A 57,671-nucleotide genomic window follows, 5' to 3' on the forward strand; every position below is an offset into this window, starting at 1 on the left:
CGTCATGCAGCTTTCGTGATCCTCATTTAACGTCTCTGCCGCCCTTCCGTTGGCAGAGGTTTTTCAGACCATCCCTAGCGTGCGGGGGCGATTTTTTTGGCGCGGCGCTCAACGCCCCTGCGGCTGCGGCGCCATCATCGGCCCTGGCGGCAGTCCGAGCCAGCGCGCAGCATCGGGCGCGCCGCGCAGGCGCAGGCGCTGGGCGGAATCGAGGCTGTCGTCGAGCGCCAGCCAGCGTTCGCGCACGGCGCGGCGGTCCTGTTCGAGCGCCTGGTGCAGGCGGTCCACGGCTTCGGCGCGCGGCCGCAGCGGGCCGTCCGGCGTCGCATCGGCGGTCTCGCGCAGGAAGCGCGCGCGCAGCTCCAGCGCATGCGCCTCCGCCTCCACCGCGGCGCTGCGTGCGGCCTGCCAGAGCCTGGCCTGGGCCGGGTTCAGGCCGAGCGACTCGGGCGTTGCCGGGGCTGGTATCGGCGGTGGCATGGCGCCGTGCGGCGCCGGACCGGCTTGCAGGGCGCTGGCCGGCGTGGCCGCCAGGCTGGCGCCGCACAGCGCCAGAACGGACAGGCTGGTGCGCAGCCGCAGGGGCAGGATAGGCAGGGCGGGCATGGAATTCTCCTGTGGTGGTATCGATGCCGGTCCATGCTAGGGAAGCCCGTGCCACATTGCTTGAGCACTTGGTCTGCGCCATGTTGCAATGGCGTACATGGCAGGGCTGCAGGCAATGCCGCGTATCAGGCCTGATACAAAGCCGGCATAGTGCCGCCACCCGCCGCTGGTAAAGTTGGGCACCGCACGCTACCGGCATCGGCACACCGTCGCCCGGCGGCGCTTCCGGATGCCGTTTCCTTCGCTTATGGAATTCACCCCGCCGCTTCCCATCCGCCTGCTGATCGTTGACGACGATCCCCAGATCCGCGCCATGCTGGCCGAGTACCTCTCTACCTTCGGCATGCACGCCGACGGGGTCGAGGATGGCACCGCGATGCGCCAGGCGATGGCCGCCACGGCCTATGACCTCGTCATCCTCGACCTGTCGCTGCCCGGCGAGAACGGCCTGGCGCTGTGCCGCGAACTGCGCGCGCGGACCAATGTCGCCGTGATCATGCTGACCGCGCGCGCCGAACTGGCCGATCGCGTGGTCGGGCTGGAGGTCGGCGCCGACGACTACGTCACCAAGCCTTTCGAGATGCGCGAACTGGTGGCGCGCATCCACACCGTGCTGCGCCGCAGCCGCGTCCATGCCGGCGCCGGTGGCCCGGGTGTCGATGGCCGCCGCGCCGCGCCGCCGTCGGGCCACGAACTGCGCTTCGGCGACTGGCGCCTGAACACCACGCTGCGCCAGCTGGTCGACCGCGACGAGGTGGTGGTGCCGCTGTCCAATGCCGAATTCCGCCTGTTGCTGGCCTTTGTCGAGCAGCCCAACCGCGTGCTCGACCGCGAGCTGCTGATCAACCAGGCGCGCGGGCGTGGGCTCGACGTCTTCGACCGAAGCATCGACCTGCTGGTCTCGCGGCTGCGGCAGAAGCTGCGCGACGACCCGCGCGACCCGACGCTGATCCGCACCGTGCGCGGCGAAGGCTACGTCTTCACCGCGGCGCTGGAAGGGTGAGCCCGATGCCCCGCGGCGGGCGCCTGGCGCGCTACGACTCGATGTTCCTGCGGCTGTTCGTGGTGATGGCCGCGATCATGCTGGCGGTGCACCTGCTCGGCATGACGGTGATCGAAGGCCTGTTCCCGCGGCCGGGCATGGAACGCGCGCTGCGCGACGGTCCGGGCGGGCCGCCGCCGCCCGAAGACTGGCGCCGCGGACCACCGCCGGAGGACGCTCCCGGCCGGCCGGCAGAGCCGGGCGCACCGCCGCCGCCGCCGCGCTGGCCGTGGCCACCTCACCTTGGCATGGTGATCCAGGTGGCGGCGATGGTGGTGGCCGCATGGGTCGGCGCACGGCTGCTGGCGCGGCCAGTGCAGCAGCTGGCCAGCGGCGCCGGCAGGCTGGCGCAGGACGTGCACGCACCGCCGCTGGACGACACCGGTGGCCCGACCGAAGCCCGCGCCGCGGCGCAGGCGCTGAACCTGATGCAGCAGCGCATCCGCACCCAGCTCGCCCAGCAATCACGCTTCCTGGCCGCGGTGTCGCATGACCTGCGCACGCCGCTGACACGCATGAGCCTGCGCATCGAACGCATCGACGCGGGCGAGGTGCGCTACCGCCTGCGCCAGGACCTGGCCGAGATGAACGGCCTGATCGACGCCACGCTCTATTATCTGCGCGACCGCGACGAAGCCAGCGGCCCGCGCCAGCGCGTGGACGTGCTGGCGCTGCTGCAGGCGGTGGTCGACGACGCCGCCGACACCGGCCACGAGGTCGCGCTCAGCGGCCAGGCGCAGCCGCTGCTGGCGTGGCCGTCGGAGCTGCGGCGCGCGGTGGTCAACCTGGTCGAGAATGCGCGGCGCTATGGCGGCGCGGCCAGCATCGTGCTGGCCGACAGCCCCGCGCGGGTGCTGATCGATATCTGCGACGACGGCCCCGGCATTCCGGAGGACCAGCTGGCGCGCGTGATGGAGCCGTTCTACCGGCTCGAATCGTCGCGCAGCCGCGCCACCGGCGGCGTCGGCATGGGCCTGTCGATCGCGGCCGACATCGCCGCGCGGCATGGCGGCGAGCTGGTTCTGTCCAACCGTCCCGAAGGCGGCCTGCGTGCGCGCCTGTCGCTACCGCGCGCCTGACACCGCCAGCGTGACGTACTGCGAGCCGCGCTGCCCGTGGCTGAAGTCGAGGGTAAAGTCGCCCACGTCGACACGGCCCTGCAACGCGCGGCGCAGCTCGGCGGCACCGCTGGCGCGCACGCCGGCCAGCGCCCGCGCCAGCCATGCGGCGCCGATATAGCCGGCCAGCGTTGCCGAGGACGGCGGCTCATCCAGGTATTGCTTCATGCGCGCCACGTGCTCCCTGACCACGCGCAGCGTGGCCTGCTGCGGACCGGGTGCGACCTGGGTCAGCACCATGCCGCCGGCGTAGCCGGGGCCGAGGATCTCGCGCGCGGCCGTGGCGCTGACCGACGACAGGCCGACCAGGAATCCATACCAGCCCTGCGCGGCCAGCGCGCGGCCCAGTCCGGCATACGCCAGCGTATCGCCCGCCACGATCACGGCGCCAGGGCGGGACGCTGCAATGCGCCGTGCCGCGGCGTCGGCACCCGGGTCGGCCTTGGGATCGAGCGGCACCGCGCGCGTGCCGGTCTGCGCCTCCAGCCGGGCCAGCGCTGGCGTGGCGAAGTCCGGCGCCACCGCCAGCGCGATCGCGCTCAGGCCATAGCTGCGCAACTGTCGCACCGCTGTATCGAGTTCGGCCTGGTAGTCGGCCCGGGTGAACCAGACGTTGTCGCCAGCCAACGCCAGGCCAGATAGCGGCGCGACGATCTGCACGCCGCGCCGGACCAGCTCGGCCGATGACGCCAGCGCCGGCAGGATGCGGTCGCCTGCGCCGAACAGCAGCTCGGCGCGCTCGCTGTCGGCCAGCGCCACCGCCTGTGCCAGCACGCGGCGCGGATCGGAATCGGCCTCGCGCACCACATGGACGATCCGTACCGGGCCATTGGCGGCATTGGCCGCATCGAACAGCACCTTGGCGCCGGCCAGATAGTCGCGCGCCAGGTCGGCCTGCGCACCGGCGCGGTCGATCAGGTGGCCCACCACCACGGTGCGGCGCGCCGGGGACTGGGCCAGCAGCGGTGCGGCGGGCAGCGCCAGGGCGGCTGCACCGGCAACCAGCAGTCGTCGGCGCAGCGGTAGGTACGGCAGGGAAGTCAGGGGCAGGGAGTCCGGCATCGGCATCGCGCAATAGGAAAGGGGCGCAAGTCGCGCCGGCGCGCAGCGTATCCGCCACGTATGACCGCCGTGTGACGCCGGGCGCCCACGCGCCTGTGCCACGCCGGCGCTGGGCTTGACGATGATCAACACAATGCTCGGCGTGCGGTCCTAGCATGGACTGTCAAAAACCGTTCCCCAGCGCCCCCATGAACCCGCTTGCCATGACTACTCCTGCGCCCGACCGCCGCGCGCTGTCGGACTTTCGCGCGCTCGCCGGCCGCATCGACGGCAACGGCCCGCGCTACACCTCCTACCCGACTGCCGACCGCTTCAGGAACGGCCCGGACCTGTCGCTGTATCACGACGCCCTGGCCGCCTGCCGTGCCGATGCGCCCGCGCCGTTGTCGCTGTACCTGCATATCCCGTTCTGCGAGAACATCTGTTACTACTGCGGCTGCAACAAGATCATCACGCGCGACCATGGCCGCAGCGCCCGCTACGTCACGTACCTGGGCCGCGAGATGGCGCTGCTGGCCACGCAGCTCGGCACGCGCCGGCGCGTGCTCCAGTCGCACTGGGGCGGAGGCACGCCGACCTTCCTGGATCCCGACGAAATGCGCCGCGTGATGGCGCTGCTGCACGAGCATTTCGAACTGCCGCCCGATGGCGAGCATTCAATCGAGATCGACCCGCGCCGTGTTGACGACACCCGCATGGCGCTGCTAGCCGAGCTGGGCTTCAACCGCGTCAGCCTGGGCGTGCAGGATTTCGATCCCGAGGTGCAGCAGGCCATCCACCGGATCCAGTCTTACGAGGAGACCCGTGCCGTAGTCGACGCCGCGCGCCGGCTCGGCTTCCGCTCGGTCAGCCTCGACCTGATCTACGGCCTGCCACACCAGACCGCCGCACGCTTTGGCCGCACCATTGACCAGGTGCTGACGCTGCGGCCCGACCGCCTTTCGGTCTACAGCTACGCGCACCTGCCGCATGTCTTCAAGCCACAGCGTCGCATCGAGGAAAGCACGCTGCCGCCGGCCGGCGAGAAGCTCGACATACTGGTCTCTACCATCGAACGCCTGACCGCCGAGGGCTACGTCTACATCGGCATGGACCACTTCGCGCTGCCCGACGACGACCTGGCCGTGGCGCAGCGCGAAGGCCGGCTGCAGCGAAACTTCCAGGGCTATTCCACGCACGCCGGCTATGACCAGCTCGGCCTCGGCATCTCGGCGATCGGCGCGGTGGCGGGGCGCTACGTGCAGAATGCCCGCACTCTGGATCACTACTATGGCGCGCTCGACCAGGGCCGCCTGCCGCTGGCGCGCGGGGTGGAAATGACTGCTGACGATCATCTGCGCCGCGAACTGATCGGCGCGCTGATGTGCAACGGCGTGCTGGATATCCCCGCGCTGGAGCGGCGCCACGGCGTCGACTTTGGCACGGACTTCGCGCCTGAGCTGGCCGAACTTGCGACCCTGGCGGCCGATGGCCTGGTGCAGGTCGAGCCCGCCCGCATCACGGTCACGCCGCTGGGCCGGCTGCTGGTACGGCGCGTGGCCATGGTGTTCGACCGCTACCTGCGCGACGATGCCGCCCGCGCCGCGGTCGCCGGGCCCGAAAGCCAAGACACGCAGCAGGCCGCCAACGACGGCGCGCAGCCGATCCGCATCGTGCCGCGGGCGCGTTACTCGCGCGTCGTGTAACCGCCGCCAGGCATAAATAAAACGAAAACGCCCGCGAATTTCGCGGGCGTCGTTGTTTGCAGCGCAGTCGTGTCTTACTTGGCAGCGTTCGCCATGTAGTCCGACGCGGCGATCACATCGGCGTCCGGGCCGCTGTAGCCACCCTTGGGCGGCATCACGCCCTTGCCCTTCAGCGCGTAGTTGTGGACCGCGTCCATGCCTTCCTTCAGGCGCGGCGCCCAGGCGGCCTTGTCGCCAAACTTGGGCGCACCTGCCACGCCGGCGGCGTGGCAGGCGGCGCAGACCTGGTCATAGACCTTCTTGCCGATGTCGGCCGACGCAGCAGCCGGTGCCGCGGCAGCGGCTGCCGGAGCCGCCGGGGCAGCAGCAGCGGGTGCGGCCGGTGCCGGCGCAGCGGCAGCAGCCGGCGCGGCAGCCGCATCGGGCGCCGCGGCGGCGGTGGGTGCAGCGGCAGCCGGTGCGGGCGGCTCGGGGAACTTGGCGCCACCGGCGTCGGCCATGTAGACCACGGCGCGTGCCAGCTCGTAATCGGTGTAGTCGTCAGGCGTGCTGCCGGCGCGCGGCGGCATCGCGCCCTTGCCGCCCAGCACCGACTTCATCAGGCCGTCGAAGCCCTGGCCGATGCGCGCGGCCCAGTCGCCGGCGGTACCGTACTTGGGCGCACCCGCCGCGCCGGTGGCATGGCAGGCCGCGCAGATTTCCTTGTAGACCTGTTCGCCGGTCTTGAACACGCGCGGTGCGTTGGGATCCTTGATTTCGAGCGACGCGACCGGCCTGATGCGGTCGTTGACGGCTTCTGTCGTGGCGACCGTGCCGGCGCTTTCAGTAGAGCCGTGTCCCACAAAGTTGACCAGCAGGACGATCACGAGGATCGGTACCAGGAAAGCCGCGACCACCACGGCGATCAGCTGCTTGGGTGTCTTGATAGGAGACTCGTGTTCGTGGTGTTCGTTGTGGACGTCGCTCATACAGAACTCTCAGTTTTGCAGGAAACCTTCTGGCCGCTCACCCTCGGCTTGCTTTATCTGGCCCTTGTCTGACCACTACCAGGCCCGCAAGGGGCCCGACAGGAGTCCGCCAATGCTGCCTTGCGGCCGTAGCCTGACTTGGGTCTGTCGCAATTTGCGCACTTCGGACTGTCCCCCGGGCCGGGCCCCGGATTGTCGCCGAATCAAAGTCGCAAAGCCTTGATCCTGGTCGAACGCGTGAGGGGCACGATTTGACGCAAATAGCTGGCGATTATAGCCCCATTCCACCCTTTGCCAGTGCCAAAAGCGGCGGTTGCGAGACGTATGCCTGAGCCTCCGGAGAGCCCTCATGGACGGCGGGGGACAAAAGCGGTATCCTATGCGACTTTCCTGCGGCGGCATTCGCGCGCCGCAACCGCTGTACCTGCAATGCCGGTTGAAAAACCGTCTCTGTGCGCCCGTAGCTCAATGGATAGAGTACTGCCCTCCGAAGGCAGGGGTTGCTGGTTCGATCCCAGCCGGGCGCGCCAAATTTCCCTGATAAAACAAGAGCTTGAAGAGCCGTGAACTGCAGCGCTCATTTCCGTACGGAAACGATACGGAAAATTGAGTTTTCGCATCCCGCCGCTCGCTCATCCCCTACTGCTCGGATTTTGCAGGCGCCGTGCCGTCCGTTGCCTTACGACTTTGGGCTAGTGAGCGTCCATTTACCTCATGCGATGGCAACGTTGGAATCTCGGTCACTGGTCGAGGGGCGCATCCATAGCCCTGTGTCGCCGCTATCCATTGCCGTGAGGAAACGGCTTTCGCGGAGTATGATGGTAACGCCACTTTCACGGTTCAATTGGCGACGCGATCGCGTAGATTGAATCTTGAATCGTTCCAGAACCTGACAGACTCGGAAAATATGAACGCCCCAGACCGGCCAGCGCGTCATGAGCTCGACCTTGAGCGATTTGTACGTCTGACGCTTGGCAACCTTTCAAACTGCTATGCCGGTCTCAAGCCAGGGAGGCAGGTAATCGACTTTATCCCGGACGTCCTCAACGTCGTGGGGGGCAAGGATGACCCGTCCGTCGAGACCCCGGTGGAAATCATCATGCAGTTCGTCTCCGAGGCTGACAAGGCGAAGGGGCCTGACTGGATCGCGCGCTCGCCCAACGGTTCGCTGATTATCTCGTGCGCATATTGCTTGCGGGCGTTGGGATCAATGAAGTCCGGGGATCTGAATCTGGCGTGGTCCTATATGGCCGATGCTCGGTACTGGTGCGGTGTTGCGATCTCCGGCAAGGGCATCAACGAGGCACGCGAGCAAACGATCATGGAGGCCTCGGCGAAGGCGTTGGCCACGAAGGCGAAGTCCGGGGCGGAAGCACGTAGCAAAACCTATGAACCTGTGCGAGAGCGCGTCTATCAGTTGGCTCGCGAGCGGAAGCCTGGATCGGGCTGGCGGTCCCGGACCCATGCCGTGAACGCAATCCGCAAGGAGGCCCATGCATTCTCCGTTGAGAGCGGGCCGGAACTGAAGCAAGAGAGTCTGAGCCGGACCCTTGACGGCTGGCTCGCAAAGATGCCTGACGCAGCGGCGCTCTTTCCATCAAGGAAAGCGAAAGACTGATTTTCCTTAACACTCCTTGGTTCAACGACGTCAGAAGCCGGCCACGCTACCTTCCCACGGAGTGTCGAGGCAGCACGCAGGCCGCCTCGATCTTCTATATGACGGCGCGCTCGCACTGAGGCGGCGCGTCAAGGCGCCATCCCCAATAGGCGCTGAATCAGCCGACCAGATGTCCCCACACCGCCTGCGCTGGTGAAATGCCGGGGACATAAAGCTCGCATATCCGCCGCAGCCTCGAAGGTGTGCGTGTGGCGACCGACGGTGAGTGGCAAGCTAATCGCTGTCACCATTGACGAACAGCGCTCGCTGGCATGGGCCGAGTTGCTGAGGTCATGCATCGCACCCATCCCGCGCTCCAGTCCGCTCGGCCACGCCGCCGACGCCGCGACCCGTCAGGCTTGTCCTACGCACCCGTGACGTAGCCTTCCACGGCAATTTTCTCCACAGTTTGCCGGCATGTTGCATATCCTCCTGGGCTCGCTTTATCTAAATTGCATCCATCGATTCCAACTGAAGCCAAGGAGATATTCGATGAATGCCAATGCGCTGACCAAAGTCCTTCGTCTTAAGCGACTGAAGGAGAAAACTGGGATTTCCGGAAGCAGCATTTACAACAAGCTCAACCCCCGCAGTAAATACTACGACGAAACTTTTCCCAAGCCGATACGGCTTGGTTTGGGAGCTGTCGGCTGGCTTGAGGTTGAGGTGGATGCCTGGCTGACAAGTCGTCCACAGGCGCTGTGAGCAAGTGCAATCCGCAATCCGCGAGCGCCCTCGCAGTCCGGCAGCTCGCCTAGTCAAGCGGCCGAATCGCCGGTTGCTATGGCCTGCTGACACTATTCGGGCAGCTTATTAACAGCTAGAGACGACATCACAGGCAGCATTTGAAACCAGAAGGCTGCCAATATACCTGCAGGAGGATTATCAATGGGCTCCATGGACAGCACACAAAACGTAGTTCTGGCCGACGCGGCGCAACTGATCGAGCGGCTGGACGCACTGCAATCAGGCAAACGACAGCAAAAGACCGCGCTATTTCAGAAACTGTATCCCGCGATTGAGCGTGCGCTGGCCAGAGAAGTGCCGCAGAAAACAATCATCGCGCAATTGACAAGCATGGGATTACCCCTCTCCATGGGCGGCTTCCGCTCGCTGCTCGAGACTGAACGTAAGCAGCGTGCCGAGAAAGGCGAGTACCTCCATTGCGAGTGTTGCGGGTCAATTTTACCGGCGTCAACCGATGCACTGAATGCGGGAGGCAACGTCACGCTGGCTAGTCTTGCTCCCAAGAATGAGGCTCGGCGTGGACAGAGCAACTAAGTTCGATGTGGATTGGAATCACTGAACAATCGCTCCTGGCTGCGCTTGGCAGATCGACAGGTGTTTGATCTATGACAAACAAAGCGCGGCCCTGGCCTCTCATTTTTGGGAAGAAGATGAATATCAAGAAATGTTATGCGCTGTTTTCTTCGAGGCAGCGCACGTCTGCGAGTATCTCCGCCAAGTATCCGAAGACCGCGGACGGCCTCATGCAAATGCCATTCGCATGCCATGCCGGTTCGGCTACGAGGGGACTCGCATGACCCCCGTAACTACACCACCGCCTTACCCATTGGGTGCGTTTCATCTCGTTATCAAGGAAGCGGCAGAGGAAGTCGTGAGGTACGTTCAGGCGCCAGACGCCCTGGTCGGGATGGAATTCTTGACGAATATGTCGGCGTCGGCGCAAGGGCTGTACGATGTACGTCTGCCAACTGGACAGATCCGACCGCTTTCGCTGAATCTACTTGTAGTCGCAGACTCGGGCGAGCGCAAGACGGGTGTCCACAATTTGGTGGCGGCACCACTCTACGAGTTTGACCGAGCGCGCACGACGAAGCACGAGGCCGATCTCGGGCAATACGAACTTGATATGCGTATCTGGGAGCAGGTCGACAAAGGCCTGCGTCGTCAGATTACAAAGCTGACGCTGGAGGGACAGTCGATTGACGAGGTATGCCGTCAAATGTTTGAGCACTCCGCAGCTAAGCCCGTGAAACCGAGGGGGCGACGTATCATGCGTCAGAACGCGACCGAACGCGCCATTATGGATGCGCTTGAAGGAGACGGCGAATCTATCGCTTTCATCAGCGATGAAGGCGAGGTCATCATCAAGGGCGGTGCGCTAAAGCAAACGGGTGTGCTCAATAAGACGTGGGATGGTACGCAAATGCTGACGCTGGATCGCAGCAATGGCGTAAGTATCGTCGTGCGCAACCCGCGGGTGACAGTCTCCTACATGGTACAGCGTCAGGTGCTCAAGGACCTTTTGGACCGGCGGGGGGATCTCATGCGCGGATCAGGTCACTGGGCGCGATACCTCATAGGTTGTCCTGCTTCGACCCAGGGCACCCGCTTTGTGTATCAAATAGACACCGAGTGGTGCCATCTGCCGAGGTTCCACGCGCGTATGGGCGAACTGCTCGACGAATGGGGGCGCCGCATTGACGCCGGTGCAATTAAGCGAACGACGTTGGAGTTCTCTGAGGACGCGATCGCGCGCTGGCTCGTACTTGCAAATCAAGTCGAATCGATGTTGAGCCCCTTTGGCTATCTCCACGACTTCAAGGACTTTGCTTCCAAGGCGTTGGAAATAACGAGTCGTATTGCGGCATTGCTGCACGTCTTCTCGATGCAAGAGGGAAAAATATCGATCGATACGCTAAGCCGAGCAGTTGACATCGTCGATTGGCATATAGATGCATTCAGGCGACTCTTCTCGGCTGACGCCGCAATTCCGCAAGAGCAGGCCGATGCGCAAGTGCTCGAGAACTTCTTGTACACCCAGTTCTGGTGTCGAAAACTCAACTTCGCACAGAAGAACCTGGTACTAAGAAACGGTCCGGTGCGTCCGGTGTCACGCCTCGATGCAGCTTTGAGATGTATGGAGGAAAGAAGTCAAGTACAAGTCGTAACCGGGCCGCGACGAGAGCGATACATCGAACTCAATCCCGCACATTTCATAATGGTGGGCAGCAATTTAAATGGGATTCTAGGTGCGTCCACGCAATTCCGTGGTCACGGTTGAAGCGTCGGCGTCCTGAAGAGCACGTAGCTCGTCGATTCTCCGGAGAACCCTCGTTTAGTATGCGATTCATGCGACTAGTCGCATGAATCGCACGGTACAGCGCGGGGGCGGCAGGCCCTGAATGTATTTCTCGCGGCGCCGGGGTCCCAGCAAGACGAGTAGTGCTGTCGCTCCCCGCGGCCCCGCGAGCCGCGCAACAGGTCCTCTTGTCACGCAACGATTTGCGCTTGCGATGCGGCACCTTTGCTCCACGTGTCGCATCTCTCGATCGTCGATGGCAGGCAGGATGCTGCTGCTTCTTCGTACCTGACTTATGGCGGCAGAACCGCGACATGTTTCTCGTTGATGTGGAAACTGCGTTGACACATGCTGAGCCTCGTGTGTACTCGGGTGTGTAGTCCGTGCCTAGAGCAGGTAATGTCTGGTCACTTCTCAGAGTGCTTGTGTAGTCTGATCCAGAAGTCTGTTTCTTACGTGAGGCGGCACCTGCTTCCGTGTTATTTAGCTGCGTGCATAAGTATGTATATGAGGAACACTTTTGAATCATGCGCGTCTCTTGAGAATCATTTGATCAAATCATCGTGATTATCTTGCTCCTTGAGTGCTCGCACTTATGCTTCTTATGGAATACCATTATGGTATACCTACTGAGCTTAGTTACAAGGTGTTAGGCAACTGCAAGATGCAGGTAATGTAATACTAGTACAGGTAACGAAGGTACCTGTACATCAAGGCAGACAGCAGCTATACGACTGCGAAGCAGTAGTGAATATTTTACCGGTCATGCCAATAAGCATGACGGAGGGGGAAGCAGGTTCGATGGCATTCAATATCTGCCAATCACCCAACGACAAGAAAGAAGGTCTCAGGATCCTCGATAGCTGAGCATTAGTGGCAAGGCGGCTCAGCTACGCGACGAACAGAGACCGAACCTCAACACATCGTCGCATATGTTCGACGACACACCATTACATAGCTATGAGCCAGAAGACTGAAGACCGGGAGATGCTGGAGGTAATCGTTCGCCGTAACGAGCGCTCGAATTTTGAGCAGATCGATGTGGGCGGAAAAATAATGACTGTCCTCCACAAGGGCTATGCGGAACGGTATCCGTTCGATATCGAGAAATTCGTTCAAGACATCGAGGCGAGTTGCGAAGGCGGCTTCATCGCTGAGGTCACCCGTTATGGAATAGAGAGGATCCGCGAGTTGGACCTTGGGAGGCAATATTACGACCTGTTGAACAGCTGGCTCCAGCAGTATTCGGATATTTTCAGCTACTCAGCGCGAGTAGAATTGTTCTACGATGTCTGCAAGGAGCTCGGGTTAATTGGAGATTATCCGTTCTGGTTTGATGAACCCGGTGATACTGATGGTGCTGATGGCGTACGCTATATGGAACTGTTCAATGTGCTGATCGAGCAGATCCGTGTACGTTGCCAATCACGAGAGTTCAAGGAGCGTGAGCGTTTGAGGAAGAAGAATGCCGAGCGGAATATGAGGAACGTGCTCGCGATGGAAGAGGCAATGTTCGAGGCGAAAAGTCGCTGGCTGATTCTTTCGCTGACGTTGGCCTACAAGCCGGAATTCCGTGGCGAGATAACACCTGAGACGATCCAGGAGCATCGTGACCGCTTCTTTGCTGCGAGGCGCTGCAACAAGCTGATGTCAGGCGTCAGGAACTATGTCTGGACGATCGAGCAGGGGGAGCAAACGGGATTGCACCTGCACGTGATCCTTTTCTATTCGCCGGACAGCAACCATGACGAGTTCATCGCACGGCAGATCGGTGAATACTGGGTCGACGTAGTGACTGGAGGGAGGGGCGACTACTGGAACAGTAATGACGGGCGGCTGAAACGGAAATATGAAAAGCGTGGCCACGGCATCGGCGTGGGCCAGATCAATAGGGGCGATGGCAAGCGCAAGGCGCTACAGAAGAACCTCACGTATCTCGCCAAGGCTCAGCAGTATGTCATGATCCGCGGAGCGGAGCGCATCCGTACTTTCGACATGGGACGCGTGCCACAAAAGGTGAAATCAGGGCGGCCCCGTGCTGATTCTGGCATGCGACCGTCGGGGATCGACGGTGTTGCGGCAGGCTAGCCTCCCAAAAAGCTCAGCTGGTAAAGCTGGAGCATTTGTGACCTGGACTATCGACCAACGGCGGGACTACTTCGGCTGAGCTTCAGCCGCTGACAAGCAGCGCCTACAGCCGCTCCCAGCCGCCAGAAGCGGTCGTCGATGCCGATACCGAAAGCGGTCAGGGGCGCTCTAGCGAATCTAGGATGCGCTTCGCGTAGGCCACCAGGAAAATCCTCGATAATGGATGCCCTAACAAGAGCAAGGGAGCCAGACATGACCTACGAGATGCGGCTTTCGGAGGCCCGCGCATGAGCCTTGATCGCATCCAGTTGCTTCGGAACGTGGGGCAATTCGACTCGGTGAACGAGGGGGCTCAACTACCGCTCAGTCGCTTGGCGTTGATCTACGCAGAAAACGGCCGCGGAAAGACGACGCTCGCTTCCATCCTGCGATCGGCAGGCACTGGCGACGCTCTGCTTGTCAACGAGCGCCGTCGCCTTGGATCTCAACATCCGCCGCACCTTGTCCTGGCTCCTCGGGCGGGTCCGCAGCTCGTTTTCCAGAACGGCGCATGGTCAACCACGCTGCCCCGTATCGCTGTCTTCGATGATCACTTCGTCGCGCAGAACGTGTGCGCAGGCGTCGAGATTGGACCGTCACACCGACAGAACTTGCATGAGCTGATTCTTGGCGCGCAGGGCGTTGCGTTGAACGCCGCCTTACAAGCCCACGTGGCTCGTATCGAGGAGCACAACCGGGCCTTGCGCGCGCTCAGCGATGCGATCCCGGCGGAAGCGCGTGGCGTCATGACAGTTGACGAATTTTGCGCTTTAGCGGCAGATGCGAACATCGACGGCGCGATCCGGGATGCGGAGCACAACTTGGCAGCAGCACAGTCGGCCGATGCCGTGCGGCAGGCCGAGACGTTTATCGCTTTCAGCTTGCCCGCCTTCGACACCCAAGCCATCAACACGCTTCTCGCCCGCACGCTGCCTGATCTTGAGGCAGCGGCTGCCGCTGCCGTCCAGGCCCATCTGGCCAAGCTCGGTCGTGAAGGAGCGACGTGGGTCGGTGATGGCATGCAGAGCGTTGCCAGCGCTTCTGCCGGGCTGGACCACGAGATCTGTCCGTTCTGTGCTCAAGATTTGGCCGGCTCGCCGCTATTGCGCCACTACCAGGCTTATTTCAGCGCGGCCTACGACGAGTTGAAGCGCGATGTAGCACAGCAGATCGAGGCACTGAACGACACTCATGGCGAGCCTGCGGCTCTCACCTTTGAACGGTCTGTGCGGGAATCGGAGCAGCGTCGCACCTTTTGGAGTGCCTTCCTGCCGGCGCCGGAGATCACAATCGACACCGTCGTACTGACGCGTGCCTGGGGTGAAGCACGAGATGCGGTCGCAGAAGCGCTCGCCGCAAAGCAGGCCGCGCCTCTGGAAGGCAGCTTGCTGCCCGAAGCTGCGCTGGCCGCCATCGCTGCCTATGAGACGGTCAAGGAGGACATCGCCGCGTGTTCGGACGCGCTGCTGGCCTGCAATGCCCAGATCGCACTAGTCAAAGAGCGCGCGGCAACGGCCAACGTGGCAGCACTGGTCACCGATCTGGCGAGACTGAGAAGCACCCGAGCGCGTCACTCAGCGGCAGTACCGCACTGCGACGCATACCTGGCGGAGAAGGGGGCAAAGACCCAAACCGAAGAACTGAGAACTCAGGCGCGCGACGCGCTAAACAACTACCGACAGAACATCTTTCCGGCTTACCAGGGTGTGATCAACGACTACCTTGGTCGCTTCAATGCCGGGTTTCGCCTCGACCAGGTCAACTCAGTCAATACGCGAGGGGGGGCGGCGTGCTCGTACAGCGTGTTAATCAACAACGCAGCGGTGCCCCAGACTGCCGATGCAGGTCCTTCGTTCCGCAACACGCTCAGCGCCGGGGATCGAAACGCGCTTGCGCTTGCGTTCTTCTTCACGTCACTGGAGCAGGACCAGCAGCTCGCGCAGAAAATCGTGGTCATCGATGACCCCGTGACAAGCCTCGATGAGCATCGTTCGTTGACCACCGTGCAGGAGATGCGCCGCCTGCTTCCCCGAGTTGCTCAGGTGATAGTGCTTTCGCACTCGAAGCCCTTTCTATGCAACCTGTGGGAGGGATCGAACGGAGCCGACCGTTCGGCCATCAGGCTTGTTCGCGCAGCTGCGGGCTCGACTTTCGCCCCCTGGGATGTCCGTCAGGACTGCATCACGGAGCATGATCGTCGTCACGAGCTCGTCACCGGCTATCTGCAAGCAGCTGATCCGGCTGTCGAACGCCAAGTAGCTGCTGCCTTGCGCCACATCCTCGAGGCGTTTGCGCGCGTTGCCTACCCCACCACATTTCCGCCTGGTGCGCTGCTTGGGCCGTTCATCGGCATCTGCGAGCAGCGAGTAAACACGCCGGCGCAGATCCTGGGGCAGGCCGACATCGCGGAGCTTCGGGCGCTGCTGGACTATGCCAACCTGTTCCACCACGACAGCAACCCGGCGTGGGCAACGCAGGTCATCAATGACCAGGCGCTTGTCAACTTCGCCCAGCGCACGCTGGCGTTTGCCAGACGGTAGGCGCGCCGTCGGTCGTTGCCCGAAGCCATGGACACAGGCCTAATTCACCGGGTCGCACGGAATCGCCGGCGCTCGGAAACGACAGGGTGCAGGCGCCCCAATTTTCCTTTCACGCTCGGACGGCAAGGCGTATCCGGCCGACGCTGTCGCCTACCCATCCAGCTTCGTGGTGGGCTTGGCCGTTTCGACTGAACAGACCCATGTCACTAATTGGGCGGGACTCGACCGTCGGATCGTCGGCCATCCATAGAAATCGGCGATGAATCCTTCAAAAAAAAATTCTTCGCCGATTTGCGGGGCGAATGAAGGTCGCTTGTTGGCCGGGAACCGACCGCGGCCCGCCACTACCCGGTTGTCTCTTCCCGACCCTGAGCAGTTGCTCGGTATAGAAGGCGCGACTGTCCAATTGTCGGCCATAGCGGCCAGCCGGCGTCTTAGCCCAATTCGCCAGCATGTTTCGGGTGACCACGCCGATTTTGCCGGTAGTACCTTTTAGTTCAGTTGGTTTCCCTAACGGCCCTTCGCACTCGAAATGGCTAGTTGACTTGCCGAATCGATGTAGGCCTCTATACTACTTTCAGATAACATTCGGGTGCGCGCCTCATATCCACCTTCCGCTATCTGTTCAAGAGTTGGTATGTACCCTATATAGTCATTTGCATAGCTCACGATGAGAATGCGATGATCCACGCTTGCATCCGTTATTTTTTTCGCGGTTTCGACCAAACATTCTCCCCCAAGTCCAATGATGATTTTGTTGCCCAATCGTATCGCCTGAATTTCAACCAGCATGGCTTTATCGGAACGAAGCCGTTCTTGCTGTGCACGCTTCAAGTATGGATGTTCAAAAGGGTCCAGCTTTAGTGTTATGCTATTTGCGGCGATTCCATGTTCAGGTAATGGTTCCCGTAAAGCAGCCTCAATCGCTGCCCCGCTCACACGACGGCCGATTCGCTCCATCTCTGCAACAGTGGAATTTGTCCACACCGCGGGGTTCACGTTTCCAGCAGCTCCATTCAAAAACAGGCAAACGCCGCCAATCGACTCTTCAGTCTGCTTGGACGCAACTCCGCACCAATCACCACTTATTAGCAAACTATTCGCGCCCAAAACGACAGGATGGGTGCCGTGTCTAAGAATGGTGGCAATTCGCTTCTCATCTAACGACATGACAGAAATTACGTCAAGTGTGGAATCCACAGGGCCTAGATGGTTCGGATGGCGCTCCACGCCGCGATGGCTATGAAGACGTCTATTTACCCCGATTGAGACAGTAGTCGATGCCACGCTTACTTGAGCTGGTTGTAGCGCCATGTAGGCGATATATGCTGAAGAAGCAATGAGTCTAAAAAGGGATGATAACCAATTCTTATCTACAAGCGGTGCAAAATCATACCAATCTAAAGTATCCGGGCCTGAGTGTGTATGGGTGCATGCGATAAACACATCCGATGTCGGAATACCAGTGAGGCTATTTATGATTGTTCGAATTTGCGAGATGTGTTCGCGGCTAAGCCACAGTAGCTCGACGGATATAATCGCCACGCTACGATCGCAATCCTGAATGACGACACATCGAGCATGGATGTCATCTAGAATGCCTACTGCGACTCTTTGCCCTTTGTGGCCGGCGAGTTGTACTGGCAACGGTGGGGTAATAATAACGTCGGAAGCTCCCGCGCGCATTTATCTCACCTCGAATTTGTTTTCGCGTCGACAGTACGTCGAGTCGAGGCCGACCATGCGGCCGATATATTCCCTTCCTCCATCCTGCATAATTCACAATGTGACATGCTGCCGCGACCATGGGCCATAAGGTTCTCCCGCCATTTCCGCGCTTTGGTGACTATCAACCATACCTCCTCCGAGATAACGTTTCCCAATATCCCGGTGGGGTCGTGCGCAAGGAGACATATTGAAGCATCCCCATTGGGCGCTATACAAAGTGCGTTGCCGGCCCAAAAACAGGATCCCTTAGGCAATACCGACGGTAGCTTGGTCCGAGGCCATTCGGTTATGATGGCGGACCCCTTTGGATCCAGCGGCGCGTCCTTAAACAGGCGGCGCTCTCCACCAGGGATGATTGGGAACTTTTGTTGCCATTCGTCGACGATAGTGCTGAGTTCCAAAAAATCAGCATCATAACTATCGTTGTTTACCCGCAAATCTAATTGATGTAAAACGACTTTCGGATATCCCCTCGTTCCTCGTGCCCTGAGAATGGCATGTGCCCCCCGAATTGCGCGACGGTAAGTGCCGGGTCCACGCTGAGCATCGTGACTAGCTTCATTTCCACCATCTATTGAGATACAAATAGTAACGTTCGGGCCGCAAGCCTCGACAATCGCCGTGGAATTTTTCGTCGTTAACGCTGTTGCATTGGTATGAAATTCTACGGGAAAATGATTGTAATGCTGTTTAAGAAACCCTAGCATTGCGGGGAAATTGCGGTTGAGTGTGGGCTCTCCCCTCCAGTTCAATGTCATTTGATGGATCGATATTCGACTCTCCGCGCAAACTCGCTCAACGATATCAACGAATGTGGTGATGGAAAGATCCTCTTGGCTGTGGGCATTCTTCGTATAGCAAAGATTGCATGCCAGATTACAGCGCCTTGTCGGATCTATCCAGATCCATATCGGAAGTGGGCCGTTCGTTGATGGGTCCATGGGCGGTCCTCGGAGATTTATTAATACTCAAGAGACGCTCTAGCTTTCAGAACTAGTCTGTCTAGAGTGGTCATTTCATTAGCCCCTATTTTTACTCTAAACCCTACTATGTTGCTTATTTCTCGCGCGAGAGAGGTCATGAAGTCGCGCCTTAAAAAACCGCTTTCACAACGGAAATTACTAATGAGGCCGGCTTCCGACCAATAATGGATTTTTCTTTCAATGGGATAAAGTACGCCGCCGAAAAAAAAAGTCGATAGACTATTTCTCAGCCACCACACATGCTTTTCTGTGTCGTAGATAAATCTTTCGCTAAGCCTGGAAGGAAGTTTTGGGGTATAGAGGTTTGTTTTTCGCCTCCATTCAATATCCACGCTGACATCCTCAAAATCACGGTGAACGAATCGACCAGATGGTGTCCCATCCAAATTAAATTCCATCAAGAGATTCTGTCCGTGGGGTTCAACGACAATACCAGACCTAATCGCAAGACTTGCCCACTGCTGAGAAAAAACTGAAACAAGATGCGTCCTTAAATACTCCCTTGGATCTGTTTTCGCCCTCAGTATTAAGTTGAAGAGAATTGAAGGGGTATTTTTTTTTGGCTCCGCATGAAGTGAAAAAAGTGGGACGGTCACCTTATTCCGAAAATTAGGGGACGGCGTATTGTCTCGCAGGATCATTCCTCCCCGACTGATCTTGAGTGGTGATATCCCGAAGCGTTCTCCAAAATATGCAAATGAGGAAGGCAAGTCGGATGCCCCATCGAGTAGATCCGTAAGTTTTACGCATTTCTCAACACGTCTATTACGTATAGTTCTATCTACACCGCATATTTTTGTGGCAACGCTTAACTTGACCAGCGCCGCTGCGCCCGGGTTATTGAGCGGCCAAGCAATTACCGTGCGACAACTGGAGGTAGGTGTTGCAAGGTAACTCTCGAAACGAGCACCTTTGATCTCATTCAAGAGCGGACGATAGTGCTTAAAGGACAGGGGGTGAATGAGCAGCCGATACTGTGATCCTGAGGCACGTTCTCGTTTCCACTGACGAAATGACTTCTCTCCAGATTGCCAAGCTTCAATATGTCGCTCGTCGACCCAAATAGCATGGACTGGAAAGATGGAGCGGCCTTCTGGCATGTACTGCATAAGGCCGTCATAGGAGTCGGGCAGAATCAGGCGGTTATCTCGTGCCCTATCCAATAAGTATTGTTCAAACCGGATGGTTTCGGTTACCCATGTGGGGTAATCAATCCTTCCCTTACCCATATCTTGTTACCATATTTAAAGCTCACTTGTGGAAAGCTGTGGCTTCATCTCCACAGATTCACTGACCATAGTGTAAGAATGGATGATTGCTATCACCCAAAAGTATTAACCCATTAGGGTTAGCTCACTAACATCCGCCCGCACAGGGTCAAAATTCGACTTGCTTCTCAGGAAGTTCGATCTATATTCGATCTGTGATTTTTTATTGAAAATTTAGACGCAGGTGCAACTTATGGTAATGCAGTTTGAATGAGGAGATAGTATGTCTAATATTGATCTGCCATCACCCACAGTTGACTTGATATTTCTGGCAAAAAAGGAGCGAGCAAAGAATAAGGGTGACTTTCTCAATCGAACGGATGAGTTCATCGAGCAGGCTGAGAAACGCTATCGCCGTTACCTGGCGCTAGTGAAGAAGCATGGGGGGAGCTTGGCTCCGACCCGGGATATTGACGCGATGTGGCATTTGCACATGTTGAGGCCGGGTGCCTACGAACAGGATTGCCGGTCGTACTTCGGCCGGATGCTTGATCACCAACCTTGCGGCGATGACGAAGCTTCGCGGACGGAAAACTGGAATGCGTTTGACAGGGCGGCACGGCTGTGGGAGCAAGAATACGGGGCGCCTTACTATTTGGGTGGTGATTATGATTCAGCCGCCGCACGAGCAAGTTGCCTGTGTTCCGGGGCAAGCTGCTGGGATAGGCCGGAGCCAGGCTGACGTGCAGGAGCATATCGAGGTGGTGGGGCTCAATGGGTTCGAGTCGGCGTATCCGTATTTGCTTTCGGGGGCATGTGGAAACGGGTCACCACGTGGTACTTGCCGCCGTGCGCCTGGCCAGTGTGGCCAAAGGCGCCGCGCAAGGCCTGCACTGAGGTAGGCCGCGTCCCTGCAAGGCCGTACTGGCGTCGGATGGCAGAGACCAGTGGAATTCCAGGCTCAAGCTGTCTCCTGCTGTCGTTGGCGGCTGCGCTACAGCAGCTCAAAGCCTTGCCCTGCCAGCGCTTCACGCAGGCGGTCGCAACCTTTCAGACTGGCCGGGCCGCGCAGGCGTGCCACGGAATGGGCGCTCCGTGCGTCCTGTGGCAGCTGCTGCAAGCCACTGAATGCCTTTATGATCTCGTCGTAGGCGGCGACCACGTCGCGCGTCTGCGTCGGCGCGTTGCTCGCGGTACAGCACGTCGCGCTGCGACAGCCGCGGCTTGACGGTCGCAGGGCCAAATTGGGAACGCCGATGCAAAGGCCGAATACGGGAAATACGCCGGCGCCAGTATTCAGCTTGCGCGCCACTGCCTCGGACTGGTTTCGCAGCGCGCCGATATATACCGTGCCCAGACCGAGCAACTCGGCCGTTGTCACCACATTCTGCGCGGCCAGCGCGGCATCGAAGAGTACATCTCGCTGGGCATCGACACCTTCATTCTGTCCGGCTATCCCAACCTGGAGGAAGCGCTGCTGGTGGGGCAGGAAGTGTTTCCGCTTGTGGGCCACGCATGAGGCAGGGCGGCGCAAAGGCCGCGTCGGCATTAATCACGAAGCGAAAGGAAATAAGGCAAATGGAATATCGCAGACTGGGACGCGCCGGGCTGAAGGTGAGCGCGTTGTCGCTCGGCGCATGGGTGACCTACGGCGGCCAGGTTGGCGTGGCCGAAGCAGTGGAGATCCTCGCGGTCGCGCGAGATCATGGCATCAATTTTCTCGACAATGCGGAGAGCTATGCGCAAGGCAAGGCGGAAAACGTGATGGGGGAAGCGCTGCGCGAGCTGCGCTGGGCGCGCGAGAACTTCGTCGTCACCACCAAGTTCTTTGCTGGCCTTAACGACGGGCCTAACCAACGCCGCACACTTAACCGCAAATACCTGCTGGGTGCGATTGACGGCTCGTTGGCCCGGCTTGGCTTGGACTACGTCGACGTAGTTTATGCGCACCGGCCGGACCCGGACACTCCGATCGAGGAGACCGTCTGGGCCTTCCACGACATCATTGCGCGTGGCAAGGCGCTTTACTGGGGGACGTCCGAGTGGGACGCCGACGCGATCCGAGCGGCCTGGGATTTTGCCGATCGTGCGCACCTGCACAAGCCTGTCACCGAGCAGCCACAGTACAACCTGCTGGCGCGCCGGCGTGTCGAACAGGAGTACGCGCGGCTGTACCCGGATATCGGCCTGGGGCTGACCACCTGGAGCCCGCTGGCAGGGGGCGTGCTGAGCGGCAAGTACGCGGACGGCATTGCGCCAGACAGCCGTGCCGCGCTGAACAGCAACGAACGCCTGCTTGAGCGCATCGCCAGTGCCGGCATACGGGCGGCCGTGGAGCAGCTGGCGGACATCGCGCGCACGCTGGATGCCACGCCGGCCCAGCTGGCGCTGTCCTGGGCGCTGCGCAATCCACACGTTTCCACCGTCATTACCGGCGCTTCGCGGGTAGAGCAACTGCGTGCCAACCTTGGCGCACTTGCCCTAGTGCCGCAGCTGGATAACGAGATCGCACAGCGCCTGGAAGGGCTGTTCGCCGGGTTGGAAGCATGAAGTCACGCCCTCTGGGCAGACTCGCGAAATGCGGACGAAAGCACTGGAAGGCCGAGAGGCCGACTAACCCTGTCTCCTGACAGGCACTGAGCGCTCGCCTGGCAGCGCCCACCCTATTGCTGGCCGGAGACCCAGCGTGAACGATTCGCCCATGTTCATGGTTTGCTCGGCCTCTGTGATGCGACACAGCAGCTCTACCTTAGTCTGCCACCACTGCACGAGGATTGGCGAAGGCGAAGCGAACAACGATTGGCACGCCGAAAATCACTTCGTGAGGCGGAGTAAATCTGCCTAGATCCAGATCATCCCGGATGCCTCCGACACCCGAGGAATCTGCGGAAACCCTTCGGCGAGGCCCACGAAATCCCTTCGTTCCACGGCAAAGCGGTCATTGCGCAACGTCGTGGAGAGGGGAGCGCCGATGATGGCGGCGGACGACGAATGACTGGTCGCAGGACGTAGCCGCCTTCTGAACTTCGGAACAACGATCGATGTGAATGGCGCCTTGTGGTGGAACTCGGCCCGTCAGCACCTTGCGTGCTTCCCCGGAAATCGGTGAAGAGCCCAAAAAAAGACAGGCAGACGTCGGCCAGAGTGGGCGCTTGCCCACTCTGCGCTTTATGCCGCTGTGGCTTACATCGACTGGAGGCCGTGATTTTGCATGAACTGCTGGAGGTCTTCGTTGCGCTGAGCGACGGCGTGGTAGACGCAAACGTTATCGCTGCACTTACGGTCAACAGCCGCCTCCCACTTTTTTTGGTTATCCCGCAGGTTCTTCTTTTCGCTCTCGGTCACGTTGTTTGAGTTGAGAGTGCGTTCGTAGTTCTTCTTCAGTCGCATCATGCCGCCGCTGGCGCCGTACTGATAGCACTGCATCTGTTCGCTTTGCGAACGCTTCATGTTGCAGATGTCAACGTAGGCGCTGGCTTGAGTAGCGGCTGCTGCGAGGATAAGGGTTGCGATGATCTTTTTCATGGTGATTATCCTTGGAGGAGGAGGGGGGTTAATTCATGCGCATGTCGGGGACCCCGTATTTCGACGTCTGTTCGTAGGTGTAGTCTTTGAAGCGCTGGACGATCCGGATATAACAGTTGTTCTCCGGATAGCCCATGCTGTCCTTGCGGCATTGGGCTTGGGCATCAAACGGGATAGCCTGGCGCTTCTTTTCCACGTTGCGCTTCACCGTGGCAGGAACTTTCTTCGATTCCGTCACGGCAAAGGTGTATTCGTCAGCCTCGGCGAGGTAACCGCCGATCAGGTTCGACCAGCAGTCTTCTTGCTTGGCCTTGGTGGGCATGGTGTCGCAGGTGGAGACTGCGAATGCGGCGGTGGACGATAGGGCGAGAGCGACGGCGATGATGGTTTTGCGCATGAGAGTTCTCCTTGAAAAAGGCGTAATTGAGAGCGGTTTAAACCCTTCTCTATAGGGTTGCGAAATGGCTGTTCGGGTTGTGGAAATCAACGGATCTTCTGATTGCCGGTGTTGCTGATGGCCATCTGCCGATCCACGTGCGGCAGCATGAGCAGGATGTGGAGGCCCTCGTCAGCGTCGTTAACCGTCGATCGCCTTGCCGGTCGGGTTGGGATTGCTGGCGGCTGCCGACGTACGACCATCGCCATCGGCACATGCCGACAGGGCGGCAATGGCGGTACTACCAATCAGGACGCGCAGGGTGCTTCTGCATCTGTTTGAAATCATTGAGTTTTTCCTCGTTGGTAAAGTAAAGATGAGGGGCGGCTACCCCCTGTTAGGCTGGAAGGCAACTCCTGTTAACGACTTTTAAGGTTGAAATTCAACCTAAAAAACACTTCATGTCAAGAAGGTGATCCTCAACCATCCGGGTGGACTAGGAGAGGGCATGCGCAAGACAGACATGGACGAGCTGGCCGGCGTGGTGGGGCGAGCGATTGCGAGACAGCGCATCGCCGCCAACCTGACGCAGGAGCAAGTCGCGGAACGACTGGGGATTGGCAATGAGGCGGTTTCCCGTATCGAGCGGGGTGTGGTGATGCCGACGATCGGGCGACTTGCCGAGTTGGCCGACATCTTTCAGTGCGAGACATCGGACCTGTTGACGGAGGCCAGCAACAGGTCCGCCGATCAAGCCAACCACCTCGCCCGGCTGCTCGCGAAAGTCGGCGGCCACGATCGGGCCATGATCGTGGAGATGGTCGAGAAGCTGGCTGTTCGGCTGGCCCGCCGGTGATCCGTGCATCGCTTCAACGGCGCGTCAGTATTCGTCCGGGAGCAGCAGGGTCGTGGCCGAGCGGTCAGCCTCGGTGATCACCCAGACTTTTCTGCCAGTCTCTAACGTGTAACTGGACAGCAGGCGCATGCCCGCGACCAGCGCGATTTCGTTCTGTTGCCGGTCATCGTCGTCGAGTTCGCCCCAGTCACCGCCCAGGTGCCGGACGATCAGGGCGATCGGATGCGATTTCGCTGCCCGCAATGCGGCTAGCGCGCCCGGTGTCGCAACCAGGCGGCCAAGTCGGAATCTGGGGCTGTCCGTTCCTGAGGTACACGAGTTAGTCATGAAGCGTTTCTCCAATAGTGGACACGCCCAACTCATGCGAGTCATGGGCGAGAAAGAAAGAGTCTGGAAGGGGGGCGTTGGCGGCAGGAGTGCCGTTGCCGGGAACGCGTTGGAGTCAGTCAGGCGGACTTGGGCATTACCGCGCGAATGTCACGTCATCAACTGCCGACGCAGCGCTGACGCCTTCGCCTGGGAGCAGCCAAGATGGCGCCGGATCTCCGCCACGGTGGGACGAAGTTGGCCCGCGGCGATGGCTCGATGCAACCGATCCAATTCCGGCTCGGGTTCGGCATGACTTGGGGACGGGGAGGACGTTACCGGCGCCGTGTCGGTGTCGTGATCGAAGACTGCACCGGTCAGAGACAGCTCGGCCGCCGTGGGCACTGTCTGACTGTCCGTAATCGACTCAGTCACAGGCGGTACGCGAGCGGCAAGTGCCAGGAACCAGCCATAGCAGGCGACGCCTTCGAGCGCGGACGCGAGTACCAGCGCTCGCAGGAATTCGACGCCATCCGGTGTGATCCCAAGCCAGGCCGCCAGCGCCGTCATGACTGGGTCGTGGCGGACCGCCTCACGACGGGCAGTCTCGCGACGTGCCGTCTCTTCCCGCCAATCCTCGGCGACTTGCCGGCGTCTGGCCTCCTCGACCTCGGCTGTGAGCGCTTCTTGCGTCGCCGCCAAGCTGGCCAGCCTGATCTTGGTTACCGTGCAGTCACCGGTGCAACGTCTGGCTTCGGCTGCAGCCAACGCCGTGACGACCTTTGCGCGATCGGCGGTAATTGCCGACAAGGGACGGCTTGGCGCGACGGCCGACTGCGGCACTGCGTTGGTAGCGGCCGACGCCATCGCCGCCGCTCGCGCTTCCCCCGCGTGTTGCTGTGACCAGAGGAAGAAGGTCGCGTGACCGTAACCCGCTGCCGCCATGCAGGCCGCCCAGCCCGCCCACCCGGCGCACGGCCGGGCGGGAGCCTTGACCCAAGGCGGGCAAGATGTGAGCGCTCAGGACGAGCACCACGCCGATGGCCATCCAGCTAAGCGCTCCACCAGCCAGCCGCCGCGCTGCCACCCCGCCAGCGTCGACAGGCACAGGGCCGTGCCGGTAGCCGCCAGCGCCAGCCCAAGCGCGCCCCGAGACGGGACGTGCACCGGCTTTCCCGCCTTGGTGGCGGTCACGGCACTGCCTCCGCAATGACCCCGGCCTTCCGCTCGAGCTTGTCGCGCAGACTCGGCACAGTTGTCGCCACCTCGCCGTTGGGACGGCCGGTTTCAGTCTTTTCTGGAAAGAACTCCTCAACCACCGCCGCGCTTTCCTCGTCGCTGTCCTCGAATGCACCGTTGCCGAACCCGAGCCGCGCGGCTTCGTCCAGTGCCGCCTGGTTGAAGCCGGCCGCTTTGCGCCGCGTGTCGAGTTCCCTCGCTTCGCCGATTGCCGCTTCCAGCGTACTGCCAGTGCGCACCCCCAGATCCACGTAGTAGATCGCCGTCCGATAGCTCTTCGTGGTGGACTTGCCCCGCAATTTCAACTCGAGCGGCAGGCAGGCCAACAGCCCGCCCGACACCGCCCCGAAGTAATGCAGGCGAGCGGCCAGCGTACGGATCGAGTTATAGGACGTGGTCCTGAAGATGAACGAATCCAGCTCGTCGTCCCCGCCGATCGCCACATTCAGCCGCCCGTAGGGCTTACAGCCAGCCGCCCTGCCAAAGCCGCAGCCGTCCGGCGACGGGCACGGCAAAGCGGCGACCCCTTCAGCGGTGGCCCGCTTACAGGTCTCGCCATTGCCCACACAGACCGGGCGCCCGGTCTCGCGGTCGAACAGGCTGTATTCGGCGCGCAGGTTCAGCGCCGGGTCATTGAACAGCACGCGCACCGGGATCGCGCGCAGCTTGATGTTGCCAGCCTTGCGCAGCGCCTCATCGAGCGGGTGCAAAACCCATCCGTCGCGGTTCTGCACCTGACTGGTCAGCGTGAACTGATCGTCCTTCTCCGGTAGGCGCTTGCCGTTCTTCTCGACCACGCGGCCAATGGAAATGCGCCCGATGACGGGCGGGGTAATGGCTAGTCCTTTGAGCATTGTGTGACTCCACGAATTAGGGGTGAATGAGGAAGCGGCGGGTTCCGGCTTTGGGGATGACGTACTGCTGCGCAAGATCCGGGTGTTCGGCTTGCAAGCGTTGCAGGTCGGTCGTGGTGCTGTCCTTGCTGCGCTTGAAGCTGACTTCGCCGGTCTCGAACAGCGCTCGCGAGGCGTCGCCCATCGCATGCTGGAGGGTCTGCTTGAGCTTGGCTGCTACCTGCTCCCTTGCGCCGATATCGGCCCGAATGGCAACCAGATCGGCGAACGCCGCTGACAACTGGCGGTCCTCCGAGAAATCCAACGTCTCGCCACTATCCTTCGGGTACAGACATCGCAGCGCGCGATCGGCTGACTCCGAACCGTCTCCGGGTGGAGGGGTGTCAGTCTCGACGTAGCGCCAGAACTGAGCTTCCAGCGGGATCAGCCGGGCGATTAGGTCGTCGTCCCGCTCAATCCGATGGACCTCCAACTTCTGACCACACAGCAACACGGCCACATCTGCCACCAGTTTGCCGGTGACCGCCAGCTGGTGCTGCACCTGCAACTGGACGTATTCCGGTACGCCGTCCTGCCAATGTCGGGCGCCGAATTCGCCTGCGGTCTTGCACTCCAGAATCTGCACATCGGGGGCGCCGACAACTTCCCGATCCAGATTGGCGAGCATGAAGGGGATTGTGGGGTGTTGGAGGACGGCATTGACCTTGCGTACGCGGTGGCCTGTCTGCCGGGTGTACGCCGCTGCCACGATGGGCTCCAGCAACGTGCCCCAGTAGACGGGATCCGTCGTGTCGTTCGGGTCGGGCTTCGGCAGATCGGTATCCCGGCCGGTCTTCTCTAACCACAGTTCGAGCTGGCTCTTATAGGGGTTGAGGCCAACCGCGGCGGCGGCATCCGACCCGCCCATGCCGGTTCTGCGTACCGCCAGCCAGTCGGAGCGGGATAATTCCGTTGTCTTGATCAGCTTGAGGGCAGGACGGCGGGATCTGGCCTGCACGGGTTCGAGGGCACTCATGCAACCTCCAAAAAATGATGCGGCCCGGTGAGCGAACTCGACCGGGCCGACAGGTAGGGAAGAAAGGGGGAGGGCTACACCACGAGCTTGAGCGCCTCATCCCACGCCTTCTGCTTGAGCGTTGCGCCTGCGCCAAACCACGCTGCATCCCGCCGGTGGTCGTTGCTGCGGGCGCGACGGTGGTGATCGGTGAACTCGGTGACCGCATTGAGCAAGCCCCAGGCTGTTCCCGACGCGGAAGGCAACTGCGCGCCCTTACCCTGCCCGGCATATAGCTGCGCTACCGCCTTGATGGCGCGCTCGTTGACGGCGAGAGTGTCGCGATCGTTGGTAGCAGCCACCGGATAAGTCAGCACGCGCCGGAAAAATGCATCGGCGGCCGACTCGGTGACCTTGCGCGCCGCCAGAGCCTTGGTGCGGATCATGAAGGCGTCCCAGGACGAGATGGCGATACCGAGCTGTCGCTTGACGGCCTGGGCATCGAACTGGCTGCGATGCGGCACCTTGACTGAGCCTGTGCCATCCCCCAAGGCAATCTGCAGCGTGTTATTGCAAACGACGCGCACGGACGTGAACTGCGCGGTGGTGGCCAAGGTCCCATCGCAGGCGGTGGCGAGCAGCAGGTAGCCGTCGACCTTGTCTTTGCCCTTGAGCGTGCCGGTCTGGCCCGTCTTGGCGAGCGCCCAGAATTTCCGACCCGCTTTGAGCACGCCAGCCGTTTCCAGTTCGAAGCCGCCAACTTCCGTGAGATCTCGATAAAACTCCAGGATCTCCGATGGCTGGACGACTTGGTAGCGGCTGGAGACGACCGAAAGCGGCGCCTTGGTATCGGATCGGTACAGCACCTTCTGGTCGGGGAAGGCATGAATGGCGCCGATGCCGGCAGTGCCGGTGACAAAGCGGACTTCGGAGGACTCGATGCGCCAGTTCATGCCGGCGCGCTCGGCCCAAATTTCGAGAGGTTGGTTGGGGGTGAGCTGGTTGCCAAGGCCGTGCCACGGTTGCTGACCGACGTAGGCCATCGATTGAACGAGGTGCATGGAATGCTCCTTTTGGAAAGACGAGTGCATATAGGCCGGCGAGAGCCGGGCTGATGATGGAGTGAGGGGGCGGTATGGAAGGAGGCGCCGAGGATGAGTCCGCAGCCGGGTCAGCCGCGAGACAGCGAAAACGGCTCGTCGTCCTCGTTCGGATCGAATGGACGGGTTCCGTGCGTACCCGAATCGGATCCGTCAAAGGACGGTTGCCTGCGGACATGAGACCAGGCCGACGATTGCCCGAACGTGTGCTTGCAGTCCAGGCAGCGGTAGTTGTGCAGGACCTTGTCGTCGATCAGCTCGCCCAAGGTAGCACCGGCCGAGCAGCCGGCCGTTCCGCCCAGGACGCCGCCGAGGATGGCCCCGGCGACCGCGCCCAGGGCGGCGCCGGGAGGGCCGGCGATGAGTCCGATTCGGCCGCCGAGCGTGCCGCCGATGCGTGCGCCGTTCATGGCAGCGGCAAAACCGCTGGCGGCGCCCGCGATGGCGCCGAGGGTGCCGCCAACTTTGCGCGCGTGGTTACGGGTCACCACCTGTGGTGACTGGCAATGTGGGCAGATTGCCATCATGCCGCCTGCTCCTTCGGGTGAGCGCCACGGTTGCTGCAGCGTAGGTGGGCCCAGAGCGCGCCGATTAGGAAGACAATGGCGAATGCGAGCAAGTATTCGAGGGGGGAATTATTGAGTGTCATGATTTCTCCATGAACGGTCAGAGTCCGGACCGTGGCGGTCCAATGCAGTGGATTTCCACCGCGCATCCATGGAGGTAATATTTGGTTGAAAATTTTTTCGTTCTATTTCTTGGTCAGCTTAGCGCCGCCCCTAGAAGGGGCACCAACCACATTCAGCTGCTTCACATGGTGTGAACAGCGCGGACGGCCACCTCCCAACTTGCCCCCTCGAGATGTGGGAATAACAGCGGACGATCAAGACTAGTGGGTTTCGGACAGCGGTGTCAGGACATTCAACAGGTTTTGTTAACTGCTAGGTCTCATAGTGTGCTTTCTCCATGAGCGTTTGCCGGGGTGCGACGGCTACTGGGACGGCGCCACATGTGCTTGCCATTGCCAAATTAGTTCAGGATAGCTCCCCAGAGCTGCTGGACATCTGTACACTAACGCAGTTGCACAGACATTTGCGGGGCGCCCCATGCGATTCACTGACACCAAGAGCGAGACCTTGAACCTCCGAGTCTCCCCGACCTTCAAGCGAGCCTTGAAGGAGGCCGCTGACCAAGAGCAGCGTAGCATGGTGAACATGCTCGAAGTGCTGCTGGGCGAGTACTGCGACCGCAAGGGCATCGTACCCGCAAGCCCCAAAGGCACCTCCCACAAGCGAACACATGCAAACCGTAGGGCTCACGTAGGAGCGGCAGCATGACCTTCCGCTACATCGGCTCGAAGTCCAGACTCGTCGACCAAATTACCCCACACATGGGGCGCCCCAAAGAGGGCGCCTTCTTTGTGGATGCGTTCTGTGGGACCGGTGTGGTGGCTGAAGCCGCCGCAGCGCTCGGCTGGAACGTGCGTATTAACGATAACCTGCACTCGGCCGTGATCTCCGCTGGGGCTCGGCTTATCAGCCAAGAGCAGGCGACCTTCAAGAAACTAGGTGGCTACGCGAAGGCCATATCCACGCTCAACGCGGCTAAGCCCAAGCACGGCTTCATATGGCGCGAATACAGCCCCGCGTCGCTCGGCTCGTGTGGCATTGAGCGGCGCTACTTTACCCAAGAGAACGCGGCCCGAATCGATGCCATGCGAGCACTGATCGCCGATTGGAGTGAGGCGGGATCCGTCAATGAGGTCGAAGAACGGTTGCTGATCGCGGACCTCTTCGGCGCTCTAAACCGCGTGGCCAACATTGCCGGCACCTTTGGGTGCTTTCTTTCCAAGTGGACTAACCAGTCCCAGGAGACGATCGCCATGCGGTGCAGGGCGCTTAAAGCCACCAGCGTTTGCGTGGAGGCGAGGGTGGGTGATGTGTTCGACGTTCCCAACAGTGCTCAAGACCTCGTGTACCTAGACCCTCCGTACACCAAGCGTCAGTACGCCAGCTACTACCACATCCTTGAAACAGTGGCCCTAGGCGATGAGCCCGAGGTCGAGGGCGTTGCGGGTCTGCGGCCGTGGAAGGACCGTGCTTCGGATTTTTGCTACAAGACCAGAGCTCTCAAAACGCTTTCGTGTCTGGTGCAAAGCCTGAAGGCTCAAAAGGTCCTACTCTCGTACAGCAGTGAAGGGCACATCGGCATGCAAGACATGAAGGCCGAACTCTCGGAGATCGGCAAATCGACAATGCATCCATTGGGGGCTATTGGTCGCTATCGACCCAACAAGGTCGCCAGCAGCACTGCTTCGGATGTAAACGAGTTCTTGGTGGTCGTGGAGCGAGCCCAGGCTCAACCTCCCAAGGCCCAGCGTAAGACCGTCAAGACCACCAAGCGCATTCTCGTGGAGAGCTACGCATGAGTGCTCCTCGGCCCGTTGAAGCAGAGTACCTAGTCCCGGCAGAGGCGGCCCTCTCCAGGGCCGTGGGTGGTGCGCATGGCCCCGCGAGCTTCGAGCTTCGCCTTCAAGTGTTAGAGGCCGCTTCGGCGCGATTTGGAGGGTTCGACCTGACGGCCTTTCACGAAGCCTTTGGTGTGCAAAGCAAGAAGACTGCAGCCGAGCTCTTGGAGCTTGCGGCCCCAGTGGCAAGTGCTATCGAGCGCTCGCCCATCCATCACGCTTTGGCCCTCAGTGCGCTGGCGCGTGAGGCCCTACAGGAGCAGGACCGCAAGAACACCGGCGCTTATCACACCGACTTCCGCTTGGCCACGCGGTTGGCGCAGCTCGCAGCGCCCAAACTGACGTACAAGAGCAAGGTGGTCGATCCGGCCAGTGGGGCGGGAATCTTGCTGACTGCTTTGACCCTTGCCGTGTGCGGCATGGATCGGGCAAAAACCGCTCATTGGCTCGGCCACGGGGTGTGCGCTGCGGACTTGTCGGCCAATTCCCTACGGGCGGCTCTGCTAAGCCTGGCCTCCTTGACGGACGATGTGGCAGCACTCAAAGCGATGCGGGCCCGGTGGTACTGCGGCGACTGCCTGATGGCAGACCGAAAGATCTGGGCTGGCATGGCCCCTAAGGGCTTTGATGCGGTCATTGGCAATCCGCCCTGGGAGAAAGTTAAGCTTTCGAGGCACGAGTTCTTGAAGTCCTCTGGCACCCAGCGGCATTACGGGGCCCAGATTCACGACTTTGATGAGGCGCGGTTTGCGGCTCAACGTGATGAGGTCGCGAACTATTCTCGGCGGCTGCTGGCACGCTACCCCGACCTGGGCAACGGGGAGCCTGACCTCTACATTGCTTTCACGGATCTCTTTTTTGAGCTCTGCAAGGAGCAAGGAATTGTCGCGGCTCTCATTCCCGGTGGTCTCATTCGCTCGAAAGGCACGCAGGCCATGCGTCAGAAGATTTTCGAGGCCAGCCAGCGCGTATCTCTGTCAATCATCGACAATCGAGCCAGGTTTTTTGCCATCGACACGCGGTTCAAGTTCTTGGCTGTGGCGCTAGTGAAGGCAGGTACGGAAAAGAGCAAGCGTGAGCCCATCCAATTGCTGCATGAACGCGGCACGCCTACGGCCTTGGAGGTCACGGGCAGTGCAACGATTGGCCGCGCGGCACTAGCAGCCGTTCGGTCCGACCTAAGCCTGCCCGAGGTGCGTAGCGTCGCAGAGTGGAAGCTTTTTTCCAAGATCGCTGAGGCTGGCATCTCTTGGGAGGAGCCTGGTTACGGCTGGACTCCGAAGTTCTGCCGAGAGGTCGATATGACCAAGGAGCGGCCCAAATTTCTGAGTCGTTCAACGGCTGGGGCCTTGCCGCTCGTGGAAGGCCGCATGGTGCAAGCCCACCGCTTTGGTGTGAAGGGGCACGTGTCGGGTACAGGCCGTAGTGCACTGTGGGAAGCCTATTCCATTGGTGGTTCGCGCCTCTCTCCGCAGTTTTGGATTCGGCCCTCGGACATGCCTAGGGCCAACCAGCATCGGGCGCACGTCCTGCGCGTTGGTTTTTGTGATATCGCGGGACAGACCAACGAGCGCTCGCTCATGGCTGCCTTGATTCCAGCCGGGGCGGTGTGCGGCAATAAGGTGCCCACGATTCTCTTTCCTGAGGACCCCTCGGAAGAGCGGCTGTTGGTGTGGGCGGCTATTGCCAATAGCTTCGCCTTTGACTGGATGCTCAGACGGGTGCTCACCACGACAGTGAACTACTTCCTCCTGCAAAGCGTTCCACTGCCCAAGCTTGCCAAAGACGGGCTGCCTTGGAAGAAACTAGTGAGCGCATCGCATGAGCTGAGAAAGCTCGATGGAGCAGGAGCAACCCTCGAGACCTGTGAGCGCATGGCCCAGCTTCGAGGCGAGATCGATGCAGAAGTGGCTGTAGCTTATGGGCTTGATTTGAATGACATGGAGTTGGTACTCCAGGATTTTCCGATTTTGGATCGGGGTCAAATTGCGCTGCCTGGCGAAATCAAGTCCACGATTACCCGAGATAGCGTTCTTGCGGCTGTGGCAAAGCGCACGGGAAGTGGGTCTACAGTTTGGCAGCGTCGTGTGGTGGAGGCGCGCGTTTTGGGGGCCATGGCTTATGTCCCCTCGGAGCTCGCCCTGGGTGGCGAAGAAATCGAAGAAGAAGGAGCACAAAGTAATGGCTAATGTGGCAGGGAATGTGGCCCGCATCCTCTATAAGGAACTTGTCGAAGGCGATTTGCGAAAACTTCAAGCGAAGTCCAATGACGCTGATACAGGCGGTGGTGCTCGTGATTTTCGTTTTGGGTCCTACAAGACGCTGTTGCCGGTGATCATGCAGATGTTCCCAAAAACGGTCAAAGAAAGCCGTAAGCGCGGTGGAAAGATCGTACAGATCGACGTGTTCAAAGGGGTTTTTTCTTGGCATGACGCCAAGGGCGTGGTTCGAAGCGATGAGGCCTACTTTGAGCCGCCTACCGACGTGCGCCCCTCAGAGGGCCGCATTGCACGAGTACACGAGTACCCCTGCTTCGACGCGAGCAAGGTCAAGATCGGTGTAGGCAATCGAGTCCTGCTTTTGCTGATTCAACTTGACGATGGCTCTGTGTGGCCGCACTACGCTGAAGAGCAGTCCTTGCGGACACCAAACGCTTGGCACCCTGTGGTTGCCAAGGAGCTCCTCGACTGCCTGGATGCCGAGCGCCCAGTTAATCAAGTGGTGATCGGCTACCGAGACTTCACCAATGCGGGCAGGTACTGCAATGGTAAGTGATGAGTGCAAACAGGCCTTAAAGCTTCTGGCCCGGTCTCGCAACGTGCTGATTTCGGGGCCGCCTGGTACCGGCAAAACGAAGCTACTGGCAGAGGTCGCATTGGCTTTTGAGATGGCCTTTGGTATCGCACCTGCAGGTGGACCGCCCAAGCTCAATCACACTGGCGGCATTCCGATCCCGCCCGCGGCGGGCGGCGCCGATAAGGACATTCCTGCTCCCACCAAGACGGAGCGGAAGGTTTTTCGGACGGTGTTCCACCAGAACTCCAAATACCGTGACTTTGTGTCTGGCATCACGCCAGCGGTCAACAAGGTGGCCGGTGCTCCAGACTTCGCCATCGTTAAAGGCACGCTTTACCGTGCCGGTGAGCACGCAAGAACGGCAAGCGGAGCAGCACTGCTCATCATCGATGAGATCAACCGTGGGCCCGCTGTGCAGGTGTTCGGTGGCGCCATCGTGGCTATCGAGCCCGACAAGCGCTTGGCACCTGATGGTTCCAAGCGTGCCGAGACCCAGTACTTTGAAATGCTCGACCCGAGCACTGGCAATGTGGTTGAGTACGCCCTACCCCACGACCTGTACATTCTGGCGGCGATGAACCAGGCCGACGCCTCGGTGGAACCGTTGGATGTGGCCTTCTTACGTCGCTGGGAACCTCTGCGGTTGGAACCCGACGAAAAGGCGCTCAGGAATTTTTATGGCCTAGATGTCAAGGGGGCTCATGGCCTTCTTGACGTGCCGGCCAACGTGACAGATGCCTTGGAGGCTTCGGTGAGGGCGTGGGTGGGCGTCAACGAACAGATTGCTCTGGGTCGCGGCCCTGAGTTTCAGATCGGCCACGGGGTGCTCATGTCAGACGTAACGCCACAGACCATGACTTTAGCTGAGGGACTGCGCACACTGTGTGTGGGCTGGGCCAAGGTTCGAGCACACGTTGAAGAGGTGTTTTTCGGAGACACCCGTGGCATTGCCACAGTCCTTAATGCCCTGGACGGGCCCGCTTTCAATCCGTTCAAGCTCACTGAGACGACCTTCGCGGATGATCTGCGTTTCAGGCTCGAAGGCCCCTCAAACTTCAACGAGACCAACATCTACCCCGCCCTGAGGGCCTTTGCCAGGGGATAGCGTTTGGCACACAACCGAACACGGCTTTCGCTTGTCGAATACGGCGCACCCGTTGACCTGAGCCGCGACATTGCTGCAGCGGCTGGTTTGGATCGCACCAAGGCCAACAGCCTCCTGACGGACGCCGGTAGTCGTGCCGCTTCGAGCCTGGGGCTGGGCTACAACCCTATCAGTGTGGATGCCAAGGGCGCACGGGCGATCGACTTTGCAGGGCTTATCCGCTTGGCTCCTTCACTGGAACTGGAAGTGGCACCCAAATTCCTGGGGCTCGATGACGCCGATGCTGCTTGGCGAGAAGACTTCTTCTTTCTATCTACGCTCTCACGACATGGGCGACTTCTGGCTTCCGAGCGCCTGTCGGCCTCAGGCGGCGCACCGCGCGACCTTTCTACCTTGGTGGCGCGCTCCATCACGAGCATGTATGAGGCGCGCAAGCGGCGGCCGCTGCGCACCTATCGTAGGGTGAGGGAGGCAGATTTCTTCATCGATGGGGACCCCGATCCTGTGGACCTCATGTTTCCCTCGCCCGATGGCTTTACGCAGGACCTTATTCGCTTTGATCGGCGCAATGGTTGGAACGCATATATTCTGGCAGCAGCCAAGGAACTGTTGCCAGAGGTGAGCGATCCTTCGACCGCCGGTTCGCTGGTGCGCCTCATCGAAGACCTCTCGCCGCAAGACACCCCGGCGAATCGCCGTAAGCCCTTGCCCGCAAGGCACAAGGCTTGGAAGTCCCTACACGACATATCCGTCGACGTGCTGGGTGGCCTGGGCCTTAATTACAAGCAGGGCCAGGCCCATGCTCCTGGCTACCTAGTGGCAACTTGGCGGGTGTGGGAAGACCTTTTGACAGTGGCCGCAAGACTAGGCTTTGGTCGCTCAGCCGTAGTGCCGCAGAAAGGTTTTACGCTGGGCACCAAGACCAAGCTCAGCATGGGTACCGTCAGCAACGTGTCGGTCTATCCCGACTGTGTGATCCAGGCCGGTGGCGCTAGGCCCCGAATACTCTTGGACGCCAAGTACAAGGGCCACGTCGAGCGCGGGCAACTTCGCATTTCTGAGGCTGACATCTATGAGGCCCTAGCCTTTTCTAGGGCGGCGTGCTGCAATCTGGTGGTGCTGGCTTACCCCGCCCAGCCAGGCGGCGAGCCGCAGCCTGTGGGTACTTGCACGGTGTTTGAGAGAGTTCTGGTGGACGCTGTGCAGATTGTGGGCGTTCAGATTGAGATCCGACTGATTTCCAAGATGGGAGCTCTCAAGACGTTTGCTGCCAACATGGCTGCCGGAGTGTCTGCCGCATTCACCTAATCGCCCCAAAGGACACTCAGCGTTGGCCTCGGCGAATGGTGGTTACGTCGACATGCATGGGGTGGCCGTAGTCAGTCACTATCCGCAGGAGGCAAGCGTCAGCTCGGAATCGCAGTCTTGTCCTTGAGACGACTCCATGGCCCCTACGAAGGCGCCCGGGATCAGCTCAGCGGCATTACAAATTCGTCGACCATTACGGGTGCTCGCAGTGCCGATAAGCGCTTGACGCACCGGAATAGCGTGTGCTCTAATTGTCGCGCATTTTGAATTGGGTCGACGCCCATGCCAACCTGCCTCCCCGGGCAAGGTGGATCGCGAAAGCGGATGTGGCTCCTGCAGGAGCAACCAAGCGGGTAATGCGTCGACCCTCCATTACGGAGGGTTTTCTTGTTTTCTGACTCGGCGATTCCACAAGACGTCATCCGGGCTTACCTGGAGACACACTACCACGTGCACGGCAGTGTGCCGACCACCTTGAAAGTGGGCGAGCCCACCCCCGTGCTGTCGGCTTTGCACGAGGCGGCCGGCGTGGACTGCAGCGCCTACATCACGGCGTGCAATCCCTTCAGCAAGGAGCAGGAACCTGCCCGCAACGCCGAGCTGCAGCAGGCCTTGGCGGAGACGCTGCGGCAACTGGGCCTGCGCCACATCGATGGCATCGGCCAGCATCCCGATAATGGCTGGACGGGCGAGGCAAGTTTCCTGGTGCTCGGCTTGGGCCTAGACGACGCCAAGGCATTGGGCACGCAGCTTGGCCAGAACGCCGTCGTCTGGTCCGGCGCCGATGCGCTGCCGCGATTGATCCTGCTGCGATAGGCACGGACATATCCAGATCTAGATGGAAAAACGGTAGGTCCGCCGCCCCGTACGGGGGAAGGGACCGGGGGATTTGTTCCAGCTTGCCGCCCCCTGACGCATGGTCAAAAGCGGCTAAACAGGAGAAATCCATGACGATTCGCAACGGCCTTTTTTCCTCGGAATCGGTTTCCGCAGGTCACCCGGACAAGCTCGCCGACCGAATTTCCGACCGTATCCTCGATGCGTTCCTGACGCGCGATCCCCACTCGCGCGTCGCTTGCGAGACATTACTGGCCGACCAATGCGTGATTGTCGCCGGCGAGTTCAAGACGCGGCGCCGCGATGACTTCGATGCCGTCCGTGCCTCGGCCGAGACCCTGGTGCGCGACGTGCTGCGCGAGACCGGCTATCGCGATGCCGAAGCGGGCATCGACCCGCAGCGCTGTGAGGTCCAGATCCGCTTCAATGGCCAGTCGCAGGACATCAACCAGGGGGTCGATCGGGCCGACGGCATTCTGGGCGCGGGGGACCAAGGGTTAATGTTTGGCTATGCCTCCGACGAGACGCCCGAGCTGATGCCGGCACCCATCGTCTACGCCCATCGGCTGGTGCGGCGCCAGGCCGAACTGCGGCAGCAGGGCATCTTGCCCTGGCTCCAGCCCGATGCGAAGTCACAGGTGAGCTTCCGCTACGTCGACGGCCGCCCCACGCAGATCGAAGCCGTGGTGCTCTCCACGCAGCATGACGCGGGTGTCGAGCTGGAAGCGCTGCGCGCCGCCGTGCTGGAGCATGTGATCGAGCCAGTGATCCCCGCGCACTTGCGCGCCAAGGGGCTGCGCTGCCTGATCAACCCGACGGGGCGTTTCGTCACGGGGGGGCCCAAGGGGGATGCCGGGTTGACCGGCCGCAAGATCATCGTCGACACCTATGGCGGTGCGGCGCCCCACGGCGGCGGCGCGTTCTCTGGCAAGGATCCCTCCAAGGTGGACCGCTCGGCGGCCTATATGGCGCGTTACCTGGCCAGGCAGGTGGTGACGCGCGGCTGGGCGCGGCGCGCCCTGGTACAGATTGCCTATGCGATCGGCGAGGCGGAGCCGGTCAGCTTCCTAGTGGAGACGTATGGGACCGAGGCCGAGCCGGGGCGCGAAATTGCCGCCGAGCTTGCGCGCGAATTCGACCTGCGGCCTCAGGGCATCATCGAAACCCTGGACCTGTTGCGCCCCATCTACTATCCGACCGCAGCCTACGGCCATTTCGGTCGTGAGGATCTGAGCCTGCCCTGGGAACAGTAAGGTGATGGGCGGGGGCGCGCGGGCGCGAGCCTGCGCCATGCGTATGAGGGCGGCAATTGCCGACCGGGCGGAGGCCGCCCGGGAGAACAGTCGAGGAGGATACCGAATGAGTCATGATGGATTCCTGGGGTTGGCACGGCAGCATCCCGACCATACCAGGCTGGGCGGTCTGGTGGGCTTGCTGGTGGGCGATGCGCTTGGCGTACCGTATGAGTTTCACTCGGCGCAGCAATTGCCGGCGCGCAGTGCAATCGAGATGCAGCCGCCATCTGGATTTCCGCGCGCGCACACCGGCGTGCCGATAGGGACCTGGTCCGACGACGGTGCGCAGGCCCTGTGTCTGCTGGCCACCCTAGTCGAACAGGGGCACTTCTCGCTGGTCGATTTCGCCGACCGGCTGCTACGTTGGCTGGACCGTGGTTATTTGGCCGTCGATGGGCGGGTCTTCGATGTCGGAATCCAGACTGCCGACGCGCTGGACAATCTGCGCGACGGCGTGGAGCCACGCGAATCGGGCGGGGCTGATGTCATGGACAACGGCAACGGCAGCCTAATGCGTTGCCTACCCTTGGCCCTCCTGCATAGAGGGACCGACTCGGCGCTGGTGCGCGAGGCCCACCTGCAGTCGCTGTCCACCCATGCCCACCCGCGCTCGCGGATTGCGTGCGCCTTCTATTGCCTCGTTGCGACGGGCTACCTGCAAGGAATTGCAGACCCCTGGGCATCGGCAGATGGTCGTCTCGAAGAGGTCTACAAGGCGTGGCCCGACGCGCGGGAACGCAACGAATATTTCCGCGAGCTGGAGGTTCTGCGAGGCTTCCCAAAGCATGACGCACCGCGCGGCACGGGCTATGTGCTCGACACAATCTGGTCGGTGCGGCGTGCGCTCGAAGAGTCGACGTTCGAGGACGTCGTCAGGACTGCCATCCTGTTCGGGAACGACACGGACACAACGGCCTGCGTCGCCGGCGGCCTGGCGGGAATTCGCTTCGGGCCAGGCGGCATTCCCCCGCGATGGCTTGAGCAGTTGCGGGGCTTTGATCTCGTTGAGCCAATGATTTCCACCTTGCTGGCAAGGGGGCAGTGATCCAGCGGGGAATGGCAAGATCCGGGCCCCTCGCTTGCGCGAAGCCAAAGCAGACCAGGCCGAGGTCTTGTCCCTTATAGCGATTCGCAACCAATAGCGTTGGTAAGGCCGACACTGTTGCAGACCCTTCCAGATACAGGACACACATCGTTCCTGCGGATGAAAAGGCCGGTTGCGAGAAGGTCATCGACTAGCTTGGTAGTTGACTGCCGAACATCGGGCCGTGAGGACCGGGCCCTTAACCAATAATCCAGCGAATGCGGTTTCTCATGTTTGTCAAATGACTGATTGTCGCCTCCGATGATCATGAACGGCAACTTTTGGCCTCTCATGAAAGCGGCCAATTCCGTATAGCTGAAATAGCCCGAGGCCTCGTCGAATGGAAGATGGCCGGGCGGTACTTCTTGAGACTGGTGCTTGCGTTCTCTTCTATTTGTCCGCTTGGTGACACTCTCAATGCCTTGGCCAGCGGGCAATGCATAGCCAAGCATGAAGAGTGCCGCCTCGAGCTTACGCAAGCCATCCTCGCAACGACACCATTCCGCGTCCGATTGGTTTCTTGCAGATTCGAGAATCCAGTTTGCCCGCATATTCACATCTGCCCAGGCCTCACTCGCGCCGTGCATTCCGTTTCTTAGCGGTTCAAAAACGAAGCCATCGCCGGATGGGTTTCGATGCTGAGCGCTGAGACCCCCGGACCAAAGGAAAGCCAAGGTGTCCGGTATTTGCCCCTTGTGACCATTGCGAACAAGATACAGACGAACCAGCCAGCACAGCGCGGCTCCCACGCGGCCATCATAGATGATCGAGTTCTCGCATAGGAGCGCGTAGACCTTGGTATAGCCCGCATTCATTCGAATACCGGGGAACGCATCGAAGGCCGAGTCTTCGCTTTCGAGGGCAGCCTTGCCTTTGAGCAGGATATTCGAGAGGTTCGCCCCTTGCGCCTCTGCCCACGCCTTGTTGGCAGCGGCTGCCTTGGGATGCAGCCCCCAGTCCATGATGTCTGCGACGGCCTTGTAGACATCGGCTGCGTTCGGGACGGAATTCTTCAGGCTGTTGCGAAGGCTGTTCTGGATGCGAAGTAGCGTTTCAGCATTCTCTTCGTAGGATTTCCTGTTCCACCAATAGCGGTCAAAGAGGTCCTTCAATGTAGGGGCGACACCAGAAAGACCAAAGCTTGCCGAAAAACCGGATGGCACCTTCGCACTATGAAAGACGTAGGGAAACTGGATAGGTATCGAGCCATTGATAACACCGGCCACAAAATTGATGAGGCCGGATACATCGTCATTCCTCAGATACTCGTCCTTCTTCACGGCTTACCCTTGCAATTGTTGAATTAGAGAAAGCCGATAGTACTCTTTATTCCGTCCTTTACTGTGCATTCGGCCTCGAGTGCCGCGACCAGATCGGAGGAGGACATCAAGGGGCGGAAGCCATGCTGACGCATGACGGCGGCGAAATCCCCGGGTGTCAGCATCTCGAGCCGACCAAGCCGTGCCTGCAAATCCGCGCTGGGTGCCGGGAGCCCGAGCCATTCGCACTGGCGGCCGAGCAGCTCCCACGCCTGGCCGGGCTTCAGGTAGTGGAACTTAACCTTCAGGTCGAAGCGCCGCAGCGCCGCCTGATCCAGGGCATCCATCAGGTTGGTCGAGGCCAGGAACACTCCGGGGAATGATTCCGTCTGGGTCAGCATTTCATTCACGAGACTGAACTCCCAGCTGCGCTGGGCGCCGCGCCGGTCCTGCAGGAAGCTGTCCACCTCATCGATCAGGAGCACTGCCGCATCTTGCGCGGCCTGCCGGAAGGCACGGGAGATGTTCTGCTCGCTTTCACCCAGCCATTTGGATATCAAGTCGGAAGCCCGAACCACATGCAGTGGAGCCTCGAGCTGCTCGGCAAGCCAGCGGCCATAGGCGGTCTTGCCGGTTCCCGGCGGCCCGTACAGGCAGAGCCGCCCGGCTCGGGTACGTGCCAGTCCGGTAGCTAGTGCGGCCAAGTCGGCATCCGCGTGAACGAAGGCCGGGTTATAGATCTCGGGCAAACGACCGGAGTCCGATCTGGCGTCCGATCTTGCAATCGGCTTGTGGCCCTGGGCTTCCAGCGTATTGTCGATCAGCAATTCCATGGCTGTGGCTGCGCCTTCAGGGCCGAGCTCCTGCCGGACCGCCTGCACTACCGATGCGGCACGCGTCACGATGGCGGGCGCCAGCTCCTCGGATTCGGCTACGCGGTCCACTCCGCGGGCGTCAAGTAGCCCGGCGCAGGCGCGCTCGATGATTAGCGCGCGCTGCTTGCGCGGTGGCACGGGCAATTCCAGAACCATGTCGAAACGCCGCAGGAAGGCACCATCAAGCCCGCGTGCGGTGTTCGACAGCCAGAATGTGGGCACCGGGTTGGCCTCCAGTGTCCGATTGATCCAGGCCTTGCGAGTCTGCGCGGTGCTCTTGCGTCCGAACAGGCCATCACCGTCATTAAAAACGTCTTCCACCTCGTCGAACAGGATGAGCGTCCGGCGTTGGCTGAAGAAGCTCTGGGCGGCCCGGTAGGCGCGCAGACGCCGCTCGCCGTCGATCGGATCCCCATCCCCGCTCTCACTGGCCACTTCAAAGAGCTCGGAGCCGAGTTCGCGTGCCAGCACCTTGGCCAGCTGACTCTTGCCCGTACCTGGCGGGCCGTAGACAAAAACGTTCACACCTTTGCGCCTATCCGAGAGGGCACGCCGCAGATAGGGCTGCAGCACCTGCAAGGAGGCCTGCACATGCCGATAGTCGTCCAGCCCCAGATGCGCCGATCCGGCTGGGATAACCGTGTCGCGCAGCAGACAGACAGGGTCGGCATCGGACGAGACAATGTGGTCGGCGAAAGTATCGGACAGCAGGTCGAGTTTGCCGCTAAGCGTCATGCTGCAACCGCGATCCACGGACACGAGGCCTGACTGAGCGAGTACCCCATGCGGCCCCAGGGCGACTCGCACCTCGGCCTCGGGGTAGTCGAGCAGGACGGACAGTACCTGGAAGACTTTCGCGGCCGACAGCGAACCCAGCCAGTCGGCCGTATCGTCGAGCAGGCGCTCATTCTTGAGCATCACCACGAATGCCAGGATGCTGCAATCCAATTCAGACAGTCCTACCAGGCTGGCCAGGCGGGCAATATTGCTGCCCAGGAAAATCGGCATGTCGCTGCCGGCGTCCCGATAAGTGCCCTCGATTTCCTGGTGGAGTTTGCGCAACCGGCTTCGTACCAGATGCGGGTCAAAATCCGGATCCTCGGGATCCAGATATTCACCGAGGCCGAGCGCATGGGCCAGGACATCGTTGGCGAAGCCGGCGCGCTGGATGAACTCGCGGTGCGCGCCGAGCGGCACTAGCAGGCGCAGCAGCCACAGTCGGACGGCGGGAGTCACGTCTTGGGGCGTCAGAGAAGAGTGGCGCCGGCGGCGACGAAGCATCTCGCGAATCTCCTTGTTCATGACAGGCTGTGGAATCCCCGGGGCGATTCCACCCGAAGGGTTCCGCACACTGTCACTTCTCGTGTGTCCGGTTTGGACTGTAGGCGCATCCCGCTCCGTTGGACGTAGAGCCACACCAGCGGCATTTCTTGTCGCCGCTGCCATGTCTGTGTGCCCTTGTGGGGCTGTAGGGACAACCCAGGCCGTGGCTTCTCGATCCGCAAAACTCACATTTCCTATCATCGCCCGTGTGCTCATGCCGCTTGTGGGGGCTGTAGGCACACCCGCCACCGTAGCTGCTGGAACTGCAGTATCTGCATTGGCTCATCGTGAACCTTCTCCTCAAAACGGCATCAGAATTTCTCAGCCCATTGATCCCAAAAACCTGGCGCATCGTGATGCGCGTTCTGCATCGCTACGTCTAGCGAAACCGCCCAGAACTTCATGCCGGGGAGGCGTGGGGTGCCATCGGGATGCTCGAGGAATGCGGCCAGCGCCTGATACAACGGATCGGCCTCGTCAAACGCCGTATCAACATAAATCGAGCCACCATAGCTCGTCATGGCCGACTCCCTGGCAATCTCGCCACACGGTTCCCAGCCATAGCCATTGGTGGCCAACCATGCGATTACCTGTTCGCGCGTGGCGTTTTGTTGCCAGTTGCCCGGCACTCGCCACTCGCCTCCCGCATCGAAGAAGGAGAGATAGAGAACGTCGCGCTGCTTGCGTCGCGCGATAGCGTCGATATGTTCGATGAGCTGGGGCATGGCTGCTTTTGCGAGAATGGGTCAATTTCCCTCAAGCCGGGAGGCGACGTGTCTTAACTTCGGCAATGAGATGACTTGCACAGTGCTGGACTAACTTGGCGTCGATCACGGCTTGAAGAATTCTGCGTGGACATCTGCGCATTTGGTGCGCAGATGTCTGGCAGGATTGATCTCGCTTGGCTGCCTTGCTACCGCGTCGGCCCCAATGTCCCGCACATCCCTGGCGTTACGCCCGCTCATAATGCTGGCGCAGTAGTTGCAGCATGCGATCCAGATGATTCCGGATGGATGTTGCGTTCCAACCCTCCCGTTTCATCCACGCGAAAACGTGCGCCAGCTTCAGGGAGTCATAAACAGCTTTGGCGTCGAAGTCGATGAGCTTCTTTCCCGGATTCTGGTTGCTGTATGAAGAGTTTTCGCCCGGGCTTAACAGAGCAAGGTTGCCGAAACTGTCCAGGACACGGGGTTCGAGCTGCTCGTGACGATGCTCGTGCTGCTGTGGATGGACGTGCTCCACCGAGTTCTTCGAGCTGATGCGGAATGCGCGCCAACGATCCTGTGTGAGCTCAGGAAACTCGGCACGGCGCTTCCACAATACGTATTCAAGTTTCTGGAACCAGTAGTGCTCGAAGCCGGTGCCAAAGGGCTCGCGCAGATGGGCATCGGTTCTGCCAAAGTCATTGCACGCAGGGGAGCGCCCGCACAGCAGCTCGAAGCTGGCTTCCTTCTGTGTGTCCTGCGCCATCGAGAGCACGTTGTCGATCCGCTCCAGATCTTGCAGGGCAGTCGCCATTGCCCCCTGTGCATTCAATGGCCGACCGTCAATATCCTGCATCCGATTCATCATCGTGGCCAGGAACGGGCTGAGCCAGTACTGTGCGGTACGCTCGCCCGTGAAATGGCGCACCGCCTGAAGTTGCACCAGATCCGGTGTCAATTCGGGAAACCAACGGTTCAGTCGTTTCCTGCCCTTGCTCATGGTTGCCGTCACGCTGCCCAGGAAAAGGTGCTCGGCGTCGTTGCTCTCGCGTCGCACCCATTTTGCGACCCAGCGATCGAACTGGTAGCGCACCCGCCACAGGCATTCGATGAAGGCGATGGCATCGGCCTCGGTCACGGTCTGGACGAAGTCGTGGAAACATTCGCCAAATCGAGCCGAATGGAGTCGGCAGGTGATATCGGGTTCGTTCCGCTCGGCGCGGAAGATGCGATAGGTGTGCATCAGTAGTAGTGGAAAGCCGATGATGGAACGGCAGTGTCCTGCGTCGACGTCTCCACTGTCTTCGCCGTCCTCGCCTTCGTCGGTCTTGTCTCTGTCAGAGCGATGATTGCCGACTGCGGACGGAGGCGCCTGACAGGCCGCCACGCCTTGGCCGAAATCCGCCGCCAATTGGGCGAGTGTCAGGCCATCGGTTTCCGCGTTGTCATATCCCACCTGTCGAAAGCGTTCGGCGTCGAATTGCGACAGGTCGTCATAGCCCAGGCTCTGCCAGTCCGCCAGCGGGAAGAGTTGGCGCACGTTGCGCTCGAAGTAGTTGTTCAAGTCCTCGCAGGCTTGCCAGATGGCGTCGTAGCGCTGCTTGTCGTGACGGATCTCACGTAGCAGTTGAGCCTTGAGGATGTCGCTTTGCTCGAGCTGGAGTCCTCCAGTATTGATTCGGGCGAACAACCGGTTCAGGTTCATCGCAGAAGGCACGATGTTGTTGACCCATACGACCTTCCTGTACAGGTAGTCGGCAAGCCCTTCCAGACCAACTTCCGCGCTGGTCAACTGTAGGAGCCGCTGCCGCGCGGCCTTGAGTCCTTGTTGCAGATGAAGCAAATATGGTGACTTTAGCGCCACATCGTCAAGCCGAATATCGGTCGCCAGCTCGGCCTCTCGTGCCAGGAACGCTTGCGCGTGCTCGCGGATCATGAAGGTTAGCCTGGGCTGCACGCCCAATCGCGTCATCCGGGCCAGATCATGGTCGGGCAGGTGTTCGCGGATGGCCAGCGCGAGCAAGGTGAGCGTGGTGATGCGCTGCTGGCCATCGATGAGTTCGTGGCTGCATGCCGCGTCATCGACGGCGATACGGCTACGCGCACTGATCAGCGTGCCGATGTAGTAGCGCGGCTGTTCGTCCGCACATGCCGTGGCAACGTCGTCCAGCAGTTTGACCACGTCCTCAGCGGGCCAGACGTATGGGCGCTGGTAGCTCGGGATGTTGAGCGCAATCTTTCCCGTGCACAGCGCTTCGATGGTTTCGGTCTGGGAAATGACGCGGTTCATGGATGGCACTCCAGTTGGGCAAAGCGTTGTTCGATGGCGCGGCGCAGGGCGTTGTCGAAGTGTTCGACGATCATCTCCGCTGATGGCTTCTCGTGGGGCAGTTCGAAGTTCAGGGCACTGCATACCGCTTGCACGTGGCGGCGTTTCGTGCCGTTGTCGCTTTCGAGGTTTTCGGGGCGTATCGCATACTCGAATGCGCGCAGGCGGGCAATCACTTGCGAGTGCGTGTAGCTGTAAGCGAGCCAGTCCAGCAGCGGATGGAGGTGAGCGAACCGTTGTACCGAGCGCTCGCGCACAGCCTTTTCGTTGCTCAGCCGCAGGGAATATACGGCGCGGAACAGCCATAGACCTGCTTCCTCGACCCTGCTATCACCAAAGCGGCCGACGTAGAGCACCAGCGCCGTATCGAACAGCTTGCGCAGAAAGGACGACGCTTTGGATTGGGCGACCAGTTTCACGTAAAGCCCGGACCACCTGTCATGGAGGTTCTTGCCATCGCTGTCGGGGCAGTACCGGTGCAGCAAGGTTTGGAACTGCTCGAGATAGCGAATACTGTTCGCGCCGGCCTGCAATGGCTGACGCATGTCGTAGTGCCACGGCATGGGTGCCGGTTGCCAGTCTTGCTCCACGCGGTCGTGCAGGGCCAGCTGGTAGGCACGGTCTGTGCCGTCGTCTCCTGTGGCGGTGGCCAGTTCCTGCACCACCTGGTCTCGCCAGTCGCGGGGCCGTCGTTGCTTGCTGGCCAGCTCCCGCCAGTACAGGCTTTGCCAATGGCGCGCGCGCATCACGCATTCCACCACCGGCTCGAGGTCACCGAGTCCTTCCCACTGGCGGGCGTAGCGGTTCTGCAGCGTCTCATCCACCGCGCGTAGGTGATGGGCCTTGGCGATGTCGATGCCCGACAATCGCACGCCGCCGCTGTTCTGCGTTTCGAAGAAGCGATAAGCGTCATCTTCGCTGCGCGTGATTACCAGCGTGACGTTGATGCTGGCCAGATCCAGTAGCGGCCGCAGGCTTGCCCGCCGCAGCACGGCAAGGTTGTCCCGGATGCGGCGCATGCTTTCCGGCGCACGGTAGCAGAGATCTGGCAAAGTTGTTTCGCCTGCGAGCACACACAGAATGCCGATGCTCGTTAGCCGCTGCTGTCCATCGATGATGTTGAGCCAGCCGTCGCCTCCTTGGTGCAAGATCAAGCTGCCAAGGTAGTAGTCGTGGCCGCGTGGCTGCTCATGATGGTGGCTCAGATCGGCGGCGAGTTGGGCCACCTGTTCGCTGGTCCAGCGGTACGGTCGCTGGTACTCGGGCAGGCGCAACCGACCGCGCGGGCTGCCGTCCATGGGCGGGCCAGCAAACAATTGCAATAGCGATACGCTTGCGACCTCAAGCGCAGAGGAGGAAGGTGTGGTCATGAAGATGTGTTCGAAGACGCCGGACGCGTCACGGTCAGGCATGGTGGGCGCATTCTCGCCAGACGGCTGCGCCTTATCCAGATACGGGATCGATTTGAAGTGGCTTGGCCCATTTCGAGGTTTCTATCACGCTTATCGACGGTGGGTCCATGCACTGCATCCCTCATGAGTAGGGGCCTGCACGGTGTTTCTCGCATCATTCCTTTCCGTTACGATTGGGTCTCAATTACGCGTCAAGCCATTGGCGAATCAGTATGTCGACTTCGAAGAACTGGCCACGTCTGGAATCAGATATCCTGGCCTGCATGCCGACGGCGCCCGGAGAGCCGGTTGCCTCCGGACAGATTATTGCGGCCGTTCGCGCCCGTTTTCCTCTGAACCCACCCAGCCGTCATACGATCCAGCGAGCGCTCGAGAACCTGGAGATCGAGGGCCTGGTCGGCAAGCAGGGTACCTCTCGCGACAGGGTCTGGTGGCGGACTGGAAAGCAGGCGCCATCGGAGCTGGCGCGTCGTCCACCGCTGGAGTTGGCCATCGCGTTGCTTACGTTGCGACGCCACGCCCCTAACCATCTGCCTGGCCATGTCATCCAGGGGTTGGAAGCTTACTTTGCTGGCGCCGAGCGGGTGCTGAGCGAAAGCCCCACCGACCCTTCGCTGGGCGATGCGCGTGCATGGGCTAACAAGACCGTGCGAGTTCATGCCGGCTACCCGTTGGTGTCCCCACCAATCCGTAGTGACATCCTGAATGCCATTCGCAAGGCGCTCTACACGTCGCGGGTGCTCGACGTGGCCTACCAGAACTCGCGGCTCGATACCGACGCGCCAGACTCCTATCAGGTGGTGCCGCTCGGTCTGGTGGAGCGTGGTCCCGTCCTTTATCTGGTTGCCAGTCGCCAGCGCCGTGATGGCTCCTTCAAGATCTACCAGTTGCGGCTTGACCGTTTTGCCTCGGCGGCCTGCACGGACACGCCCGGCGTGCCCGATCCCGATTTCGACCTAGACGCATACGTCCGAGACGACCAGTCGTTCTCGTTTATGCCTGAAGGGCAGATCCAACTCGAGCTTCGCGTACGTGAGGAGGACGGGTATCGTCACCTGTTCCGGGAGCAATGGCTGGCGTCCGATCAGAAAATCATCGACGAGCCTGGCGGCTTCCGGCTCAAGGCCACGGTCACGCTGTCCATCGCGCTGCGCAACCTGCTGATGGAGCGCAGCGCGCGAGTCGAAGTATTGTCGCCGGCCACGTTGCGAGACGAGATCGCGGAAGGCCTGCGGCAGGCCATCGGTCGCTACGAAGCGAACGCGGTGGATGTGGCCTGAGCTAAGTCAAGCGCCAGCGAGGTCCGCCAGCTCCGTCGGCCATGGGTAGGCCACGAGGACTTCCGCCGACAAGTCGAGCGCGGACGGCAGGCGCCGGAACATCCGCATGCGTTCACGCATGAGTGGATTGAGCGAGACCACGTCGTCCATGACATGAGCTGCTGCTGCAACCACCACGCGGGCGGGGCTAACACAGCTGAAGTTCAGGGCCGTGCGGACGGCATCCAATACGCGGTGCGCCAGCGTGTCGCAATCCAGGCCCGTTTCCTTCGACAACACGCACAAGGAGTTCGTAGCGGCCAATGCATGGATGCTCCAGGGCCGTTCCCCCGGCGCAACCAGCAAGGGTTCCATCATCGTGCGTGCGAGGATCTCGAGGGAGGTCACCAGGCTGCGGGCACCAGACAGAATCCAGCAACCTTGCCGACGATTGGGCAGATGATGCGTCGAGCCCAAGACCAGCGCTACCTCGCTGGCGCCGCGGCGGAATGCCTTCTGCATGGCCTCCACGGGGCCCATTGCATTCCAGCGTGCGCCGCCGAAGTCGCCGCTCAGGCGCGTGGCGTCGACCAGATGAATGACGACGTCCGGTCGTGACGCGGCCTTCGCATCGATCGACCATTTCAGCCGCCCGCCGAAATCAGGCAGATCAGGCAGCAGCCCAGCGGCCTCTTGCTCGGAAAACCCCCAGTAACGCAGCAGCACCTGCTGACGGCGTGGCTGGATGATTGTGGTCTGGTGATTGCCCGAGGCGGTGGCGAGATGCGACATCGCGTACATGCGTGGTCCTCCTGATGAGTACGACATGAGCGCATTGTTGCCGGCGATCTGCGCATTGCATGCTCAGATGGTGCGATTCAATGTCGATCATCGCGAAGACCCCATAGCGAAGAAGCTTGGGGGAATCCCTCGTCCGGGGGGATGGCACTTTGGGTGGAGCCGTTCAGCATGTCGGCCTTGCCGCCGTTGTTAGCGATAATGTTGGGCAGTGCCGATCAGGAGTAAATAGGCAATGACAGTAGGCCATCGACAGACCATCATCACGCAGGGGCGATTCGCCGCGCAGACGCTGCGCTTGGACGCCGCGCGCCACGGGCGGCAGGGCGTGCAGGTCCTCGCCATGGACCAAGTGGCGGCACGGCTGGCAGGCGGGTTCATCCAGCCGCTCGACGACGACACGCTGCTGGCGGTTCTGCAGGCCGTACTGCCCGATATCGAACTGGGCGAACTCGACAAGATCAGGCTGCTGCCGGGCATGGCCGGCGCGGTTGCCGACACATTGCGGAAGGCCTGGCGGGCCGGCATCGACTTGCAGGCACGCGCGGCGGACCATCCGCGGCTGACGTCGCTGGCGTGCCTCGAAGCGGCAGTCGTGGCCAGGCTCCCGAAGGCCATGCTGTGCCCGCCCGACCTGGTACGGGCGGCGATGCAGCGCATTGAACTGGCGCCGCGGCTGTTCGGCGCGATCGAATGTGTGGGCATGGCCGACGTGGCACCATGCTGGCGCCCGCTGCTGATGGCACTGACCGCGAGGCTCGACTTGCACTGGCAGGCCGGTCCCCGCCAGGTGCCCGAATGGCTGGTGCTGCCTGCCTCCCAGGTAGTGACTGCGCCGGCCATGGCACCAGCAGTGAGCGTGTTCAATGCGGCAACGGCGCAGCATGAGGCCATCGAGGCCATGCGCTGGGTACGAGAGCTGCTGGCCAGCGGACGCGCGCGGCCCGAAGACATCGCCATCTCCGCGGTGTCGCCGGCCGACTATGACGACTATTTTCTGTCGCTCCGGGCCGACGCCAATCTCGACATCCACTTCGTGCACGGCGTATCGGTGCTGGCCAGCCGCGAGGGACAGACCGCGGCCGCGCTTGCCGACATCCTGGTACGTGGCCTGTCGCAGGTGCGCATTCGGCGGCTTGCCCGCCTGTGCGCGGGGGGCAAGGGGCTACTCGGCGGATTGCCGTCGGGCTGGACGCGCATGCTGCCGGCGGACGCGCCGATGACTTCTGGTGCGGCATGGAGCCGATGGCTGGCCCGGCAGGCGGCGCAGGATTGGCCGGATGAACAGGACCACGGGCCGGCGCTGGCCAAAGTGCTGTCCCTGCTTGGGCAGGGCGTGCAGGCAGCGCACGAGGCCGGCGAGGCCTTACTTGAGAGCCGGGCGCTGGCCATCTGGCGGAGGGCATTGCTCGCCGGGCCGCCGGCAGCCATCGATGTGACACTGGGCACGCTTAAGCAGAACGACGGGCTCGAAGCCTGTGCCAGCGTGGCATGGATGCCCGCCGCGTCGCTGTCGGCCGCGCCGCGTCGTTTCGTGCGGCTTCTTGGCCTGAATTCCTCGCGCTGGCCGCGCGGCGTGAGCGAGGATCGCCTGCTTTCCGACCATATCGTGCCGTCGGCGGAGCTCGATCCCACGCCCGCTGGCGCCATCGATCGTCGCGATTTCGCGATCATTCTTGCCACCACGCAGGGCGAAGTGGTGCTGTCGCGTGCCCGGCGCGACGCGGAAGGCCGGCTTCTCGGGCGCAGCCCGCTGCTGCATGGCCTGCCAGAGGAGAATTATCTGCGGCGCAATGGCGTGGCGGCGCACGCATTCAGCGAAACGGACCGCCTGCTGTCCCGGCCGGCGGAGTTTGCCGGGTTGCCCCAGGCGCAGTCGGCCGTGCAGGCCTGGCTCGACTGGCACACGCCGGCGCTTACACCGCACGACGGCTTGGTCCGTGCCAACCATCCGGTAGTCGCCGCCACGCTGGCACGCACACAATCGGCCAGCTCGCTGAGCCGGCTGCTGCGCAACCCGCTCAGTTTTGTCTGGCAGTACGCGTTCGGCTGGCGGGCGCCGCAAAGCGGCAGCGAGCCGATCGTGCTCGACGCCCTGAGCTTCGGAAACCTGGTCCACCTGGTGCTGGAGAGGGCTGTACACGCGCTGGAAGCCGGAGGGAGTCTGGCTGCGGCCAGTCCGGCCGCTATTGATGCAGCCGTGGCGACGGCCGTTCGGGAGGCGGCAGTGCAGTGGGAAGTGGAAGCGCCTGTTCCGCCGGCGGTGATCTGGCGCCGCACGCTCGACGAGGCGCGCACGCTGGCATCGCTGGCCCTGCGGCACCGGGACGCGCGGCTGGCCGATGCCCGCGCCTACGGCGAAGTGCCGTTCGGCGGGGCGGAGCCGAAGCCCGGCAGCCGCGCAGTGCCCTGGCATGCCACGGCGCCCGTCGAGATCCCCGGCACTGGGTTCCGCATCAAGGGATATATCGACCGCATCGACATCGCGCGCGATGGCCGACGGGCGGCCGTGACCGATTACAAGACGGGCCGCGCCGTGGAGGACGACGCGCGGCTGCGCGGCGGCAGGGAGTTGCAGCGCTGCCTGTACGCGTTCGCGGTCAAGGCGCTGCTGGGCAACGACGTCGAGGTCTACGCCTCGCTGCTGTTTCCGCGCGCGGGCGTGGATTTGCCACTGACAGATCCCGAGCAGACGCTCGCCGATCTGGTCGGCTACCTGCGCATCGCGCAGCATAGCCTGCTGGAGGGGGCGTTGCTGGCCGGCACGGACGCCGGCGGCAGCTACGACGAACTTCGCTTTGCGCTGCCGGCCAATGCCTCCGCTACTTACCTGCGCCGAAAGATCGAGGCCACCACTGTACGTCTGGGCGCTGCTGTCCAGGTCTGGGACGCTGCATGACAAACACCATGACCATGACCCTTGCTGACAATGAAGCCCGCCGCGTGGCGATCGCCGCGCACGACCGCTCGCTGCTGGTGGAGGCCGGCGCGGGATCGGGCAAGACTGCCGTGATGGCTGGCCGCATTGTGATGCTGCTGGCCAATGGCGTCGCGCCCAAGCGGATTGCCGCCGTGACGTTCACCGAACTGGCCGCGAGCGAGCTGCTGATCCGCGTGCGCGAGTTCGTGGCCGCGCTGTTGGCCAATCCGGCGCAGCCACCTGCGGAAATGGTTGCGGCGCTGCCGAACGGGCTCGATGCGGCGCGGCAGGCCAACCTGGCTGCCGCCAACCCTGTCATCGATGAGATGACCTGCTCGACGATCCACGGCTTCTGCCAGCGCCTGATCAAGCCCTATCCGGTGGAGGCCAATATCGACCCCGGTGCCACGCTGATGGATCGTGACCAGGGTGATCTGGCCTTCCAGGAGATCGCGGACGGCTGGCTACGCGACGCGCTGGCGGCAGACGATAATCTGCTGGCCGAACTGGCGCTGCGCGATCCCGATCAGACTATTGCGCTCGTGCACAAGGTGCTGGGGCTGCTTCGGCACAACCGGCACGCCACAGCCAGAAGGCCAAAGCCGCTGGCCGCGTCGGGCGCGCTGTTTCTCCAGGCTAGCGCGTCGCTTGCGGCGTTCCTGCGCGAGTGTGGCGACGCGGCCGAGGCCGAGACTGTCGACGTCTCAGCATGCTTCGAGGGCATGGCCACGGCGCTGGCGCCGCTGCTCGACCGGGATGGCCCGGCTGTGCTGGCGGCATTGCTCTTCACGCGTGCCGATGATGCGTTGCTGACATCCTCTGGCGGCTTTGCCGCGTATCGCAAGAAGGGCAAGTGGCAAGCGGCGGCGAAGCTGGCGGGTCTGTCGAAGTCCGACGCCGACCGACTCTGCGACCAGGCAACGGTGTACTACACGGCTTGCTGCGTGACCTGGGACGACTTCTCGCAGCAGATGGCCTCTCATGTGCTGGCCGAGATAGTGGCGCTGCTCGGGCCCGTGGCCGAGCGCTTTCGCGCCTACAAGCGGGACGCCGGCCTGCTCGACTTCGACGACCTGATCCACGCCGCGCGAGACCTGCTGCGCGACCACGAGCCGGTCCGGCAGTCGCTCGCCGCGCGCTACGCACACGTGCTTGTCGACGAGTTCCAGGATACGGATCCGCTCCAGTCGGAAATCTTCTGGAGGTTATGTGGCGATCCTCCTGCCGGCTCGGACCTGTCGGACTGGAGTCACTACCGGATCCGCGAGGGGGCGCTGTTCCTCGTTGGAGACCCGAAGCAGGCCATCTACCGCTTCCGGGGTGCGGATGTGGCCGCCTATGTGCGGGCGCGGGATGCATTTGCCGCGCAGGACGCCAGCAGCATCCTGACAATCTCTACCAACTTCCGCTCTCAGGCTCCGATCCTGCACTACGTGAACGAGCGTTTTGCGGCTCTGCTGTCGACGGAGATCGGGCAACCCGGTTTCACCGCGCTCGATCCATTTCACGTGGGCGCAGACGATGCGCCGTGCGTAGTGGCGCTGGACGTGGTGGCGGCCGGGGCTGGATCGGAGCAGTTGCGTGACGCGGAAGCGGAAGCCGTGGCGGACCTGTGCTCGCGCCTGATCGGCAGCCATAGGCTCGTGGATCGCAAGAGTGGGGCATCGCGCGCGTGCCGCCCAGGCGATATCGCCCTGCTCGCGCCCATGGGCAGCGAGCTGTGGCGCTACGAGGAGGCGCTGGAGCGCCGCGGCGTGCCGGTGGCCACCCAAGCGGGGAAGGGCCTTTATCGCCGGCAGGAGATCCAGGACCTGATCGCATTGACCCGGGTACTGGCCGATCCCGCCGATACGCTGGCGCTCGGGGCGCTGCTCAGAGGGCCGCTGGTGGGGCTGAGCGAGGAGACGCTGCTCGATATTGTCGCAGCGCTGCCACGGCCGGATGATGCGCCCGAAACGATCCCCCGCCTCAGCCTTGGCACCGACGCGCAGCACATCGTCGACCCGCACGCGCGCGATATCCTCCAAAAGCTGCAGTCGCTGCGCCGCCGGGCCAATATCACCACGCCGCATGACTTGCTCGCCCAGGCAGTGGACGTCATGCGCGTGCGCCCGTTGCTGACGCAGCGTCATCGCGGACAGGCCGAACGGGCACTGGCCAATGTAGATCTCTACCTGAACATGGCAAGCGCCTATGCCGTGCGCGGCCTGCGGGCGCTGGCGATTGCCATGACAGAGGCATGGGACGACGAATCGCGCGCGCCGGAAGGACGTCCGGACGCGCAGGAAGAGGCCGTGGCGCTCTACACGATGCATGCCGCCAAGGGCCTGGAATGGCCGATCGTGGTGCCGATCAATACGATGACACAGACCCGTGCCGCGGAGAGCACGCTGGTGGATCGTCAGAACGGCTGCATTTACTGTCCGGTGTTTGGCCTGTCGCCGATGGGCCTGGACAAGGCACGCCGGGCCGAGCAGGAGGAAGTGGGGCGCGAGCGGATCCGGCTCTGGTATGTGGCGGCCACTCGGGCGCGGGACCTGCTGGTGCTGCCGCGCTTGGCCGCAGACGTGCGCGACAATATGTGGATGGCCCTGCCGCGTTTCCCTCTGCGCCAACTGCCAGCCCTCGATGTCGCGGAACTGCCCGAGGCACCCGGCATTGCGCCGGTCGAGGCGGGTAATCAGCAGACCCGAGCGCAGTTCGAGGAAGAGGCCACGCGCATCGTGCAGGCACATCACAAGCTAACTTGGCTGGCACCGAGCCGTGACGAAGGGGTCGGTAGCCCGCTGCTGGCGCCTGCCGAACCCGCCGCAGTGACGACGAACCTCGACGATGGGGCTGCCGTGGCAAGTTCGCCGAGGGTGCAAGGCGGCCGCGAGCGCGGTCTGCTGATCCACAAGCTGCTCGAAGAGGTGCTGAATGGAGAGGTCGTCGACGATCCGGATGCCCTGCGGGCGCGTGCAGACGTTCTGATCGACATGCTTGGATTGGTTTCCCACGACGATCCGGCTCGCGGGGTGTCGGCGGCCGAGATTGCCGGTTGCGTGGGCCGCACGTTGGCTTTGCCCGAGATTGCCGCGATCCGGCCGGTGCTGGTGCCCGAGTACGCGCTATTGTCGGCGACAGTCACCGAAGCTGGGGAATCGGTGCTGTCGGGCATCGCTGATGCGGTCAGCTTTGCCCCCGATGGCAAGCCGCAGGTGGTGATCGACTGGAAGAGCGATGTCAATCCGGCTCCCGAGACGATTGACCACTATCGCGCACAGGTGGGCCATTACCTGGCGATGACCGGGGCGTTGTGCGGGCTGATCGTCATGGTGACATCGGGCCGCATCGTGGAAGTCAGAATAAACTGAAGAGTGGCATGGCGTATCCGATTGAAAACAAGCTGGTCATCGGCGTGGCATCCAGCGCGCTGTTTGACCTGAGCGAGTCCGACGAGATATATCGACGGGAGGGCGTGGAGGCCTACCGGCTGCACCAGGAACACAAACTTGACACCCCATTTGGCAAGGGCGTTGCGTTTCCGTTCATCAAGCGGCTGCTGGGCATCAACAAGGCCTTCCCGGAACAGCAGCCGGTAGAGGTGGTGCTGCTGTCGCGCAACTCGCCGGAAACCGGGCTGAGGATCTTCCGATCCGTTGAGCACTATGGTCTCGACATCTCGCGAGCAGCGTTCATGGCGGGCGGCTCACCGCATCCTTATATCCCGGCATTCAATGCCTCGCTGTTCCTGACGGCCAACGAGGCCGACGTGCGCGACGCCATCGACGCGAACTACCCGGCCGGGCTGGTGCTGCCGTCCATGGTGTTCGACGACGAATTCGACAGTGAGCTGCGCGTGGCGTTCGACTTCGACGGGGTCATAGCCGACGATGAATCAGAGTCTGTGTTCAAGCGGAACAACGATGTAGGGGAGTTCCAGGCGCATGAACTGAGCCGCCGCGAGATTCCCCACCAGCCCGGCCTGCTGGCCAACTTGTTCCGGCAATTGGACGCCCTGCGACAACTGGAGGAGGAGCGGTTGGCACAAAATCCCACATACAGGAAAATGGTCCGCATGGCGATCGTTACGGCCCGCAATGCACCGGCCCATGAGAGGATGGTGACCACGCTGAAGAGCTGGGGCGTGACGCCCGACCAAGCTTTCCTGCTCGGCGGCATGGAGAAGGCGCGCATCTTGGACGTGCTGCGGCCGCACATTTACTTCGACGACCAGATTGGCCACCTGCGCTCGGAGGCCGGCAACATCCCGATGGTCCACATTCCGTTCGGCATTGCGAATCGGCACGCCGCGTAGTGCGGTGCCTTTCAATTTGCTCCGAATGCATGGAGCGGAGCGTTTCATCAGGCGTGATGCATAGGACAGTGCGAGTCGCGTTGCCAATAGGCGGCAAGCGCAACACGGCATTCGCGTCAGCTGTTCTGCAGCACCACGAAACGGGCTTCCGCTGGTTGCGTGCGTCTCGCCGAAGCCGGCCACAATCACGCGCGTGGCGACTTGAGTGTCAAGCTCGCCAATCAGCTGAAGCGGGCTTCACGCGCACAGATTGTGATCTGTGTGGTCTGCGCAGCGTCACATGATGCAGACCGGCTACTTCAATTGCCTGGTTGTGCGCGTAGCGCGGTTTGCCACGCTATGGCGAGGTCGGAATCGCGGCATTCCCATGCTTCCAACCATGCGAAACTGGCTCTTTGGACCGTCTGGCGCATTTGGACCGTCGTCAAATGGCATAGATGTGCTGGAAATTCCCCGAGGGGCGCTAGAAGGTTAGATGAACCGGGCGAGACCTTCGTGTCGTGGAGAAATCAGTCCAGCGCCGGCACGCTCTGCCGTCCAAGTTCCGGCTCTTCTGTTCTAGATGATGGCGATCGTATCG

46 protein-coding genes, 1 tRNA gene and 1 riboswitch (1 of these 48 running past the window's edge) are annotated in these 57,671 nt (G+C 61.5%); of the genes, 25 read left to right on the forward strand and 22 right to left on the reverse strand.

Annotation, left to right across the window (positions count from 1 at the left end; all coding sequences use genetic code 11):
- Nucleotides 1-108: 108 nt before the first annotated feature.
- Nucleotides 109-606 (reverse strand): hypothetical protein, encoded by a 498-nt coding sequence (locus J8I34_RS11025; RefSeq protein ID WP_209806028.1) that lies wholly within the window; start codon nt 604-606, stop codon nt 109-111.
- 229 nt (nt 607-835) lie between these two features.
- Here J8I34_RS11025 and J8I34_RS11030 point away from each other — a divergent pair, with 229 nt between their 5' ends.
- Nucleotides 836-1,609 (forward strand): response regulator, encoded by a 774-nt coding sequence (locus J8I34_RS11030; protein WP_245175884.1) that lies wholly within the window; start codon nt 836-838, stop codon nt 1,607-1,609.
- 5 nt (nt 1,610-1,614) lie between these two features.
- A complete protein-coding gene (locus tag J8I34_RS11035) occupies nt 1,615-2,727 on the forward strand; it encodes an ATP-binding protein (protein WP_245175887.1) in 1,113 nt (370 codons plus the stop codon).
- Here the strand turns inward: J8I34_RS11035 and J8I34_RS11040 are convergent.
- The gene (locus J8I34_RS11040; RefSeq protein ID WP_209806100.1) at nt 2,713-3,834 is read right to left on the reverse strand and encodes an ABC transporter substrate-binding protein; all 1,122 of its coding nucleotides are present in this window, start codon (nt 3,832-3,834) and stop codon (nt 2,713-2,715) included. The genes J8I34_RS11035 and J8I34_RS11040 overlap by 15 nt on opposite strands.
- Nucleotides 3,835-4,016: 182 nt before the next feature.
- Here J8I34_RS11040 and hemN point away from each other — a divergent pair, with 182 nt between their 5' ends.
- Nucleotides 4,017-5,513 (forward strand): oxygen-independent coproporphyrinogen III oxidase, encoded by a 1,497-nt coding sequence (gene hemN / locus J8I34_RS11045; RefSeq protein WP_209806029.1) that lies wholly within the window; start codon nt 4,017-4,019, stop codon nt 5,511-5,513.
- 74 nt (nt 5,514-5,587) lie between these two features.
- On the opposite strand, the gene J8I34_RS11050 is transcribed toward hemN, so the two are convergent.
- A complete protein-coding gene (locus tag J8I34_RS11050; RefSeq protein WP_029046551.1) occupies nt 5,588-6,481 on the reverse strand; it encodes a c-type cytochrome in 894 nt (297 codons plus the stop codon).
- A gap of 454 nt (nt 6,482-6,935) precedes the next feature.
- Here J8I34_RS11050 and J8I34_RS11055 point away from each other — a divergent pair.
- The 7 genes from J8I34_RS11055 (at nt 6,936) to J8I34_RS11085 (ending at nt 15,851) form a co-directional block, all read left to right on the forward strand.
- A tRNA-Arg gene (locus tag J8I34_RS11055) sits at nt 6,936-7,011 on the forward strand.
- 377 nt (nt 7,012-7,388) lie between these two features.
- Nucleotides 7,389-8,099 carry a hypothetical protein gene (locus J8I34_RS11060; RefSeq protein ID WP_209806030.1) on the forward strand — a complete coding sequence of 237 codons (711 nt, stop codon included), beginning with the start codon at nt 7,389-7,391 and terminating at the stop codon, nt 8,097-8,099.
- 531 nt (nt 8,100-8,630) lie between these two features.
- Nucleotides 8,631-8,843, forward strand: a complete 213-nt coding sequence (locus J8I34_RS11065; RefSeq protein ID WP_209806031.1) for a helix-turn-helix transcriptional regulator — start codon at nt 8,631-8,633, stop codon at nt 8,841-8,843.
- Nucleotides 8,844-9,026: 183 nt separating this feature from the next.
- Nucleotides 9,027-9,419 carry a hypothetical protein gene (locus J8I34_RS11070; protein ID WP_209806032.1) on the forward strand — a complete coding sequence of 131 codons (393 nt, stop codon included), beginning with the start codon at nt 9,027-9,029 and terminating at the stop codon, nt 9,417-9,419.
- A 64-nt stretch (nt 9,420-9,483) separates the two neighbouring features.
- Nucleotides 9,484-11,166: a YfjI family protein gene (locus J8I34_RS11075; protein WP_245175885.1), complete on the forward strand. Its 1,683-nt coding sequence runs from the start codon at nt 9,484-9,486 to the stop codon at nt 11,164-11,166.
- A gap of 978 nt (nt 11,167-12,144) precedes the next feature.
- Complete coding sequence (locus tag J8I34_RS11080) at nt 12,145-13,272, forward strand: YagK/YfjJ domain-containing protein (RefSeq protein ID WP_209806033.1); 1,128 nt, start codon at nt 12,145-12,147, stop codon at nt 13,270-13,272.
- A 287-nt stretch (nt 13,273-13,559) separates the two neighbouring features.
- Nucleotides 13,560-15,851 carry an AAA family ATPase gene (locus J8I34_RS11085; RefSeq protein WP_209806034.1) on the forward strand — a complete coding sequence of 764 codons (2,292 nt, stop codon included), beginning with the start codon at nt 13,560-13,562 and terminating at the stop codon, nt 15,849-15,851.
- Between the two features lie 510 nt (nt 15,852-16,361).
- Here J8I34_RS11085 and J8I34_RS11090 read toward each other — a convergent pair.
- Genes J8I34_RS11090 through J8I34_RS11100 form a run of 3 tightly spaced genes read right to left on the reverse strand, consistent with a single transcriptional unit; the run spans nt 16,362 to nt 19,791 of the window.
- A complete protein-coding gene (locus J8I34_RS11090; RefSeq protein WP_209806035.1) occupies nt 16,362-17,537 on the reverse strand; it encodes a neutral/alkaline non-lysosomal ceramidase N-terminal domain-containing protein in 1,176 nt (391 codons plus the stop codon).
- 5 nt (nt 17,538-17,542) lie between these two features.
- Nucleotides 17,543-18,520 carry a radical SAM protein gene (locus J8I34_RS35485; protein ID WP_209806036.1) on the reverse strand — a complete coding sequence of 326 codons (978 nt, stop codon included), beginning with the start codon at nt 18,518-18,520 and terminating at the stop codon, nt 17,543-17,545.
- A gap of 20 nt (nt 18,521-18,540) precedes the next feature.
- Nucleotides 18,541-19,791 carry an IucA/IucC family protein gene (locus J8I34_RS11100; RefSeq protein WP_209806037.1) on the reverse strand — a complete coding sequence of 417 codons (1,251 nt, stop codon included), beginning with the start codon at nt 19,789-19,791 and terminating at the stop codon, nt 18,541-18,543.
- 262 nt (nt 19,792-20,053) lie between these two features.
- On the opposite strand from J8I34_RS11100, the gene J8I34_RS11105 reads away from it, so the two are divergent.
- On the forward strand, nt 20,054-20,512 hold the full coding sequence (locus J8I34_RS11105; RefSeq protein ID WP_209806038.1) for a glycine-rich domain-containing protein: 459 nt from the start codon (nt 20,054-20,056) through the stop codon (nt 20,510-20,512).
- A gap of 252 nt (nt 20,513-20,764) precedes the next feature.
- Here the strand turns inward: J8I34_RS11105 and J8I34_RS11110 are convergent, their stop codons facing one another.
- Nucleotides 20,765-21,154 (reverse strand): nitroreductase family protein, encoded by a 390-nt coding sequence (locus J8I34_RS11110; RefSeq protein WP_371748067.1) that lies wholly within the window; start codon nt 21,152-21,154, stop codon nt 20,765-20,767.
- A gap of 194 nt (nt 21,155-21,348) precedes the next feature.
- Here J8I34_RS11110 and J8I34_RS11115 point away from each other — a divergent pair, with 194 nt between their 5' ends.
- Nucleotides 21,349-22,320: an aldo/keto reductase gene (locus J8I34_RS11115; RefSeq protein WP_209806103.1), complete on the forward strand. Its 972-nt coding sequence runs from the start codon at nt 21,349-21,351 to the stop codon at nt 22,318-22,320.
- Nucleotides 22,321-22,953: 633 nt separating this feature from the next.
- Here the strand turns inward: J8I34_RS11115 and J8I34_RS11120 are convergent.
- Together J8I34_RS11120 and J8I34_RS11125 are read right to left on the reverse strand one after the other, a co-directional pair.
- Nucleotides 22,954-23,295, reverse strand: coding sequence for a lysozyme inhibitor LprI family protein (locus J8I34_RS11120; RefSeq protein ID WP_209806040.1), 342 nt, complete (start codon nt 23,293-23,295; stop codon nt 22,954-22,956).
- 28 nt (nt 23,296-23,323) lie between these two features.
- Nucleotides 23,324-23,692 carry a hypothetical protein gene (locus J8I34_RS11125; RefSeq protein WP_209806041.1) on the reverse strand — a complete coding sequence of 123 codons (369 nt, stop codon included), beginning with the start codon at nt 23,690-23,692 and terminating at the stop codon, nt 23,324-23,326.
- Nucleotides 23,693-24,179: 487 nt separating this feature from the next.
- Between J8I34_RS11125 and J8I34_RS11130 the strand changes: the two genes are divergently transcribed.
- Complete coding sequence (locus J8I34_RS11130) at nt 24,180-24,527, forward strand: helix-turn-helix domain-containing protein (RefSeq protein WP_209806042.1); 348 nt, start codon at nt 24,180-24,182, stop codon at nt 24,525-24,527.
- A gap of 24 nt (nt 24,528-24,551) precedes the next feature.
- Here J8I34_RS11130 and J8I34_RS11135 read toward each other — a convergent pair whose 3' ends face one another.
- The 6 genes from J8I34_RS11135 to J8I34_RS11160 form a co-directional block, all read right to left on the reverse strand.
- The gene (locus J8I34_RS11135) at nt 24,552-24,854 is read right to left on the reverse strand and encodes a hypothetical protein (RefSeq protein WP_209806043.1); all 303 of its coding nucleotides are present in this window, start codon (nt 24,852-24,854) and stop codon (nt 24,552-24,554) included.
- A 150-nt stretch (nt 24,855-25,004) separates the two neighbouring features.
- Entirely contained in the window at nt 25,005-25,778 is a 774-nt protein-coding gene (locus J8I34_RS11140; protein WP_371748065.1) for a hypothetical protein, read from the reverse strand.
- A 245-nt stretch (nt 25,779-26,023) separates the two neighbouring features.
- Entirely contained in the window at nt 26,024-26,926 is a 903-nt protein-coding gene (locus J8I34_RS11145) for a recombination directionality factor (protein WP_209806044.1), read from the reverse strand.
- 16 nt (nt 26,927-26,942) lie between these two features.
- Nucleotides 26,943-27,941, reverse strand: coding sequence for a YqaJ viral recombinase family nuclease (locus tag J8I34_RS11150; protein WP_209806045.1), 999 nt, complete (start codon nt 27,939-27,941; stop codon nt 26,943-26,945).
- A gap of 74 nt (nt 27,942-28,015) precedes the next feature.
- Nucleotides 28,016-28,981, reverse strand: coding sequence for a DUF932 domain-containing protein (locus tag J8I34_RS11155; RefSeq protein ID WP_209806046.1), 966 nt, complete (start codon nt 28,979-28,981; stop codon nt 28,016-28,018).
- Nucleotides 28,982-29,091: 110 nt separating this feature from the next.
- Nucleotides 29,092-29,547, reverse strand: a complete 456-nt coding sequence (locus J8I34_RS11160; RefSeq protein WP_209806047.1) for a hypothetical protein — start codon at nt 29,545-29,547, stop codon at nt 29,092-29,094.
- Nucleotides 29,548-30,353: 806 nt separating this feature from the next.
- Here J8I34_RS11160 and J8I34_RS11165 point away from each other — a divergent pair.
- The 8 genes from J8I34_RS11165 to J8I34_RS11200 all read left to right on the forward strand — a co-directional run bounded on the left by J8I34_RS11165 (nt 30,354) and on the right by J8I34_RS11200 (nt 39,873).
- A complete protein-coding gene (locus tag J8I34_RS11165; protein ID WP_209806048.1) occupies nt 30,354-31,448 on the forward strand; it encodes a DNA adenine methylase in 1,095 nt (364 codons plus the stop codon).
- On the forward strand, nt 31,445-33,676 hold the full coding sequence (locus tag J8I34_RS11170; protein WP_209806049.1) for an Eco57I restriction-modification methylase domain-containing protein: 2,232 nt from the start codon (nt 31,445-31,447) through the stop codon (nt 33,674-33,676). Before J8I34_RS11165 ends, J8I34_RS11170 begins: the two co-directional genes overlap by 4 nt.
- A complete protein-coding gene (locus tag J8I34_RS11175; protein ID WP_209806050.1) occupies nt 33,633-34,262 on the forward strand; it encodes a hypothetical protein in 630 nt (209 codons plus the stop codon). Before J8I34_RS11170 ends, J8I34_RS11175 begins: the two co-directional genes overlap by 44 nt.
- The gene (locus J8I34_RS11180) at nt 34,252-35,388 is read left to right on the forward strand and encodes an AAA family ATPase (protein ID WP_209806051.1); all 1,137 of its coding nucleotides are present in this window, start codon (nt 34,252-34,254) and stop codon (nt 35,386-35,388) included. Before J8I34_RS11175 ends, J8I34_RS11180 begins: the two co-directional genes overlap by 11 nt.
- Nucleotides 35,389-35,391: 3 nt before the next feature.
- Nucleotides 35,392-36,696 carry a 5-methylcytosine restriction system specificity protein McrC gene (locus J8I34_RS11185; RefSeq protein WP_209806052.1) on the forward strand — a complete coding sequence of 435 codons (1,305 nt, stop codon included), beginning with the start codon at nt 35,392-35,394 and terminating at the stop codon, nt 36,694-36,696.
- 253 nt (nt 36,697-36,949) lie between these two features.
- A riboswitch (SAM-I-IV-variant riboswitch) is annotated at nt 36,950-37,055 on the forward strand.
- A gap of 28 nt (nt 37,056-37,083) precedes the next feature.
- The gene (locus tag J8I34_RS11190) at nt 37,084-37,512 is read left to right on the forward strand and encodes a DUF3293 domain-containing protein (protein WP_209806053.1); all 429 of its coding nucleotides are present in this window, start codon (nt 37,084-37,086) and stop codon (nt 37,510-37,512) included.
- Between the two features lie 131 nt (nt 37,513-37,643).
- Entirely contained in the window at nt 37,644-38,786 is a 1,143-nt protein-coding gene (metK, locus tag J8I34_RS11195; protein ID WP_209806054.1) for a methionine adenosyltransferase, read from the forward strand.
- Nucleotides 38,787-38,892: 106 nt separating this feature from the next.
- The gene (locus tag J8I34_RS11200) at nt 38,893-39,873 is read left to right on the forward strand and encodes an ADP-ribosylglycohydrolase family protein (RefSeq protein ID WP_209806055.1); all 981 of its coding nucleotides are present in this window, start codon (nt 38,893-38,895) and stop codon (nt 39,871-39,873) included.
- Nucleotides 39,874-39,947: 74 nt separating this feature from the next.
- On the opposite strand, the gene J8I34_RS11205 is transcribed toward J8I34_RS11200, so the two are convergent.
- The 5 genes from J8I34_RS11205 to J8I34_RS11225 form a co-directional block, all read right to left on the reverse strand.
- On the reverse strand, nt 39,948-41,192 hold the full coding sequence (locus J8I34_RS11205; RefSeq protein ID WP_209806056.1) for a hypothetical protein: 1,245 nt from the start codon (nt 41,190-41,192) through the stop codon (nt 39,948-39,950).
- 23 nt (nt 41,193-41,215) lie between these two features.
- Nucleotides 41,216-43,348 carry an AAA family ATPase gene (locus J8I34_RS11210; protein ID WP_245175886.1) on the reverse strand — a complete coding sequence of 711 codons (2,133 nt, stop codon included), beginning with the start codon at nt 43,346-43,348 and terminating at the stop codon, nt 41,216-41,218.
- A 332-nt stretch (nt 43,349-43,680) separates the two neighbouring features.
- Complete coding sequence (locus J8I34_RS11215; protein WP_209806057.1) at nt 43,681-44,094, reverse strand: hypothetical protein; 414 nt, start codon at nt 44,092-44,094, stop codon at nt 43,681-43,683.
- A gap of 226 nt (nt 44,095-44,320) precedes the next feature.
- Nucleotides 44,321-46,363: a DUF262 domain-containing protein gene (locus tag J8I34_RS11220; protein WP_209806058.1), complete on the reverse strand. Its 2,043-nt coding sequence runs from the start codon at nt 46,361-46,363 to the stop codon at nt 44,321-44,323.
- Nucleotides 46,360-47,814 carry a DUF262 domain-containing protein gene (locus J8I34_RS11225; protein WP_209806059.1) on the reverse strand — a complete coding sequence of 485 codons (1,455 nt, stop codon included), beginning with the start codon at nt 47,812-47,814 and terminating at the stop codon, nt 46,360-46,362. The genes J8I34_RS11220 and J8I34_RS11225 overlap by 4 nt, the downstream gene beginning before the upstream one ends.
- 212 nt (nt 47,815-48,026) lie before the next feature.
- On the opposite strand from J8I34_RS11225, the gene J8I34_RS11230 reads away from it, so the two are divergent.
- The gene (locus J8I34_RS11230) at nt 48,027-49,094 is read left to right on the forward strand and encodes a helix-turn-helix transcriptional regulator (protein ID WP_209806060.1); all 1,068 of its coding nucleotides are present in this window, start codon (nt 48,027-48,029) and stop codon (nt 49,092-49,094) included.
- A gap of 6 nt (nt 49,095-49,100) precedes the next feature.
- Here J8I34_RS11230 and J8I34_RS11235 read toward each other — a convergent pair whose 3' ends face one another.
- A complete protein-coding gene (locus J8I34_RS11235) occupies nt 49,101-49,874 on the reverse strand; it encodes a hypothetical protein (protein WP_209806061.1) in 774 nt (257 codons plus the stop codon).
- Nucleotides 49,875-50,106: 232 nt separating this feature from the next.
- Between J8I34_RS11235 and J8I34_RS11240 the strand changes: the two genes are divergently transcribed.
- The 3 genes from J8I34_RS11240 to J8I34_RS11250 are packed head-to-tail and all read left to right on the forward strand — an operon-like array spanning nt 50,107 to nt 57,091.
- The gene (locus J8I34_RS11240; protein ID WP_209806062.1) at nt 50,107-52,770 is read left to right on the forward strand and encodes a PD-(D/E)XK nuclease family protein; all 2,664 of its coding nucleotides are present in this window, start codon (nt 50,107-50,109) and stop codon (nt 52,768-52,770) included.
- An 8-nt stretch (nt 52,771-52,778) separates the two neighbouring features.
- Nucleotides 52,779-56,147 (forward strand): UvrD-helicase domain-containing protein, encoded by a 3,369-nt coding sequence (locus J8I34_RS11245; protein WP_209806063.1) that lies wholly within the window; start codon nt 52,779-52,781, stop codon nt 56,145-56,147.
- Between the two features lie 8 nt (nt 56,148-56,155).
- Nucleotides 56,156-57,091 (forward strand): 5'-nucleotidase, encoded by a 936-nt coding sequence (locus J8I34_RS11250; RefSeq protein ID WP_209806064.1) that lies wholly within the window; start codon nt 56,156-56,158, stop codon nt 57,089-57,091.
- Between the two features lie 558 nt (nt 57,092-57,649).
- On the opposite strand, the gene J8I34_RS11255 is transcribed toward J8I34_RS11250, so the two are convergent.
- A protein-coding gene (locus J8I34_RS11255) for a tyrosine-type recombinase/integrase (protein ID WP_209806065.1) crosses the window boundary here: on the reverse strand, nt 57,650-57,671 show its end. 1,118 nt of this gene lie beyond the right edge of the window; 22 of the gene's 1,140 nt are visible here — the last part of the coding sequence; its start codon lies beyond the right edge, outside the window — the gene reads right to left on this strand; it ends in the stop codon at nt 57,650-57,652.

The organism is Cupriavidus phytohabitans (assembly GCF_017815025.1).
Classification (GTDB): Bacteria; Pseudomonadota; Gammaproteobacteria; order Burkholderiales; family Burkholderiaceae; genus Cupriavidus.

Bases quoted from the DNA above. Each gene is read 5' to 3' on its own strand.
- J8I34_RS11025 (WP_209806028.1), bottom strand. From the start codon at position 606: ATGCCCGCCCTGCCTATCCTGCCCCTGCGGCTGCGCACCAGCCTGTCC.
- J8I34_RS11030 (WP_245175884.1), top strand. From the start codon at position 836: ATGCCGTTTCCTTCGCTTATGGAATTCACCCCGCCGCTTCCCATCCGC.
- J8I34_RS11035 (WP_245175887.1), top strand. From the start codon at position 1,615: ATGCCCCGCGGCGGGCGCCTGGCGCGCTACGACTCGATGTTCCTGCGG.
- J8I34_RS11040 (WP_209806100.1), bottom strand. From the start codon at position 3,834: ATGCCGATGCCGGACTCCCTGCCCCTGACTTCCCTGCCGTACCTACCG.
- hemN (WP_209806029.1), top strand. From the start codon at position 4,017: ATGAACCCGCTTGCCATGACTACTCCTGCGCCCGACCGCCGCGCGCTG.
- J8I34_RS11050 (WP_029046551.1), bottom strand. From the start codon at position 6,481: ATGAGCGACGTCCACAACGAACACCACGAACACGAGTCTCCTATCAAG.
- J8I34_RS11060 (WP_209806030.1), top strand. From the start codon at position 7,389: ATGAACGCCCCAGACCGGCCAGCGCGTCATGAGCTCGACCTTGAGCGA.
- J8I34_RS11065 (WP_209806031.1), top strand. From the start codon at position 8,631: ATGAATGCCAATGCGCTGACCAAAGTCCTTCGTCTTAAGCGACTGAAG.
- J8I34_RS11070 (WP_209806032.1), top strand. From the start codon at position 9,027: ATGGGCTCCATGGACAGCACACAAAACGTAGTTCTGGCCGACGCGGCG.
- J8I34_RS11080 (WP_209806033.1), top strand. From the start codon at position 12,145: ATGAGCCAGAAGACTGAAGACCGGGAGATGCTGGAGGTAATCGTTCGC.
- J8I34_RS11085 (WP_209806034.1), top strand. From the start codon at position 13,560: ATGAGCCTTGATCGCATCCAGTTGCTTCGGAACGTGGGGCAATTCGAC.
- J8I34_RS11090 (WP_209806035.1), bottom strand. From the start codon at position 17,537: ATGCGCGCGGGAGCTTCCGACGTTATTATTACCCCACCGTTGCCAGTA.
- J8I34_RS35485 (WP_209806036.1), bottom strand. From the start codon at position 18,520: ATGGACCCATCAACGAACGGCCCACTTCCGATATGGATCTGGATAGAT.
- J8I34_RS11100 (WP_209806037.1), bottom strand. From the start codon at position 19,791: ATGGGTAAGGGAAGGATTGATTACCCCACATGGGTAACCGAAACCATC.
- J8I34_RS11105 (WP_209806038.1), top strand. From the start codon at position 20,054: ATGTCTAATATTGATCTGCCATCACCCACAGTTGACTTGATATTTCTG.
- J8I34_RS11115 (WP_209806103.1), top strand. From the start codon at position 21,349: ATGGAATATCGCAGACTGGGACGCGCCGGGCTGAAGGTGAGCGCGTTG.
- J8I34_RS11120 (WP_209806040.1), bottom strand. From the start codon at position 23,295: ATGAAAAAGATCATCGCAACCCTTATCCTCGCAGCAGCCGCTACTCAA.
- J8I34_RS11125 (WP_209806041.1), bottom strand. From the start codon at position 23,692: ATGCGCAAAACCATCATCGCCGTCGCTCTCGCCCTATCGTCCACCGCC.
- J8I34_RS11130 (WP_209806042.1), top strand. From the start codon at position 24,180: ATGCGCAAGACAGACATGGACGAGCTGGCCGGCGTGGTGGGGCGAGCG.
- J8I34_RS11135 (WP_209806043.1), bottom strand. From the start codon at position 24,854: ATGACTAACTCGTGTACCTCAGGAACGGACAGCCCCAGATTCCGACTT.
- J8I34_RS11140 (WP_371748065.1), bottom strand. From the start codon at position 25,778: ATGGCGGCAGCGGGTTACGGTCACGCGACCTTCTTCCTCTGGTCACAG.
- J8I34_RS11145 (WP_209806044.1), bottom strand. From the start codon at position 26,926: ATGCTCAAAGGACTAGCCATTACCCCGCCCGTCATCGGGCGCATTTCC.
- J8I34_RS11150 (WP_209806045.1), bottom strand. From the start codon at position 27,941: ATGAGTGCCCTCGAACCCGTGCAGGCCAGATCCCGCCGTCCTGCCCTC.
- J8I34_RS11155 (WP_209806046.1), bottom strand. From the start codon at position 28,981: ATGCACCTCGTTCAATCGATGGCCTACGTCGGTCAGCAACCGTGGCAC.
- J8I34_RS11160 (WP_209806047.1), bottom strand. From the start codon at position 29,547: ATGATGGCAATCTGCCCACATTGCCAGTCACCACAGGTGGTGACCCGT.
- J8I34_RS11165 (WP_209806048.1), top strand. From the start codon at position 30,354: ATGACCTTCCGCTACATCGGCTCGAAGTCCAGACTCGTCGACCAAATT.
- J8I34_RS11170 (WP_209806049.1), top strand. From the start codon at position 31,445: ATGAGTGCTCCTCGGCCCGTTGAAGCAGAGTACCTAGTCCCGGCAGAG.
- J8I34_RS11180 (WP_209806051.1), top strand. From the start codon at position 34,252: ATGGTAAGTGATGAGTGCAAACAGGCCTTAAAGCTTCTGGCCCGGTCT.
- metK (WP_209806054.1), top strand. From the start codon at position 37,644: ATGACGATTCGCAACGGCCTTTTTTCCTCGGAATCGGTTTCCGCAGGT.
- J8I34_RS11200 (WP_209806055.1), top strand. From the start codon at position 38,893: ATGAGTCATGATGGATTCCTGGGGTTGGCACGGCAGCATCCCGACCAT.
- J8I34_RS11210 (WP_245175886.1), bottom strand. From the start codon at position 43,348: ATGAACAAGGAGATTCGCGAGATGCTTCGTCGCCGCCGGCGCCACTCT.
- J8I34_RS11215 (WP_209806057.1), bottom strand. From the start codon at position 44,094: ATGCCCCAGCTCATCGAACATATCGACGCTATCGCGCGACGCAAGCAG.
- J8I34_RS11220 (WP_209806058.1), bottom strand. From the start codon at position 46,363: ATGAACCGCGTCATTTCCCAGACCGAAACCATCGAAGCGCTGTGCACG.
- J8I34_RS11225 (WP_209806059.1), bottom strand. From the start codon at position 47,814: ATGCCTGACCGTGACGCGTCCGGCGTCTTCGAACACATCTTCATGACC.
- J8I34_RS11230 (WP_209806060.1), top strand. From the start codon at position 48,027: ATGTCGACTTCGAAGAACTGGCCACGTCTGGAATCAGATATCCTGGCC.
- J8I34_RS11235 (WP_209806061.1), bottom strand. From the start codon at position 49,874: ATGTACGCGATGTCGCATCTCGCCACCGCCTCGGGCAATCACCAGACC.
- J8I34_RS11240 (WP_209806062.1), top strand. From the start codon at position 50,107: ATGACAGTAGGCCATCGACAGACCATCATCACGCAGGGGCGATTCGCC.
- J8I34_RS11245 (WP_209806063.1), top strand. From the start codon at position 52,779: ATGACCATGACCCTTGCTGACAATGAAGCCCGCCGCGTGGCGATCGCC.
- J8I34_RS11250 (WP_209806064.1), top strand. From the start codon at position 56,156: ATGGCGTATCCGATTGAAAACAAGCTGGTCATCGGCGTGGCATCCAGC.